Raw genomic sequence first — 55740 nt, forward strand, 5'->3', positions numbered from 1 at the left:
GCCGGCGATGGCCCGCTCGCGGGCGGCGGTGGCGGTGTCGGCCGTCGCTTCGGCCGGCACGCCGCGGACCGCGAAGCCGCTGCCGCCCTGGGCGAGCGCGCGGCCAGGCAGCAGCAGAGAGGCGAACGCCGCACCCATGACGCCGCGGCGCGTCAGTCCCGCGACCGATCGGCGGCTGATTTCTCCGAGGCAGCCCTCTATTGTCACGCGCGAAATCCCCCGGATGTTCCGGCGGCCGTCCCTCGGCCCGCCGGGGTGACCCCCTTAGCCGATCGGAGGCCCCCATCGCCAGCCTGACCTACCGCGACGCCGGCGTCGACATCGCGGCCGGCGATGCCCTCGTCCACCGCATCGCCCCGCTTGCCCGCGCGACCGCGCGCGCCGGCACGATGGGGGGGCTCGGCGGGTTCGGGGCGCTGTTCGACCTGCGCGCCGCCGGGTTCACCGACCCCGTGCTCGTCTCGACGACCGATGGCGTCGGCACCAAGCTCAAGCTTGCCATCGACACGGGCCAGCACGGCACCGTCGGCATCGACCTCGTGGCGATGTGCGTGAACGACCTCGTGGTCCAGGGCGCCGAGCCGCTGTTCTTCCTCGACTATTTCGCCACAGGTTCGCTCGCGGTCGAGCAGGCGGCGACGGTGATTTCCGGCATCGCCGAGGGCTGCCGCCAGGCGGGTTGCGCCCTGGTGGGCGGAGAGACAGCCGAGATGCCGGGGCTCTACGCAAGCGGGGACTATGACCTCGCGGGCTTCGCCGTCGGCGCGGCCGAGCGGGGCAGCCTGCTTCCCGCCCCCGATATCGGCGCGGGCGATGTCGTGCTCGGCCTCGCCTCCTCGGGCGTGCACTCGAACGGGTACTCGCTGGTACGGCGGATCGCTGCCGCCGCGCATGCCGGCTGGGGCAGCGCCGCGCCCTTCGCGCCTGGCCAGACGCTCGGCGAGGCGCTGCTCGCGCCGACCCGCATCTACGTGAAGCCGGTTCTCGCGGCCCATCGCGCGGGGCTGATCAAGGCCGCCGCACACATCACCGGCGGCGGGTTGCCGGGGAACCTGCCGCGCGTGCTGCCAGCCGGCACCGCCGCCGCGCTCGATGCCTCGGCCTGGGCGCCGCCTCCCGTGTTCGGCTGGCTGGCCCGCGCCGGCGAGGTGCCGGCGGAGGAGATGCTGCGCGTGTTCAACTGCGGCATCGGCATGGCGATCGTCGTCGCCGAGGCGAAGGCGAAGCAGGCGGCAGCGCTTCTGGCCGCGGAGGGCGAGCGCGTGTTCAGCATCGGCCGCATCGTGCCGGGAGACGGCGATGCGGTCGTGACCATCGACCCGCCGGCGGACTGGTTCCGCTGAACATGGCCGAAAGGCTTCCGGTCGCGGTGCTGATCAGCGGCCGCGGCAGCAATATGCGCGCCCTGCTCGAGGCCGCCTCGCGTCCCGACTACCCCGCGCGGATCGTTCTTGTCCTTTCCAACGTCGTCGGCGCCCCCGGCCTTGCCGTGGCATCGGCCGCGGGGGTGGCGACGGCGACAGTGCCGCACAAGGGCCTCACGGGTGCCCGCGAGGCGCATGAGAGGCTGGTCGATGCCGCGCTGCGCGAGGCCGGCGCCGAGCTCGTCTGCCTCGCAGGCTATATGCGGCTTCTCACGCCGTTTCTCGTCTCTGCCTGGGCGGGGAGGATGCTGAACATCCACCCTTCCCTGCTGCCCGCCTTCCCCGGCCTCGACACGCACCGGCGCGCGCTCGAGGCCGGCGCGAAGCTGCATGGCTGCACGGTGCACCGCGTCACCGAGGCGATGGACGATGGGCCGATCCTCGGCCAGGCGGCGGTGCCCGTGCTCGCCGGCGATACCGAGGCCACGCTTGCGGCGCGTGTTCTCGCGGCCGAGCACCGGCTCTACCCCGCCGTGCTCGCGGCCGTGGCGCGGGGGGAGGCCGGTCGCGTGCCGGAGGCGGGGGCGATGCTCCTCAACCCCTTGCCGTTGCCCGGCCTGGCCGACTAGAACCCCGGCCAGACGACCAGAACGAACCAAGGTGAGGCGATGGCCCAGCACGGAACGCACGTGACCACCGACACCAGTGTCGACCCCGCCTTCCTGAAGGACCGCGAGGCGATGCTCGGCGGCTTCATCACCTTCACCACCTGGTCGGTCGTGGGCATCATCGCCCTTCTCGTGCTGATGGCGATCTTCCTCGTCTGACCGGACGAGGGAGCGGGGCGGCCCGAAGCCGCCCCGAATCACTCAGGCCATCAGGCGGCTCAGCCGACGATCTCGCAGCCGGCGAAGAAGTAGGCGATCTCGATCGCGGCGTTCTCGGGGCTGTCGGAACCGTGCACGCTGTTGGCCTCGATGCTCTCGGCGAACAGCTTGCGGATCGTTCCCTCGGCGGCGTTGGCGGGGTTCGTCGCACCCATCAGCTCGCGGTTCTTCGCCACTGCGTTCTCGCCCTCGAGCACCTGCACCACCACGGGGCCGGAGCACATGAAGTCCACGAGGTCGTTGTAGAACGGCCGCTCTGCGTGCACGGCGTAGAAGGTCTTGGCCATCTCGCGGCTCATCCAGATGCGCTTCTGCGCGACGATCCGCAGCCCGGCGCCCTCGAAAACCGCGTTGATCTTGCCGGTGAGGTTCCGGCGCGTGGCGTCCGGCTTGATGATGCTGAAGGTGCGCTCGTTGGCCATGGGCAGGTTCCTTGCTCCTCGTGAGGTGGCGCGCATCTACGGCAGGTGCCGGCAAAAGGAAACCCGTCAAACCGCGCGCCTCCCCTTCCTTCCCCCTGCCCCGAGGCGCTCGAGCAGATCGCATGCGGCTGCAAGCGGTATACGTGAAGATGCTCGCAAGGATAGAAGAGAGCCGTTCCACCCAAGTGGAAACGGCTTTACACCGCGCCCATGACGATCCTCACCCTCCGCGGCGCCACCATCCGGGTCGCCGGCCGCACCCTGCTCGACCAGGCTGACCTGACGCTCGATGCGGGGCGGCGCGTCGGCCTCGTCGGCCGGAACGGCGCGGGAAAATCGACGCTGCTCAAGGCCATCTCGGGCGACCTCGCGCTCGACGGCGGCACGCTCGCCGTCTCCCCGCGCATCCGCATGGGCAAGGTCGCGCAGGAGGCGCCGGGCGGAGAGGCCTCACTCGTCGAGACCGTCCTCGCGGCCGATCTCGAGCGCACGCGCCTTCTGGCGGAGGCCGACACCGCTCCGCCCGAGCGGCTCGGCGAGATCCATGACCGGCTTCGCACGATCGGCGCCGATGCCGCGCCCGCCCGGGCCGCCACCATCCTCGCCGGCCTCGGCTTCGACGCCGACGCGCAGGCGCAGCCCGTCGGCTCCTTCTCGGGCGGCTGGCGAATGCGCGTCGCGCTCGCCTCCGTGCTGTTCGTCGAGCCCGACCTCCTGCTCCTCGACGAGCCGACCAACCATCTCGACCTCGAGGCAACGCTCTGGCTCGAAGCGTGGCTGACGAAGTTCCCGGGAGCGGCGATCATCGTCAGCCACGACCGCACGCTGCTCGACAACACCGTGCACGCCATCGCCCATCTCGATCGCGGCAAGATCGCGGTCTATCCGGGCGGGTTCGACGACTTCGTGCGCATCCGCACCGAGCGCGCGGAGCAGCTTGCGGCGGAGGCAACGCGCATCGCCGCTCAGCGGGCGCATCTGCAGGAATTCGTCGACCGGTTCCGCGCCAAGGCCTCGAAGGCCCGACAGGCGCAGAGCAAGCTGAAGGCGATCGCCAAGCTGCCGGTGATCGAGGCGGTGGTGGAGGACACGCCGACGCGCTTCGCCTTCCCCGAGCCGCAGGCGCTTGCCCCGCCCATCGTGACGGTCGACGGCGCGTCCGTCGGCTATGGCGGGCCGCCCGTGCTGTCGAACCTCTCCTTCCGCATCGACCAGGACGACCGCATCGCGCTCCTCGGTCGCAACGGCAACGGCAAGTCCACGCTCGCGAAGCTGATCGCCGGCCGGCTCGAGGCCGAGCGTGGGCATGTCTTCCGCACGCCGAGGCTCACCGTCGGCTTCTTCGCGCAGCACCAGGAGGACGATCTCGTCCTCTCCGAGACGCCGATCGACCACATGGCCCGCGCCCTGCCGCGCGCGAACCCGATGCAGGTGCGCTCGCAGCTCGCGCGCTTCGGCCTCGACGCCGATCGTGCGAACACCAAGGTCGGCTCCCTCTCGGGCGGGGAGAAGGCGCGGCTGCTGCTCTCGCTCGCCACGCGCGACGCGCCGCAGCTTCTGATCCTCGACGAGCCGACGAACCATCTCGACATCGACGCGCGCGAGGCGCTCGTGCGCGCGTTGGCCGACTACAACGGCGCGGTGGTGCTGATCACGCACGACCCGCATCTGGTCGATCTGGTGGCGGATCGTCTCTGGCTCGTCGCGGACGGCACGGCGACGCCGTTCGACGGCGACCTCGACGACTATCGCGCCTGGCTCGCCGAACGCGCACGCCCGCCGAGCGCGAAGGCGGAGGCAGGCGACAAGGCCGGGGACCGCAAGGCCCGCGCGGTTGCGCGCGCCGCGCTCGCGCCGCTTCGCCGCCGCGCGCAGGATGCAGAGAAGACGATCGCGAAGCTCGCCGAGGAGCGTGCGGCGATCGAGGCGAAGCTTGCCAACCCAAAGCTCTATGCCGGCGCGGGCAAGGCCGTGGAAATCGCGCTCGCCAACGCGCGCCTCGCCGCCATCGCGCGCGAGACGGCTGCGGCCGAGGAAGCCTGGCTCGAGGCGCAGACGGCGCTCGAGGAAGCGAGCTGAGCAGCGCGGGGATCGGACGGTGCGGATCCACGTTGCTTGACAACGCACCTGCAGGGGGTTTCACCCTGGCGCAGGGAACGAAACGACACTTCACCGAAATCAGCGATGGCATCAGCAACAACGATCCTGCGCCTTGCGCAGCACGGCACGGCTGGCGGCACGCGGCGCGTCATCACCGTTGAGCAGCGGCGCAATCATGTGGCGCTCTCACGCAGCACGACGACGATGCTGATGCTCGAGACCGATGCTCCACCACCACGCACACATGATGGTGCGTTGTTCTGCGTGTTGCAGCATGCCATGCGCCTGGGCTCACCGGTTCATGTCGAAGGCACGCTCAGCCCGCGCGCACTGCGCAATCAAGCGGAGTTGCAGACCTATTGGGCGCGCTGGCGGCGCGGAAAGCTTTCGCCGGTGCGCGTGACGGCCGATGCACTCGCGCCGTTGTCGGCACTTCCGCCACAGCGGGCGCTCGCCGTGTTCTCCGGCGGTGTGGATGCCACTGCGACGCTTCTGCGCCATACGGGCGTGCTGCCCAAGGAGGAAGCCGAACCGCTGGCCACGGCGCTCATGGTGCACGGTTTCGATGTGCCGCTCGAGCACGAGCTTGCCTTCAACCGCCTCGTTGCGCGCGTCATGCCGCTGCTGGCTGAACGAGGGGTACCCCTGATGCGGTTGCGCACCGATGTGCGCACCACACTTGAGCAGGACTGGGAGGATTCGCACGGTCTCCAGCTCGGCTGCATGCTGCATCAATACGCGCATGAGTTCGGTATCGGCTTGATCGGCTCCGGCGAGCCAATTGATCTTGCCGTACCCCCCTGGGGCTCGACGATGGCGACGGATCATCTGATGTCGGGCGACGACATGGCCATGCGCCATGACGGCGGCGGCTTCACGCGCACCGAAAAGCTCGCGCTGATCGCGCATCACCCAACGGCACTGGCCACACTCAAGGTCTGCTGGTTGGGTCCACAGCAGGACGTCAATTGCGGGGTGTGCGCAAAATGCGTGCGCACGCGACTTGCGATGTTCGCCTGCGGCGTGACCGAAACGCCTTGCTTCGACACGCCCTTCCACCCTAGCCACATCGCTAGTCTGGAACTGTACCCCAGGGAAGCGGACAGGTTCGACGAAATCCTACGTCAGGCTGCGCTGAACGGCATTGATGCGCCCTGGACGCATCAGCTCAGGCACAAGCTCCAGTCTTTCAGGCGTGCTGATCGGTATCGTTATGTGGGTGATGCTTGGCATCGTATGCGCGCCACGGTGGCCATACGCACGCGCTTGCGCGCGCTGGCGGCGCGGTTTGGCATGCAAAGCGACTAGGTCGCTTGACGGTGCACCACCAAGGCCCTAGCGCGACGCCCTAACGCTGAAGGCAGTGGGAGAAACCAAAAATGATCACACGCCGCTCGGGCCGCGACGCGCGCGCCGATCCTCGTGAGGCTTGCGCAGGCCTTCGGCACGGCGGTCGCCGCGCCGGAGACGCGCGAGAGGCTGCTCGCTCAGGGAACGGTGCCGCTTGCCGGCGACGGAGCCGCGTTCCGCTCGCTCATCGCGTCCGGATCGGCCAAAAGGGGCGCCACTAATGCAGGGCATCACGCCCGGTTGAGTCACACTGCACCAGGGGAACGCCATGCCGCTGATCTTCGACGGGGAGCTTCTCTCCATCCACATCGCCGAAGCCGCATCCGTCGAGATGGAGACCCTCGCCGAGGCCAACCTCATCGCCGGCGTCGGCATCGAGGGGGATCGCTACGCCACCGCAAAGGGCACCTACAGCAACAAGCCGCACGCCGACAGGCAGGTGACGCTGATCGACGAGGAGACGCTGACCGCGCTCAAGCGCGACCACGGAATCGATCTTTCCCCGGAGGAGACGCGGCGCAACCTCGTTGTGCGCGACGTGCCGCTCAACAACCTTGTCGGGCGTGAGTTCCGCGTCGGCTCCGTGCGTCTCTATGGCGGGCGGCTGAACGTTCCCTGCAAATATCTCGACGACCTGCTCGGCAAGCCTCTGTTCGGGCCGCTGACCAACCGCTCGGGCCTCAACTGCCGGATCATCGAGGGCGGAACCATCCGGCCCGGCGACAGGATCGTTCCGGCCTGAATCGTTCCGGCCTGAGCGAATCGCCATGCGCGTGCTGATGCCCGTGACTGTCGCCGATGCGCGGATGGCCACACCGCGCGTGCGGGTGCTGACGCTCAGGCATGCGAGGCGCGACAGGCTTCCCCCGTTCCAAGGCGGTGCGCACACGCTTCTCACGCTCCCTGACGGAACGAAGCGCGCCTACTCGATCGCCTCCGACCCCGCGCGGGAGGAGGCGTGGGACATCGCGGTGCTGCGCGAGGGGCACGGATCCTCGATCCTGCATGAGCTGCCTGTCGGCTCACGGCTCTACGCCACGCACCCTCAAGCCGGGTTCGGTGCGGCCGCCGGCGCGGCGCGGCACGTGATGGTCGCGGGCGGCATCGGCCTCACCCCCTTCCTCTCGATGCTTCCGCCGCTGATCCGTGCCGGGGCCGACGCCACGCTGCATCTCTGCGCGCGCGAGGAAGGCTCCGCGCCGCTCGTCGCCGAGACGCGCGTGCTGCTCGGCGAACGGCTCGTCACCTGGTTCGGCGATGCGCGGCGGCGTCTCGACCTCGCCGCCCTGCTTGCTGGCCACGAGCCGGGAACGCACGCCTATTGCTGCGGCCCGCAGCGCATGCTCGAGGCGTTCCGCGCTGCAACCGCCCACTGGCCGGACGAAGCGATACATACCGAGACGTTCCTTGGCCTCGCGCCCGAGCGCGCCACCTCCGGCGAGGCCTTCTCCGTTCGCCTCGCCCGCTCCGGCGTGACGCTCGATGTGCCGGCGAACCGCTCCCTGCTCGACGTGCTTCGCGAGGCCGGCGTCGCGCCCGAGGCAAGCTGCGAAGGCGGTGCGTGCGGCACCTGCACCGTGCCTGTTCTTGCCGGACGCGTGGTGCATCGCGACCTCTGCCTTTCCGGGCCGAAGCGCGCGCGGATGATGACCACCTGCGTCTCGCGGGGAGAGGGAGAGCTCATTCTTGATCTCTGAGCTTGACGCTCTGCCCCCGACCCCGTAGCGCAGGGGCATAGGGAGGATCCCAGCACCATGATCACACGCCGTACCGTTCTCGCCGCCGCGCCCGCCGCGCTTGCCCTGCCAGCGGCAGCGCAGGAGGGCTACCCCTCCCGCCCCATCCGCATTGTCATCGCCTATCCGCCAGGCGGCAGCACCGACGTGCTCGGCCGCGCGCTCGCCCAGCGTCTGTCGGAGCTGTGGAACGGCGCTGCGGTCGTCGTCGAGAACCGGCCCGGAGGCGGGGCGATCGTCGGCACCCAGGCGGTGGCCCAGGCCCCGGCCGACGGCTACACGCTCGCGCTCGGCAACAACCAGACGCACGCCTCGAACCAGGTGATGGCCCGCAACCTGCCCTACAACGCGGTCGAGAGCTTCGCGCCGATCGCCCGCCTCGCCTCGGTGCACCACGCGCTCGTCGTGCCGGCGAACCACCCGGCGAAGACGCTGGCCGAGCTCGTGGCGAAGGGGAAGAACGGCGGCAAGGTCACCTACGCGTCCTCCTCCGTCGGCTCGGCGAGCCACGTGATCGCCGAGAGCCTCGCCCGACGCTTCGGCATGGACGCGACGCACGTTCCCTATCGCGGCGGCGCGCAGGCGACGACCGATACGGTCGCCGGCGTGGTCGACTACTTCATCTCGACCTGGCCGCAGGTCGTGACGCTGGTGCGTGACGGCAAGCTGCGCGCGCTTGCCATCGGCGCGCCGCAGCGCCTGGCCGATGCGCCCGACGTGCCGACCTTCGACGAGGCCGGTGCGCCGGGCATCTCCGTCGATGCCTGGTTCGGGATGTGGGCGCCTGCCGGCACGCCTGCGCCAATCGTGAACCGCCTTGCCGAGGCGTTCCTCGCCATCATCGCCGAGGCGCCGATGCAGGAGCGGCTGAAGGGCCTCGGCTTCTCCGCAGCACCCCTGCCGCCGGCGGAGTTCGCTGCCTTCCAGAAGGCCGAGGTTGCGCGCTGGGGTGAGCTCGTCGAGCTCACCGGCATCAGGATGGAGTAGGGGGCCATGCTGTTCCGACGCATCGCGGGCAGGCAGACGGTGATCGTGCCGCAGCCCGCGCATGCCTGGATCAGCGGCCAGCTCGCACGTGCCTGGGGGAACGACCGCTTCGGCGAGGTGTTCCCGCGCGAGGCCGTGTGCCTCGCGGCCGAGCAGCACGACATCGGCTGGCTCGGCTGGGAGGCGGAGCCGACGCGCGATCCGTCAACCGGCCAGCCCTGGAATTTCACCGCTCTGCCGCGCACCGTGCACGCGCCGCTCTGGGCAAAGGGCGTCGATCACGCGCTCGCCTCGCTCGGCCGCTACCCGGCACTGCTCGTCTCGATGCACGGCGTCGGCATCTATGTGCGCTTCGGCAAGTCGCCGCCCGGCAGCGCGGATGCGGCAGCGGTCGAAGCCTTCAACGCGGCGGAGACGGCGCGGCAGGGCAGGCTGCTCGCCTCCCTCGCGGCGGAGCCGGAATGGGCCGAGGCGGCACGCCCGGCGACGGTCGCGCGCAACAGCGCGCTCGTCCTGGCGTGGGACCTGATGTCGCTGATCATCTGCCACGGCCTCACCGGCTCGCGCGACGTGGTGGAGGTTCCGGACGCCACCGGCCAGACCACGCTGACGATGACCGCGGTCGATGACGATCCGGAACGCATCGCGATCGATCCTTGGCCGTTCCGGGAGCGCAGCGTCACCGTCGAATGCGAGGGTGTCGTGCTGCCGGAGGGTCCGTTCGAGAACGACGAGACGATGCGCGCGGCACTTTCCGCCGCACCGCGCGCCGCCGTGCGCGCGGTCCTCGTGCCCCTCTGATCCGATTGGCCTGATCAGCCGGCCTTCTTCTCCCAGCCACGATCGGTCTGCTGCCAGTAGGTGAGCGTGTCGCCCGCTGCCTTCGCAGCAGCCCAGCGGGCGCGCGCCGCGGCGACGGCCGCCTCGTCACCGCCGTCGAACAGGTCGAACACGCGCGCATAGCCTTCCGTCGACCCGTCGGCGCCATCGATGAGGAAGAGATGCGCCGCGCCGTTCGGGTTGTCCGTTCCCGTGGTGAGCCAGATCGGCTGGAGATCGGCATTCCCGGTGCCGGCATGGCCGTGCGGAAGCCAATCCGGGTCCGGGCTGAGCCACAGCGCGGTCGAGAGCGGCTCGAGCCGCTCGGGCACGCCGATCCGCACCACGGCGCGCGCGTTCTGCGCCAGCACCCGTCCGAGCAGCTTCGGCAGCGCCGTCTCGAGCGGCGTGCGCGTCAGGTGATAGAAGCCGCGCTCGGCCAATCCATCACTCCTCCGGCATCTCGAAGCGAAGCGAGACGAGCTTGTCGAGCAGCCGTGCGCCGAAGCCGGTCGCCCCCTTCGGCCCGAGCGGCTCATCCTCCTCCCGCGCCTCGACGCCGGCGATGTCAAGATGGGCCCACGGCGTGTCGTGCGCGAAGTGCCTCAGGAAGGCCGCGGCGTGGCACGCATCGGGCTGCATCCTGCGCGGCGAGCAGTTGCGCAGGTCGGCGATGTCGCTCTTCAGCTCGTCCTTGTAGCCCTCCGTCAGCGGCATCGGCCACACATGCTCGTCCACCGCCTCGCCGGCGGCGGCGATCTGGGCGGCGAGCGCTGCGTCCGTCGCGAACAGGCCGGCCCGGTGATGGCCGAGGGCGACGACGATCGAGCCCGTCAGCGTCGCGAGGTCGATCATCGCGCGCGGGCGGAAGCGCTTCGCCGTCCACGCCAGGCAATCGGCCAGCACGAGGCGCCCCTCTGCATCGGTGTCGATCACCTCCACGGTCGTGCCGTCGACGGTGCGCACGATGTCCGACGGCCGCTGCGCCTCCGCACCCAGCATGTTCTCGGCAAGCCCCAGCACGGCGACGGCCGGCGCGGGCGAACGGCGCAGCGCGAGCGCGAGCATCGCACCCGCGCAGGCGGCCGCGCCCGCCATGTCGGCGCGCATGTCCCACATCCTGTTCGCCGGCTTGATGTCCACCCCGCCCGTGTCGAAGGTGATGCCCTTGCCGATCAGAGCGACAGGCGGCGCCTCGAACTTTCCCTTCCAGCGCAGGACGACGACGCAGGGAGGCTCGGCCGAACCCTGCGCGACGCCGAGCAGCGCGCCGAACCCTGCCTCACGCAACGCCTTGCGCCCGAGCACCTCCACGGCGAGGCCGTGCGTCTCGAGCTCGCGCAGCCGCGCGGCGAAGCGGTGCGGGGTGAGACGGTTGGCGGGCTCGGTGACGAGCTCGCGTGCGAGCAGCGCGCCAGCGACGCCGGGGCGAAGCATGTCCCACACCGCCCCGGCCTGGCGCTTGTCGGCCACCGCGATATCGATCCGTTCGAGCAACGGCGGCGGGGGTTCGTCCGTCGCCGGGACAGGAGCGCGGGAGTAGCGCCAGGCGCGCAGCATGGCGCCCACGGCCGCTTCGGCCGCAAGCGCTGCGGGAAGCGTGCGCGCATCGATCGCAAGCCGCGTCTCGCCATGCGCGCGTGCCGCGGCCCGGCCCGCCGCCTCGCGCACCGTGCGCGGCGAGGGGGCGGTGCCGAGGCCTGCGGCGATCACACGGCGTCCGGAGGCGTCGTGGTGCGACGCCGCCTCGTCCGCCGCGCCGGTGAAGCCCGCGAGCCGCAGCGCGGGCGCGGCATCGGGGCCCGCGAGCACCGCGTGCGCGCCCTTCTCCGGCATGCGCCTGCGGAAGCGAACCTCGATCATTCGCGCCGCGCCGCCCATGCCGTGGCGTCAGCCCTTCGCCTTGGCCTCGTGGTGCTCGGCCACAAGCGTGTCGAGCAGCCGCACGCCGAATGCCGTCGCGCCCTTCGGCGTCGTCGGCTTGTCCTTCGAGCTCCACGCCGTGCCGGCGATGTCGAGATGCGCCCAGGGGCAGCCATCGACGAAGCGCTGCAGGAACTGCGCCGCGGTGATCGCCCCGCCCGGGCGCCCGCCGATGTTCTTCATGTCGGCGATGTCGGATTTCAGCATCTTGTCGTAGGCGTCGCCGAGCGGCATGCGCCACACCGGCTCGCCCGTCACCTTTCCGGCGGCGATCAGCGTCTGCGCAAGCGCGTCGTCGTTGGCGAACAGGCCGGCATGCTCATGGCCGAGGCTGATGATGATCGCCCCCGTCAGCGTCGCGAGGTCGATCATGCAGGCAGGGTCGAAGCGCTGCTTGCAGTACCAGAGCACGTCCGCCAGCACGAGGCGGCCCTCCGCGTCGGTGTTCAGCACCTCCACCGTCTGGCCCGAGGCGGTGGTGACCACGTCTCCCGGCCGCTGCGCCGTGCCCGAGACCATGTTCTCGACGAGCCCGACGAGGCCGACCGCATCGACCTTCGCGCGGCGCCCTGCGAGCGCGGCCATGAGCCCGATCACCGTTCCGGCGCCGGCCATGTCCCACTTCATGTCCTCCATGCCGGCGGCCGGCTTGATCGAGACGCCGCCCGTGTCGAAGGTCACGCCCTTGCCGATGAAGGCGAGCGGCTTGGCGGACCCCTTCGCCGCCTTGCGGCCCTTCGCCGCGCCCGAGGTCCCGTGCCACTGCATCACCACCATGCGCGGCTCGTTGGCCGAGCCCTGCGCGACGCCGAGCAATGCGCCAAAGCCGAGCTTCCTCATCTCCTTCGGCCCGAGCACCTCGACGGCGAGGCCCAGCGACTTCAGCGCGAGGCACCGGTCGGCCATCTCTGCGGGCGTGAGGATGTTGGCAGGCTCGCTCACGAGATCGCGGGAGAGGAACACGCCGTCGGCAACCGCCTTCGCGGCCGGCCAGGCTGCCTTCGCCGCGGAGGCGTCGTCGGCCATCACCGTGAGCTTGCCGAGCTTCGGCTTGTCCTCGGGCTTCTCCTTGGTGCGGTACTTGTCGAAGCGGTAGCTCCGCAGCACCGCGCCGAGGGCGGCGCGCACGGCCCCCTCCGCGCCGAGGGTGGCCGCGCCGCGCGCGTCGATCGCGGCGGCCGTGTCATGCGCAAGCGCGGCATAGGCGGTGCCGCCGGCCTCCTCTGCGCCGAACCCCGTGAGGTCGCCCGCCTTGCCGAGCCCGACGAGCACGAGCCGCGGCAGCCCCGTGCCGGACGGTGCGAGGATCGTGCAGCTCTGCCCCTTCCTGCCCTTGAACGAGGCCGCCTCCGCCGCGCGGGTGACGGCCCCCTCGGTCGCTGCGTCGAGATCGGCGAGCGCGGTGGGGAGGCCATCCTCCGCGACGAGCACGGCGAGCGCGCCGTTCTTCGGCATGGAGGGCTTGGCGAAGCTGATGTCCGGCATGGGTGACCCTTGTTCGGTGTTGGGACGGGCGGGACGGGTCGCGCACAGTAGCGACCGATGCCGAGCTTTGCCATCTGCCCCGGCCGGGGTAGAGAGCGGCGTGGACCATGACCTCCAGGCCCTTCTGGGCCTTGCCGAACGCCTCGCCCGACAGGCCGCCGCCGCGATCATGGAGGTGCGAGCGCGTGGCTGCGCCATCGAAACGAAGGCGGACGAGACGCCGGTGACGGAGGCCGATCGCGCCGCGGAGGCGCTGATCGTCGCCGGGCTTCGCGCCGCAACCTCCGCCATTCCTGTGGTGGCGGAGGAAGAGGTTGCGGCGGGGCGGATCGCAGAGGCCGCGCCGCTCTTCTGGCTCGTCGACCCGCTCGACGGCACCCGCGAGTTCGCCGCAGACAGGCCGGACTTCGCCGTGAACATCGGTCTCGTTCGCGACGGCCGGCCCCTGCTGGGCGCCGTCGCGCTTCCGGCAACGGGCGAGCTCTTCACCGGCATCGTGGGGCCCGTGGCGCGTGGCGGGGGGGCGTGGAAGCAGGACGGTTCGGGGCGCCGGCCGATCGCCGCGCGTCGCATCCCGCCTGAAGGCGCGGTGATCTACGCCTCCCGCCACTACGCCGATGACCCGCGCATCGCCGCCTTCGCCGCAGGCCACCGCGTCGCGCGGCTCGTCAATGTCGGCTCGGCGGTGAAGTTCTGCCGCATCGCCGAAGGAGAAGGCGACCTTTACCCCCGCTTCGGCGTCACCATGGAGTGGGATACCGCCGCCCCGCAGGCGGTGGTGGAGGCGGCGGGGGGAAGCGTCACGGTCGAGGGCGGCGCGCCGCTTCTCTACGGCAAGCCAGGCTGGCGGAACCCGGACTTCCTGTGCCGGGGCCTCGCGTGACGGCTGAGCTTGCGGCCGATGCGGCGGGCATCGTCGCGGCGGCGGGCCTCCTGCGCGGCGGCCGGCTCGTCGCCTTCCCGACGGAAACCGTCTATGGCCTCGGCGCGGATGCGACCAACGAGCGCGCGGTCGCTGCGATCTTCGAGGCCAAGGGCCGGCCGCATTTCAACCCGCTGATCGTCCATGTTCCGGACGCCGCGTCGGCGTTCTGCCTCGGCGTGGCCGACCAGAGGGCCGAGCGGCTTGCCGCAGCGCTCTGGCCCGGGCCGCTGACGCTGGTGCTGCCCTGCCGGCCCCGCTGCCCCGTCGCGCTGCTTGCCCGCGCGGGGCTCGACACGGTGGCCTTGCGCGTTCCCTCCCACCCCGTCGCGCTCGCGCTGATGCGCGAGGCCGGCGTTCCGGTCGCCGCCCCTTCGGCAAACCGCTCGGGAGAGGTCAGCCCGACCACGGCGGCCCATGTGCGGGAGGGGCTGGCGGGGCGGATCGACGCCGTGCTCGATGCCGGCCCCTGCCCGGTGGGTCTCGAATCGAGCGTGCTCGACCTCACGGGCCCGATGCCGGTGCTGCTCCGCCCAGGCGGGGCGACGGTGGAGGCGATCGAGGCCGTGGTCGGGCCCGTTGCCCTGCCGATGGACCAGGCGACGGCGGAGGGCGCGCGCACGCTGCGCTCGCCCGGCCTGCTTCTCTCGCACTACGCGCCGAGCCTTCCCGTACGCCTCGAGGCCACGGAGGCGGGGGCGGACGAGGCCCTGCTCGCCTTCGGCCCCGCCCCGCCCGGCGCACCGCTGACCTTCAACCTCTCCGAGGCAGGCGACCTCGCGGAGGCGGCCTCACGCCTGTTCGCCGGGCTGAGGTGCCTCGATGCCGAGGGCCGTGCGCGGGGGCTCGCGCGGATCGCCGCGATGGCCGTGCCTTCCCGCGGCCTTGGTCTGGCCATCAACGATCGCTTGAAACGGGCTGCCGCGCCGCGCTGAGCACGGTTGCGGCGGTTGACCCGGCTCGCCCAAGGGGTGAAACCTCGGCGCCGAGCCTGGTGGACGGGCGAGGAGTGTGAGCGAGACCATGCCGGACACGACCCCACCTGCCGCGTCGTCGATCGCCCGGGGCGGCTTCACGCCTGCCCTGGCCGAGCGGCTGCACGCGCTGCTCGGCGACAAGGGCATGCTCACCGACCCGGGCGACATGGCGGGCTATCTCCGCGAATGGCGCGGGCTCTGGACCGGCCGCTCACCCGCGATCCTGCGCCCCGCGACGACCGAGGAATGCGCCGAGGCGGTAAGGCTCTGCGCGGAGGCGGGGGTGGCGATGGTGCCGCAGGCCGGCAACACCTCCATGGTCGGCGCCTCGGTGCCGCACGAGGCGGGCGAGGAGGTGGTGATCTCGGTCTCGCGGATGAACCGCATCCTCGAGCTCGACCCGGTGGACATGACGATGACGGTCGAGGCCGGCGCGGTTCTCGCAACCGTGCAGCAGGCCGCGCTCGAGGCGGACTGCTTCTTCCCGCTCTCGCTCGGCGCGGAAGGCACGGCGCAGATCGGCGGCAACATCAGCACCAACGCGGGCGGCAACACCACGCTCCGCTACGGCAATGCGCGCGACCTCGTGCTCGGCCTCGAGGTGGTGCTGCCGGACGGGCGGGTGCTCGACATGCTTCGGCGGCTGAGGAAGGACAACACCGGCTACTGCCTGCGCCATCTCTTCATCGGCGCGGAAGGCACGCTCGGCATCATCACCAAGGCGGTGCTCAAGCTTTTCCCCCGCCCACGTGAGACCGAGCTCGCCTTCGTCGCGGTCGAGAGCGTCGAGGCGGCGCTCGCGCTGCTGAACCGCTTCCAGCGCCATGACGGCGCGTCGCTATCCGCCTTCGAGTACATGATGCGGTTCGGCCTCGACCTCGTGTTCCGCCACATCCCCGGCGCCGTCGATCCCCTCTCCGCGCGGCACGAGCATTACTGCCTGGTCGAGCTGTCCTCGCCCCGCCCGCAGGCGCAGCTTCGCGCGAGCATGGAGGCAGTCCTCGAGGCCGCGCTCGAGGAAGGGCTCGTGCGCGATGCCGTGATCGCGGAGAGCGATGCGCAGCGCGCCGCGCTGTGGCGGCTGCGGGAGGAGCATTCCGAGGCGCAGAAGCGCGAGGGTGCGTCGATCAAGAACGACGTCTCGGTTCCGGTCAGCCGCGTTCCCGCGCTGCTCGCCGAGGCGTCCGCGGCATGCCGCGCCATCGTTCCTGGCATTCGGGTCTGCGCGTTCGGCCACGTCGGGGACGGCAACATCCACTTCAACCTCGCCGTTCCCGAAGGTGCGGATGATGCCGCGTTCCTCCGGCGCTGGGACGACGTGGCGGCGGCGGTGAACGGGGTGGTGCGTCGCTTGGGCGGCAGCTTCAGCGCCGAGCATGGCGTCGGACGCCTCAAGACGAAGACGCTGGCCGCCTGGCGGGAAGGGCCGGAGCTCGACGTGATGCGCGCGATCAAGCGCAGCGTCGATCCGGCGAACCTGATGAACCCCGGCAAGGTCGTTCCGCTCGCTTGAGGGAGCGGGCAGCCGGGCACAGGAACAGATGGGTCATCTCTTCACCTACGTGCTGAAGCAGCTCGGCCTCGCGCTGCTGGCCGTCACCGCCGGGCTCGCGGTGCTGATCTGGATCACGCAGTCGCTGCGCTTCATCGAGCTCGTGCTGAACCGGGGCCTGTCGCTCGTCGTGTTCTTCGAGCTGACGCTGTTCATGCTGCCGAACTTCGTCGCGATCATCCTGCCTGTCGCGACCTACATCGTGATCCTCGCCGTCTATCAGCGGCTCGAGAACGACCGGGAGCTCGTGGTGATGCGCGCTGCGGGCATGAGCCAGTTCGCGCTTGCACGCCCCGCGCTCGCGCTCGCCGGCATCGCGGCCCTGATCGGCTGGGCGATGAATCTGTGGGCGGTGCCGGAAAGCTACCGTGCCTTCCGCGAGTACCAGTTCGAGATCCGAAACCGCATGGCGGCGGTACTCATCCAGGAAGGCGTGTTCAACAGCCTCGGCGAAGGGCTCACCGTCTATGTCCGCCTGCGCGACGCGGACGGCACGTTCCACGGCATCATGGTCAATGACGAGCGGGACCCGGGCGCTCCGTCGACCATCCTCGCGGAGCGGGGACGGCTGGTCCTTGCGGGCGAACTGCCCCAGGTGACGCTCGAGAACGGCACGCGGCAGGAGCTCGACCCGCGCACCGGGCGGCTGCGCATCCTGACCTTCTCGGAGAACACGCTGACGCTCGCGACGCCAGCCGAGCGTGACGAGGTGCGCTACCGCGATGCCCGCGAGCGCGGCGTGCTCGAGCTCCTCAGCCCCGAGCCGGGAGAGCAGGTGAGCGCGCGCGACAGGGCGCGCTTCACCGTCGAGGCGCATCAGCGCCTCTCGGGCCCCATCTTCACCCTCTCGCTTGCCGCCGTAGGCCTCGCGGTCCTGCTCAGCGGAAGCTTCAGCCGCCACGGTCGAAGCGGCCGTGTCCTCGCCGCCGTCGCGGTCGGCTCGGCGCTCGTCGCGCTCGGGCTCGCGATCGGCAATGCCGTGGCGAGCCGGCTCGCCCTCGTGCCGCTGATCTGGGTGCACGCACTGCTGCCGGGCATCGTCGCTGCCGTGGTGCTCATGCGGCCGCCCGCCTGGCGCGTGCCCGCCTCGGACGGCCTCGCGGCGGAGCGCTGAGCGCGATGCGGATCACCCGCGTGCTCTCGTCCTATGTCGGCCGCATCTTCTTCGGCTCGACCGTCGCCGTGCTCGCGGGGCTTCTCGCCGTCGTCGCGCTGTTCGACGTGATCGAGCTGATGCGCCGCGCCTCGGGCCGGACGGACGTGGGCTTCGGCGACCTCGTCGGCATCACCGCGCTGAAGCTTCCCTTCCTCGCCATTGAGATCCTGCCGTTCGCGATCTTGCTCGGCGGGCTGATCGCCTTCTGGCGGCTGACGCGAAGCTCGGAGCTGATCGTCGCGCGCGCTGCCGGCGTTTCGGCCTGGCAGTTCCTTGCCGTGCCCGTCGGGCTCGCGGTCGGGCTCGGGCTGTTCGCGACGCTGGCGCTCTCGCCCGTCTCGGCGATGATGCTGGCACGCGCCGAGCGGCTCGACACGTCGCTCCTTCGAGGCGGAGCAGGAAGCTTCGGCCTTTCCGGCGACGGGCTCTGGGTCCGCCAGCACGACGAGCAGGTGCCTGGAGGCGGCTGGTCGATCATCCACGGGCGTCGCGTCGAGATCGCGGGCAGCGCGCTTCGCCTGCAGGGCGTGACGGTGTTCCGCCTGACCGAACGCGATGCCTTCCATAGTCGGCTCGAGGCCGAATCGGCCGAGCTCCAGCCCGGGCGCTGGCGGCTCGCCAATGCCGCCTCGGTCGCTGTCGAACGGCCGCGCGAGCCGCTTCCCGAGGTCATGATCCCGACCGACCTGACCGTATCGCGCCTGCAGGACAGCCTCGCCCCGCCCGACACGCTGAGCTTCTGGGCGCTGCCGCGCTTCATCGCCGTGCTCGACGATGCGGGCTTCTCCTCGCTGAAGCATCGCCTGCGCTTCCAGGCGCTGCTCGCGCTGCCCCTGCTTGCCGGTGTGATGGTTCTCGTCGCGGCGGGGTTCTCGATGCGCCAGTCGCGGCGTGGCGGCGTCGGCCTCGCGATCGCCGCGGGCATCGCCGCGGGCGTCGCGCTGTTCGTTCTGAGCAAGGTGGTCGGCGAGTTCGGCGGGTCGGGGACCATTCCCGTCGCGCTCGCTGCGTGGACGCCGGCCGGCGTCGGCCTCGCGCTAGCCGTCGCCATGCTCCTGCATCTCGAGGACGGGTGATGCGGCGGCATATCCGCCGTGGCGCGCTTCTCGCCTCCACCGCCCTCATGCTCGCCGCCGGGGCGGCCGCGCAGCAGGCGGGCCGCGAGACGAGGCCGGAGGCGCGCGAGCCGGTCGCCTTCACCGCAGGCGAACTCTCCTTCGACGAACGCTCCAACACCGTGATCGCCTCCGGTGGCGTTGAGGCGTGGCAGGGCGGCCGCGTGCTGCGCGCCCGCGAGATCCGCTTCAACCGCAACACGAACCGTATCCTCGCGCGCGGCGACGTGGCGATCGTCGAGGAGGACGGGCGGGTGCTCTTCGCAGAGGAGGCCGAGCTCACCGACGACATGCGCGAGGGCGTGGCACGCGACATCCGCGCCCTGCTCGCCGAAGGCGGCCGGTTCGCCGCGAACGGCGCGCGCAGGAGCGAGGGTCGCTTCACCGACATGCGCCGCGGCGTGTACTCGACCTGCGAGTCCTGCCCCGAGAACCCGCAGCGCCCGCCTCTCTGGCAGATCAGGGCAGACCGGGTGATCCATGACGAGCAGGAGAAGACCGTCGAGTATTTCGACGCCACGCTTCAGTTCGCCGGCGTGCCCGTTGCCTACGTTCCGTACTTCTCCCACCCCGACCCTTCGGTGAAGCGGCAGTCGGGGTTCCTGTTCCCCGATTTCGGCTCCTCGAAGCATCTCGGTGCGTTCTTCCGCCAGCCCTACTACTGGGCCATCTCGCCGCAATCGGATGCGACGTTCGCGCCGATGATCACCTCGCGGCAGAACGTGCCGGTGTTCGGCGAGTACCGCCGTCGCTTCAACAGCGGCTTCTTCACGGTGCGCGGCAGCGGCACGATCGACAGCGACCGGGAGGGACGCGGCCACATCTTCTCGACCGGCCGCTTCTCGATCGACGAGACCTGGCGGGCGGGCTGGAACCTGCAGCGCTCGTCGGACCGCGACTACCTGCGCCAGTACCGCGTCGGCAATCTCGACAGCTCCTCGGCGCTGGTGACCGAGCCGTTCGTCGAGGGGTTCGGGCGCAACTTCTACATGCGCGCCGACAGCTTCTGGTACCAGGGCCTGCGCGTGGACGACAGCCGCGACGAGATCCCGCTCGTCCTGCCGCGCGGCTATGCCGAGTACGTGACCGACATCGACCGCCTCGGCGGACAGCTCAACACCTCCGTCGGCTTCTTCGCGACGAACCGGCGCACCGGCACGGACACGCGCCGCGTCGCCTCGCGCGCGACCTACAGCGTCCCGATCTCTGGGCCGATCGGCGATGTGTGGACCTTCGCCGGCAATCTCGACGTCATCGGCTACAATGTTGGCGGTGATACGACCGCCACGCCGGTACCCGGCGGGCGCGACGGCACCTATGGGCGCGCCCACCCGCAGGTCTCGGCAACCTGGCGCTGGCCGCTGATCCGCGCCGGCTGGGGCGGGGCGCAGCTGATCGAGCCGATCGTGCAGGCCGTCGCGGGCCCGTCGATCGGCGACACGACGCGCTACCCGAACGAGGACAGCGTCGATCTCGAGTTCTCGGCGTCGAACCTGTTCGGCTTCAACAAGTACCCGGGCGTCGATCGGCTCGAGGGAGGCACGCGCATCAATGCCGGCCTGCGCGGCGCCTGGTATGTCGGCGGCATGAGCATCGACGGGCTGTTCGGCCAGTCCTACCGCCTCACGGACGACAGCTCCTTCCCAGCCGGATCGGGGCTCGAGAGCAGGCGGTCGGACTACGTCACCCGGCTCTCCGTCTCGCCGAACGAGTACGTGACGCTGAGCTATCGCGGCCGGTTCGACAACGACAACTTCTCGAACGCGCTGTCCGACTTCAACGGCACGTTCAGCTATGGCGGGCGATATCTCAGCCTCTCGTACATCGATGCCCCGGCTCAGCCGCTTGCGCTGCAGCCGGAGGCGCGGCGCGAGATCGTCGCCGCGGTCGGCGGCAAGATCCACGGGTTCTGGCGCGGCGCGGTCGGCGCACGGCGCGACCTCGAGGCGAACGAGATGGTCGCCTCCTTCGGCAGCCTCACCTACGAGGACGAATGCTTCGCCTTCCAGGCGATCTACTCCCGCCGCTTCTCAAGTACGCAGACGCAGGACCAGGGAACCGACCTGATCTTCCGGCTCGTGTTCAAGACGGTCGGCGATTTCGGCTTCTCGGCCTTCTGATTGGCCCATCAGCCACGGAGGCATTGCCGCGCCGTGGCGCCGGGTCTAGGGAGGGGCGGATGAGGAAGGTAGTCGTATCGGCGTTCGCGCTTCTGGTCTCCGCGGCCCTGTCCGGCGGCCCGGCCGGGCCCGCCCACGCACAGGCCCAACGCCAGGGCCAGCCCCAGAGCGTGGGCCAGAGCGCGGGCCAGAGCACGGGCCAGGGCGCAGGCCAGGGCGCGCCGCTCGGCGCCGGCATCGTCGCCACCGTCAACGGCGAGGTCATCACGCTTTTCGACCTCGAATCGCGCCGCCGGCTGTTCGCCATCACGGCCGGGCTACCGCTCACCCAGTCCGTGCTCGACCGGTTGACCCCTCAGGTCCGTCGCCTCCTGATCGACGAGAAGCTCCGCCAGCAGGAGGCGATCCGCCGCCGCGTCGGCGCGACCGACCGCGAGATCGCCGATGCCGTCGCGCGGCTCGAGCAGCAATCCAACCTGCCCTCGGGGGGGCTGCGCGCCAATCTTTCCCGGCAGGGCATCGACATCCGCGCCCTCTATGCGCAGATCCGCGCGCAGATCGCCTGGGGCAAGCTCGTGCGCGCCCAGCTTGGCCGCCAGGCGGAGGTCACCGAGGAGGAGATCACGGAGCGTCTCCGCGCCATCGAGGCAGCGACCGGCCAGCCGGAGTTCCTCGTCGCCGAGATCTTCATCGCCATCGACGACCCCTCGCAGGAGGCGGAGGCCCAGCGAACCGCCTCGAGCCTGATCGACCAGCTTCGCGCCGGCGCCCCGTTCCCGGCGGTGGCCGCCCAGTTCAGCCAGGCGCAGTCGGCCGAGAATGGCGGCGACCTCGGCTGGGTGCGCCTCGGCCAGCTCGAGCCCGAGGTCGAGGCGATCGTGACGCAGATGCCGCCTGGCGCGGTGTCGAACCCGATCCGCACAGCGGGCGGGCTTACCGTGGTCACGCTCAGGCAACGCCGCGAAGTCGGGCGCGACATGGCGACCCTTCTGACGATCCGCCAGGTGTTCCTGGCGTTCGACCAGACGCTGAACCCCCAGGCGCCGACGCAGCAGCAGATCGCCCAGCTCCAGGCCGCGAACCGCATCGGCGAGACGGTGCGGAGCTGTGCGCAGATGGAGGAGGCGGCGCGGCTGGCGCGTTCGCCGCGGCCGGCCGATCCGGGGCAGGAGCTCCGGCTCGAGATGCAGCAGGGGCCGATCCGCGACATCCTCGCCCAGCTGCGGCCGGGCGAGCCGACGCGGCCGCTCATCTCGCCAGACGGCATCACCGTGCTGATGCTCTGCAACAGGCGCGTGGAGAACGTCGCACAGCCGAACCCCGAGCAGGTCGGGCTGTCGATCCTGCGCGAGCGGGCAGACCTTCTCTCCCGCCAGATGATGCGCGACCTCCGCCGCCGCGCCGACATCAACGTCCGCTCATGAGCCTTCCGCCGCTCGCTCTGACGATGGGCGATCCTGCCGGGATCGGGCCTGAGATCACGCGCGCGGCCTGGCGCGCGCTGCGCGGTCGGCACCCCTTCGCGGTGATCGCTGACCCGGATCACCTCGCCTCGCTCGGCAGCGACGTGCCGGTGCGCGCGGTCGAGACGCTGGCGGAGGCCGCGGCGGTATTTCCCCGTGCGCTGCCCGTTCTTGCCGAGCCGCTTGCGTGCCCGGTTCGGCCAGGCGTGGCCGACCCAGCCCACGCGCCCGCGATCGTCCGCTCCGTCGAGCGCGCCGTGGCGCTTGCCCGGAGCGGGGCGGCGGCGGCGGTGGTGACGAACCCCCTCGCCAAGACGACGCTGCTCGATGCCGGCATCGGCCATACCGGGCACACGATGTGGCTGAAGGACCTCGCCGGCGGCGGCACGCCGGTGATGATGCTCGCCGGGCCGATGCTGCGCGTCGTTCCGGTGACCGTGCACATCCCGCTCGCCGAGGTGCCGCGGGCGCTGACGGCGGACGCCATCGTCGCGGCCGGGCGCATCACGGCCGCGGCCCTCGCTGCCGATTACGGCCTCGCCGCACCCCGGCTCGCCGTGGCCGGGCTCAACCCGCATGCGGGGGAGAGCGGCACGGTCGGGCGCGAGGAGATCGAGGTGATCGCGCCCGCCATCGCCGCCCTTCAGGCCGACGGGATCGACGCGACCGGCCCGCATCCCGGTGACAGCCTGTTCCACGCCGCCGCGCGCGCGACCTATGACGCCGCGCTCTGCATGTATCACGACCAGGCGCTCATCCCGATCAAGGCGCTGGACTTCGCCAACGCCGTGAACGTGACGCTGGGGCTTCCCATCGTCCGCACTTCGCCCGATCACGGCACGGCATACGGCATCGCGGGCAAGGGCCTCGCCGACCCGACGAGCCTGATCGCAGCGCTCGAGATGGCCGCGGCGATCGCCGCGCGCCGGGGCGAACGCAAGGCCGCGTGAGCCCCAAGCTCCCGCCACTCCGCGAGGTGATCGCCTCGGCCGGGCTCGATGCGCGGAAATCCCTCGGCCAGCACTTCCTGCTCGACCTGAACCTGACGGCGCGGATCGCCCGCGAGGCGGGCGAGCTCGCTGGCCGTCACGTGGTGGAGATCGGCCCCGGGCCCGGCGGGCTCACCCGTGCGCTTCTCGAGACGGCGGCGGTGGACGTGACCGCGCTCGAGATCGACCCCCGCGCCGTCGCGGCGCTCGCGCCGCTCGCCGAGGCCTATCCGGGGCGCCTGCGCATCGTCGAGGCGGATGCGCTCGGCGCCGACATCGCCGCCCTCGTCCCTGCGCCGCGCGCGATCGTTGCGAACCTTCCCTACAATGTCGGCACGCCGCTTCTCGTCCGCTGGCTCGGTGCCGCCGGGGATATCGAGAGCATGACGCTGATGTTCCAGCAGGAAGTGGCAGAGCGCATCGTCGCCGCCCCGGGAACGGACGCCTATGGCCGGCTTGCCGTGCTCGCGGGCTTCGTTGCCGATGCCAGGCTCGTCATGCGCATCCCGCCCGCGGCCTTCACGCCGCCGCCGAAGGTGTGGTCCGCCGTCGTGCGGATCGTTCCGCGCGCGGAGCAGCCTTCGCGGCACCTCTTCCGAGCGATGGAGCGCGTCACCGGCGCCGCCTTCGGGCAGAGGCGGAAGATGCTCAGAAGCAGCCTGAAACCGCTCGGCGGTGCCGAGGCGCTGCTCGGCGCGTCCGGGATCGACGGCACGCGGCGAGCCGAGACGCTGACGGGTGCGGAATTCGTGCGGCTCGCCGCGGCGCTTGCCTCACGACCCGAGAAGACGCGACACGAAGGGGGCGAGCCCGGTCCCGCGTGACCGGCGGAGCCGTTCGGCCGCGAGGATCGACCGCGCGGCGGCGACGGTTTCGTCGAAGTCGCGGTTGACCAGCACATAGTCGTACTCGTCCCAGTGCGCGATCTCCGAGGCGGCCTGCGCCATGCGCCGGGCAACGATCGCGGCATCGTCTTGCGCGCGCGCAGCGAGCCGCCGGGACAGCTCCTCCATGCTCGGCGGCAGGAGATAGATCGACACGATATCGCCGGGCAGCGCGGCGCGGAGCTGGCGCGTGCCCTGCCAGTCGATGTCGAACAGCATGTCACGGCCTTCGTCGAGCGCCTTGGCCACCGGTGCGCGCGGCGTCCCATAGCGGTGCGCATAGACCTGCGCGTGCTCGACCATCGCGTCGGCCGCCACGGCGCGAAGGAAGGTAGGTTCGTCCACGAAATGATAGTCGATCCCGTCGGTCTCGCCGGGGCGGGGAGGGCGCGTCGTCAGCGACACGGACAGATGCAGGTTCGCATCCGTCTCGCGGAGCGCGCGGCCGACGGAGGTCTTCCCTCCGCCGGAGGGCGAGGACAGCACGAGGAGCAGCCCGCGTCGGGCGATCCCGTTCACCGGCGCGGCTCACTCAAGGTTCTGCACCTGCTCGCGGAACTGCTCGATCGCTGCCTTCAGGGCGAGGCCGGTCGCCGTCAGCGTGCGGCTCGCCGCCTTGCTGCAGAGCGTATTGGCCTCGCGGTTGAACTCCTGCGTCAGGAAGTCGAGCCGCCGGCCCACCAGCGTTCCCTCGACCATCAGCGCGCGCGCCGCGGCGATGTGGGCGTGCAGCCGGTCGATCTCCTCGCGCACATCGGCGCGCGAGGCGAGAAGTGCCGCTTCGGCGGCGATCCTGTCCTCCGTCAGCGCGGGGGACTGGTCGGCCAGGGCGCGGAGCGCCGTGACGAGCCTGTCTCGGATCGCCTCGGGTTGTGTCGCGGCATCGGCCTCTGCGGAGGCGACGAGACCCTCGATCTCGTCGAGCTTCGCCGCCAGCACCGCGCCGATGCGCGCGCCTTCCGCGCGGCGCGAGGACTCGAGTGCGGCGAGCGCGCGGGCGAAGCTCTCGGTCACGGCGGCGGCGCGGGCGGCGAGCAGCGCCTCGTCGGGTTCCTCCTCGGAAGCCGCGCGCATCACGCCAGGCAGGGAGAGAAGCGCCGTTGCGGGAGGGGGCGGCGCGGCAGGAAGCAGTGCCTGCACCTCCGCCACGATGGCAAGCGCGGCCTCGAGCGCGGCTCGGTCGAGCATGGGCCTCGCCGCCTGCTCGTCGCGGCGTACGGAGAGGCCTGCGCTGATGCTGCCGCGCTTCAGCTTCGCCTGCGCCGCGTCCTTCAGCGCAGGCTCCACGCCGTCCCAGCCGGGGGGCAGGCGGAAGCGCACATCGAGGCCGCGGCCGTTCACGCTCTTCACCTCCCACACCCAGGAGATGCCGTTCGCCTCGCCACGGTCGCGGGCGAAGCCTGTCATCGAGGCGAGGGCGGGGGAGAGGGGGGCGCGTGGCATGGGCGCGCGGGTTATAGACCCCGGACCCGATCCTCGAAAGCCATGCCGGAGCAACCGCGATGCCGTCTCCCTCCCGCGTGCTGGTCACAGGCGCTTCCTCCGGTCTTGGTGCTGCCTTCGCGCTCGCCTGCGCCCGGCCGGGCGCGACGCTGTTCCTCGGCGGTCGGGATGCGCAGAGGCTCGGGCTGGTAGCCGACGCGGTGCGCGAGCGGGGCGCGGAGGCGGCGATCGCGCTGGTCGACGTGCGCGACGGCGCAGCCACCGAGGCGTGGGTGCGCGGCGCCGCACCGCTCGACCTCGTGCTGGCGAATGCCGGCATCTCGGCCGGGACGGGCGGCGGCCAGGCGGAGACGGCCGAGCAGGCCCGGGCGATCTTCGCCACCAACCTGGACGGTGCGCTGAACACCGGGCTTGCCGCAGCAGCCGTGATGCGCGGCCAGGCGCCGGGTGCCGACGGGGTGCGAGGGCGCATCGGGGTCGTCGCCTCGATCGCGGCTTTCGTGCCTGCGCCCGGCGCGCCGTCCTACTGCGCGTCGAAGGCGGCCGTCGATGCCTGGGCGGTGGCCACCGCACCGGTGTGGCGGCGCGAGGGAATCGTCCTGACCTCCGTCTGCCCAGGCTACGTGAAGACGCCGATGACGGCCTCGAACCGCTTCCCGATGCCAGGGCTGATGGAAGCCGACCGGGCGGCGGCGATCATGCTTCGGGGGATGCTGGCGGGCCGCCAGCGCCTCGCCTTTCCCGGGTGGCTCGCGGTGGCGGCGCGCCTGGTTGGGCTTCTGCCGGCGCCGTTGGCCACGCGGATGCTCGGCTCTCAGCCGGGCAAGGAACCCGCGGCGAGCCCCTGAGTCGGAAGCGGCCCGGCCCGGCGGCGCGCCGCGGCGAGGCCCACGATCGCAAGGGCGAACAGCGTGATCGTGGCGGGCTCCGGCAGCTCGGTGAACATCGTCACGGTCAGCGCGACCCAATGGATCAGGGCGTCATCGCCGAAGATCACGTCGAGCGTGCCGTCGGCGAGCAGGGGACGGAGGTCGACGAGGCCGCCACCGCTGGGCATCGCGTTCAAGGGCAGCGTCACCGTCGCCGGCACATCGAGCGCGAGGTCCTTGAGGATGTCGTTGCCGAAGAGGTCGGACGGGCGGCTCGCGTTGTCGGCGAAGAACAGGACGTCGGTCGCCAGGGCCGGGCTCCTCGGTGTCAGGCTGAGGGTCAGCTCGGCCGAAGCGATGCTGCGCCCGGCGATCTGCGGCAGAGAGAACGAGAAGGGCACCAGCTCGTCGATGCCGTTGCCTGGCGTCTGGTCGGCCACGTTGGGCCCTGGCGTGTAGCGCAGCCCGTCATGCCCGGTGTCAGCGGCGGTCAGGGGCGAGCCGTTGAAGCCGGTGATTGGCGCGTCCGTTACGCCGGTGTCCTCGGGGTACAGCGCGTAGTAGTCCCTCAGATACGCAGCCAGGGCGTCGGAGATGGGGGGGATGTCGTCGGTCCAGACCTGGTTCAGCGTCACGCCGGGCGTGGCCGATTCGAGGATGTCGACGAAGCCGATGGTAGGCGCCCCCCAGTAGGTCGGCAGGCTCCAGGTGCTATAGGCGCCGTGGTTCGTCTCGCGCACCGGCGTGGGCACGAGTTGGATCGCATTGTCCTCGTTGTCTGCGAGCAGGAGGTCCGTGTAGAGGCCGGATGCCGGGTCCTTTACCGTTCCCCAGACGGAAAGAGCGTGCGCGCCGGACTCCGTCGTGAAGGACAGGTAGAGGCCTAGGCTGCGGCCCTCGGCGAGCAGCGAGTCGAGCAAGGACGGCGACCCCTGCGTCGCCCCGGCGACGTCATAATAGTCCATGTAGTTCAGTGTCGGGTGGTACGTGTCGAAGTAGTCGGCGATGGCCGTCTCCGTGAACCCAGGGACGTTGTTGTATCGGGGGTTCATCTGGTCGACGAAGATCGCCTGTGCGTCGTTCTCAACCACCCCCACGCCCCAGCCGCCATAGGCGAGCATGTTGGCAGCCGTTGCTGCCCAGCAGAGATTGGAGTCGCCCGTCACCGGGTCGGTATCGTGCGGCCAAGGGCCTGACTTGTTCGCATCCTGGAACGGCGTGACGTAGGTGCCTTGCACAGGCACACCTCCGCCCGCGAGTGGCGCCGCGCCGATGCAACTCGCACCGGCAGCCTGGCTGGCCAGCACGACCGCGAGGCAGGCCGCACCGCCGATCCTTCCCAGTCGATGAACGATCCGCCGCATTGCTCCGCCCCCCCGACTATTCCGGGTCCTTGGAGCGAAGCAGGCTCTTCCGGCGCCGCAATTGCATTGCGGTGTGTCAATCACCGTCGGGGGCGGGCTCCGGGAAGGCGACGCGCGGCTGGCTGCGTGATTCTGCTAGTTCTGCCTCAGCCCGCGCTCGCGCTCGATCTGGCGCCAGCGGGCGACGGCGCGGTTGTGCTCCTCCAGCGTGCGGGAGAAGACATGCCCGCCCGTGCCGTCGGCGACGAAGTAGAGCGCATCCGTCTCTGCCGGCCGCACGGCGGCCATGAGGCTCGCCCGACCCGGCGAGGCGATGGGCTGGGGCGGAAGGCCGCGGATGCGGTAGGTGTTCATCGGGTGGTCGGCGTCGAGGTCGGCGCGCGAGATCGGCCGGCCGAGCTCGCCCGCCCCCCCGCTCGCCGCATAGACGACGGTGGGATCCGACTGGAGCGGCATGCCGCGGCGAAGCCGGTTGGCGAACACGCCGGCCACGCGGCCCCGCTCCTCGGCCACACCTGTTTCCTTCTCGATGATGCTTGCGAGGATCAGCGCCTCGCGCGGGTTCGCGAGCGGAACGGACGGGTCGCGCGCCGCCCAGGCCTCCGCCAGCGCACGCTCCATCCCCTCCGCCATCCGGCGGATCACCGAGGCGCGCGTGTCGCCCCAGCTATAGGCCCAGGTCTCGGGCAGCATCGTCCCTTCGGCGGGAACCGTCTCGATCGGGCCGGTCAGCCCTTCCGCCTGTTCGATCACGGTGATGATCTGCGCGACCGTGAGACCCTCCGGCACCGTCAGCCGCCGCTGAACGGTGCGGCCGGAGCGGAGGATGCCGATGGCCTGGCGGATCGAAGCCTGCGCGGGGAAGGCGAACTCGCCTGCGCGGAGCGCCGGCCCCTGGTCGAGCGCGAGGCCAAGCATGAAGAGCCTGGCATCCTTGACGACGCCGGCCTGCTCGAGACGCTCCGCGATCGTGCCGCTCGAGGCACCGCGGGGGATGATCACCGCCGTCTCGGAGGCAAGCGGGCCGGCTGCGTCGAGGCGGCCGAGCGTCCATTGCCAGGCGCCGAAGCCCGCCGCGCCGATCGCGAGGACGAGGACGAGCACGACCGTGAGTGCGCGAAGGCCCCGCCGCCGCGGCCGCACCTCAGCCGTGGCGCCGGCCTCCGCCTCCATGTCAGTGCGGCTTGCGGAACAGGATCGACGCGTTGGTGCCGCCGAAGCCGAAGCTGTTGGAGAGGGCGATGTCGATCTTCCGCTCCTGCGCCGTGTGCGGCACGCGGTCGATCACGCTCGGCGTGCTCGGCTCGTCGAGGTTCAGCGTCGGCGGGGCGACGTCGTCGCGCACGGCCAGGATGGAGAACACCGCCTCTACCGCGCCGGCCGCGCCGAGCAGGTGCCCGATCGCGGACTTGGTCGACGACATGGCCGCCCCGCGCGCGGCATCGCCGAACAGCCGCTCGACGGCCTGGAGCTCGAGGTCGTCGCCGAGCGGCGTCGAGGTGCCGTGCGCGTTGATGTAGCCGATCTGCTCGGGGGTGACGCCGCCATTCTTCAGCGCGGCCTTCATAGCCCGGAAGGCGCCGTCATGCCCCTCCGCCGGGGCGGTGATGTGGTAGGCATCGCCCGACAGGCCATAGCCCGCGAACTCGGCGTAGATCTTCGCCCCGCGCTTCTTCGCATGCTCGTACTCCTCGAGCACGAGAACGCCGGCTCCCTCGCCCATCACGAAGCCGTCGCGATCCTTGTCCCAGGGGCGCGAGGCCTTGGCGGGCGTGTCGTTGAACCCTGTCGAGAGCGCGCGCGAGGCGCAGAACCCGGCCATGCCGAGCTCGCACACCGCCGCCTCGGAGCCGCCGGCGACCATCACGTCGGCATCGCCCATCGCGATCAGCCGCGCCGCGTCGCCGAGCGCGTGCACGCCGGTGGCGCAGGCCGTGACCACCGCGTGGTTGGGGCCCTTGAAGCCGTGCTTGATCGAGACATGGCCCGAGGCGAGGTTGATCAGCGCCGAGGGGATGAAGAAGGGCGAGAGCCGCCGCGACTTGCCTTCGTGGACGAGCTGCGAGGCCTCGAAGATGGTCTGGAGCCCGCCGATGCCGGAGCCGATCATGACGCCGGTCGTCCAGGCATCCTCGTCGGTCTCGACCTTCCAGCCGCTGTCGGCCACCGCCTCGTCCGCGGCGACCAGCGCGAGTTGGATGAAGCGGTCCATCTTCCGCTGGTCCTTGGGCGGAATCCACTCGTTGAGGTCGAGCTTGCCGTCCTCCTTCGAGCCGGAGGGAACCTGGCCGGCGATCTTGGCCGGCAGGTCCTTCACATCGAAGGACTGGATGGCGCCGATGCCGCTTTCGCCGGCAAGCAGGCGCTTCCAGACATGCTCCACCCCGATGCCGAGAGGGGTGACCGCCCCCATCCCGGTGACGACGACACGGCGCATCGCGCTCTTGATCCCGCTTCCGGACCGCGGCGCCGGCTCAGGCCGACTTCTGCTTCTGGATGTAGTCGATCGCGTCCTTGACGGTCGTGATCTTCTCTGCGGCGTCGTCGGGGATCTCGATGCCGAACTTCTCCTCGAAGGCCATCACGAGCTCGACCGTGTCGAGGCTGTCGGCGCCGAGGTCATCGATGAAGCTCGCCGTCTCCGTCACCTTCGCCTCCTCGACGCCGAGATGCTCGACGACGATCTCCTTCACCTGCTTGGTGATCTCTGCGGTGTCGGTCATTGGGCAGTGTCTCCTGCGATCGGATGTCTGTTGGTGACTGTGGCGTCAGGGTGGGACGAAGACGACCCGTCCGGAAGGGCAGGGCGCGCCGCTGCGCTGCCGGCATGCCCCCCAGGCAGGATTGGGCGCGCCATAACACGCGCCCGCACGCTTGGAAAGCGCCGCGCCGCGCCGGGGCCCGTGCGGCTCACAGCATCGCCATCCCGCCATTGACGTGCAGCACCGTGCCGGTGATCCAGCCCGCCTCGTCCGAGGCGAGGTAGAGGCAGGCAGCGGCGATGTCCTCCGGCGTGCCGAGGCGGCCGAGCGGAATGCGCCCGGAGAGCGCCGATTTCTGCTCCTCGGTCAGTGCATCCGTCATCGGCGTGGCGATGAAGCCCGGCGCGATGCAGTTCACCGTGACCCCTCGCGCAGCGACCTCGGCGGCCAGCGCCTTCGACATGCCGATCAGCCCCGCCTTCGCGGCGGCGTAGTTCACCTGGCCCGGGTTGCCGGTGATGCCGACGATCGAGGAGATGCCGATGATCCGCCCCGCCCGGCGCTTCAGCATTCCCTTGAGCGCGGCGCGGGAGAGCCGGAACGCGGCGGTGAGATCAACATCCAGCACCGCCTGCCAGTCCTCGTCCTTCATGCGCAGCGCGAGGCCGTCGCGGGTGAAGCCTGCGTTGTTGACGAGGATGTGCACGCCTCCCATCGCTGCCTCGGCGGCGGCGATCAGGCCGTCCGGCGCGGCCGGGTCGGAGAGATTGGCGGGCAGGACATGCGCGCGGTCGCCGAGCTCGGCCGCAAGCGCCGCCAGCACCTCCTCGCGGGTGCCGGAGAGCCCGACCGCCGCTCCTTGGGCATGGAGCGTGCGCGCAATCGCCGAACCGATGCCGCCCGAGGCGCCGGTGACCAGCGCCGCCTTGCCGTCGAGCCTGAACATGGTCGCCTCCCTCTCCCTCACACGGCCTTCAGGAAGGCCTCGACCTCCTCGGGCGTGCCAATGGAGGTGGCGGCGAGGTCCTTGTCGATGCGCTTGACCAGCCCGGCCAGGACCTTGCCCGCGCCGAGCTCGACGATCGTGTCCACGCCCATCGCCTTCATCGCCGCGACACTCTCGCGCCAGCGCACGGTGGCGGTGACCTGCTGCACCAGGAGGCGGCGGATCTCGGCAGGGTCGGTCGCCTTGGCGGCGGTGACGTTGGCGATCACGGGAACGACGGGCGCGCGGAGGTCGGCCTTGGCCAGGGCCTCGGCCATCACGTCCGCCGCCGGCGCCATCAGCGCGCAGTGGAACGGGGCGGAGACGGGCAGCTTCATCGCCCGCTTGATGCCCTTGCCCGGCGCGAGGGCGATGGCTCGGTCGACGGCCGCCGCAGCGCCGCTGATCACGACCTGGCCGCCGCCATTGTCGTTCGCCGGCTCGAGCACCTCGCGCCCATCCGGCCCCTCGGCGGCTTCGGCGCAGAGTGCCTCGGCCTGGTCGAGCTCGGCCCCGAGCAGGGCGGCCATCGCGCCTTCGCCGGGCGGTACCGCCTTCTGCATGGCCTGGCCGCGCAGCCTCAGGAGCCGCGCGCAGGTCGCGAGGTCGAAGGCGCCCGCGGCGGCGAGCGCGCTGTATTCGCCGAGGGAATGGCCGGCAACGAGGATCGCGGCCTCCGGCAGCGCCATGCCGCCATCGCGGCCGAGCACGCGGAGCGTCGCGATCGAGGCAGCCATCAGCGCGGGCTGGGCGTTCTCGGTGAGCGTCAGCGTCTCGATCGGCCCGTCGAACATCAGCGCCGACAGCTTCTGCTTCAGCGCCTCGTCCACCTCCTCGAACACCTCGCGGGCAGCGGGAAAGGCCTCGGCGAGCGCGCGGCCCATGCCGACGGCCTGGCTGCCCTGGCCGGGGAAGACGAAGGCGCGCACGGGCATGGCTCTGGCTCTCCCGAATCCCGTTGTTTGCAGGCGTGTGACGGCGCGGCCCGGGGTGGTATGCGCAGCACCGGGGGCTGTCAAGAAAGCCGAGGTCCCCTGGAAAGGGCCGAAAAGGTTGCAACCCGGCCGAGGTTCTGTATAACCCCGCCGTTCCCTGCCGGCCGCGAGGCGCGTGGCCGGCTATGCCTGTTTGTGCCGGGATGGTCCCGCCACACGGGCTGAGAAAAGCCGGAGGGGCAGTACATGCCACTTTACGAGTGCGTGATCATCGCGCGCAGCGATGTCACGACGCAGCAGGTTGACGCGCTCGGCGAACAGGTCACGGCCCTGATGGGCGAGCTTGGCGGCGCCGTGAAGAAGACCGAGTACTGGGGTCTTCGCTCGCTTGCCTACCGCATCAAGAAGAACCGCAAGGGCCATTACCTCCTCCTGAACCTCGAGGCGCCCGCCGCCGCAATCACCGAGATGGAGCGGCAGCTTCGCCTGAACGAGGACGTCCTCCGCTTTCTCACCGTCGCGGTGGAGGAGCTCGAGGAGGGCCAGTCCGCGATCCTGACCAACAAGGGCCGTGACGACCGCGAGGGCCGTGGCCCCGGCGGCGGGGGCGGCGGCCGGTTCGGCGACCGTGGCCCGCGGCCGCCGCGCAGCGGCTTCGGTGACCGCGGCGACCGTGGCGGGTTCGGTGACCGCGGCGGGTTCGGCGATCGTGGCGATCGTGGTGACCGCGGCGAGCGTGTGCCGCGCGGCGAGATGGGGGCCTGAGGATCATGGAAGACAACAGCGATATCGTTCCGGCGAGCCGCCGGACGGCGGTCGGCGCCCGGCGCCCGTTCTATCGTCGCCGCAAGTCCTGCCCGTTCAGCGGGCCGAACGCGCCGAAGATCGACTACAAGGACGTCAGGCTCCTGTCCCGCTACATCAGCGAGCGCGGCAAGATCGTGCCGAGCCGCATCACGGCGGTGTCTGGCAAGAAGCAGCGTGCGCTCGCGGTGGCGATCAAGCGTGCCCGCTTCCTCGCCCTTCTCCCCTACGTCATCCGGACCTGAGCGGAGGCCGCCCGGGCGCATTTCCCGGGCGGGTCGAAGATGAGGAGCGTGCTGGCAGATGAACGCGCGCGTCACGGCGTCGCTTGCGGGGGGGATCATTTCCGCCCTGCTCGCGCTTGCCGCCGTGCGCGGCCTGCCGCTTGGGGGCGTGCTGTTCTGGTTCGCGCCCCTGCCTCTGTTCGCGGTGGCCTTCGGCTTCGGCGCCACTGCGACCTGGACGTCGCTCGGCGCCGGGGCGCTGGTGGCGATCGTTTCCGGCGGGCCTGCGGCACTGGGGGTGTGGCTGCTGCTGTTCGGGCTGCCGGCAGCGGCCTTCTCGACGCTGGCGCTCCGCGGCGGGCCGCCGGCCCTGTCGCTTCCCTTCGCGCTTCTGGCGCTCTGGCCTGCGGCGATCCTGGTCGCGGCAGAGTTCGCGCTGTCGGACCAGCCGGGTGGATTGTCGGGCGTCCTCCGCACGATGATGGAGCGTGCGGTCGCTCAGATGGGTGCGGGGCCGGAGCTCGAGACCGCAGAGATCATCGACACGCTGGTCAGGCTGAAGCCGCTCGCCGTCACGATCTGGTTCGCGGTGGTCACCACACTGAATGCCTCGTCCGCGCAGGTGTTCATGGCGCGCAGGGGGCTGCTCGCATCCGAGCCGGCACGGTGGCGCGAGGCGCGGCTGCCGCTGTGGTACGCGCCCGTGGCGGTCGTCCCGGCGCTGGTCGCGGGACTGTCGCCTGGCGAGGCGGGGTTCTTCGCCTCCTCGCTGGCGATGATGCTCGCCGTTCCGCTGGTGATGCAGGGCCTCGCGGTGGTGCATGTGCTGCTGGCCGAGCGCCCGGCGCGGCGCTTCATCCTCGCCGTGCTCTACGTCTCCCTGATCGTGTTCATGCTGCCCGTCGGTCTCGCGCTGGCGGGGCTTGGGCTTGCCGAGTTCGTACTGAACCTGCGGAACCGCCCGCGCGGGCCGCGACCGGGGCAACAGCCCCCTGAGGATTGAGGTCGGAGAACCACGATGGACGTGATCCTGCTGCAGCGTGTCGAGAAGCTCGGCCAGATGGGCGAGGTGGTGAAGGTGAAGCCGGGCTACGCCCGCAACTTCCTCCTGCCCCAGATGAAGGCCATCCGCGCCACCAAGGAAAACCGCCAGCGCTTCGAGGAGACGCGCTCGCAGCTCGAGGCGCAGAACCTCAAGCGCCGCGAGGAGGCCGAGCGTGTGGCCGAACGCGTGTCCGGCCTCTCGGTGGTGATGATCCGCCAGGCAGGCGAGAGCGGCCAGCTCTACGGCTCGGTCAGCGCCCGCGACATCGCCGAGGCGACGACCGAGGCCGGCCTGTCGGTGTCGCGCCAGCAGGTCGTGCTCGACCAGCCGATCAAGACGCTTGGCCTTTCGGCCGTGCGCGTCGTCCTCCACCCCGAAGTGGTGATCTCGGTGACGGTGAACGTCGCCCGCAGCCCGGAGGAGGCCGAGAAGCAGGCCCGCGGCGAGCGTGTGACGGGTGCGGCCGAGGAGGAAGAGGAGGCGCCCGAACTCGAGGTGTTCGAGGAAGGCGTCGAGCCGGCCGGCACGGGCGAGCAGCCCGAGGTCTGACACGGCCTGGGCCCTTGGCGGGGCCCACCCTGCCTCTCTAATCTCCCCTCCGGACGGGCGCCGAGCCAACGGCGCCTTCTTTGGGGGAGAGGGGAATGCTCCTGCTCGACAGGCTGTTCCGCCGCATCGTCGTGCACGGATCACTCCATGTCACCTGGCCCGACGGCAGGACGATCCGCTACGGCAACGGCGAGATGCCCCGCGCCACCATCGTCGTGCGCGATGCGGCGACGGCACGCAGGGTCGCGCTGCACCCCTCCCTTGCCTTCGGCGAAGCCTGGATGGACGGCGGAATCGACACCGTCGGCGACGGCACGCTCTACGACCTGCTCGACCTCCTGCTGCTGAACCTCGCCGAAGGCGACGCGCCGCCGCTGATGCGCTGGCTCGAGCAGCTCTCGACCTGGTTCCGCCGCTGGCAGCAGCGCAACCCCGTTGCGCGCGCGAAGGCGAACGTCGCGCACCATTACGACCTGTCGGGGCGCCTCTACAGCCTCTTCCTCGACCGCGACCGGCAGTATTCCTGCGCCTATTTCCCGACGGGGGCGGAGACGCTCGAGCAGGCCCAGATTGCCAAGAAGCGGCACATCGCCGCCAAGCTCTGCCTCGACCGGCCGGGCCTGCGCGTTCTCGACATCGGCTCGGGCTGGGGTGGGCTCGGCCTCACCCTCGCCTCCGAGTTCGGCGCTGACGTGACGGGCGTGACGCTCTCCGAGGAACAATTCCGCGAGAGCAACGCCCGTGCCGCCGCAGCCGGGCTCGAGGGGCGCGTGCGCTTCCTGCTGCAGGACTATCGCACCGTGGCCGAGCGGTTCGACCGCGTCGTCTCCGTCGGCATGTTCGAGCATGTCGGCGTGACGCACTACGACGCGTTCTTCGCAACCGTCGCCCGCTGCCTCGCACCCGACGGCGTGGCGCTGGTCCACGCGATCGGGCGGCCGGAGGGTCCGGGCATCACGAATGCCTGGCTTCGCAAGTACATCTTCCCGGGCGGCTACTCGCCGGCGCTCTCCGAGGTGATGCCCGGCATCGAGCGCTCGGGGATGCGCGTGCTCGACATCGAGATCCTGCGCCTGCATTACGCAGAGACGATCCGACACTGGCGCGAGCGCTTCGCGCGCAACCGCGACGCGGTGGCCGCTCTCTACGACGAACGCTTCTGCCGCATGTGGGAGTTCTACCTCGTCGGCTGCGAGCTCGCCTTCCGCCGCCAGGGCCACATGGTCTGGCAGGCGCAGCTTGGCTTCCGCGCCGATGCCGCGCCGCTCACGCGCGACTACATCGCCGAGAGCGAGGCACGTGCCGCGCGCCGCGCCGCGGACGCATCCCCGCTATCCACAGCCGGGTGAACAACTCGTGGCAGCTTCGCCCCGCGACCTCTGCTAGCCTGTCGGTCCACCAAGGAGAGCATCCGCCCCGATGCCCGTGACGACCGACGATCTGCAGCGCGCGCGCGGCGGCAGCGATGCGCTGCTTGGCCTGAAGCTTCGCGCGCCGCCGGCGAACGTCGAGGCCGAGCAGGCGCTGCTCGGCGCGCTGCTTGCGAACAACAAAGCCTACGAGCGCGTCTCGGAGTTCCTCGCACCCGACCATTTTGCGGACCCCGTGCACGGGCGGATCTTCGCCGCCATCGCGCGGCGGATCGAGCGCGGGCAGCTAGCCAATGCCGTGACGCTGAAGGCAGACCTCGAGGCGTCGGACGCGCTCGAGGAAGTCGGCGGCACGGCCTATCTCGCGCAGCTTCTGACAGCCATGGTCGGCATCGTGAACGCGGCCGAGTACGGGCGCGTCGTGCATGATTGCTGGCTGCGGCGCCAGCTCGTCGACATCGGCGAGGAGGTGGTGAACCGCGCCTTCGGCGTTTCGGAGGGTCTCGATGCGCCCGAGCAGGTCGAGGCGGCCGAGCAGGCTTTGTTTGAGCTTGCCGCAAAGGGGCCGAGCGAGGGCGGCTTCATCACCTTCGAGAAGGCACTCGCGCAGGCCATCGAGGGGGCCGAGCGCGCCTACCAGTCGGGCGGCGGCGTCTCCGGCCTGCCGACCGGCCTGCGGGCGATCGATGCGCAGATGGGCGGGCTTCACCCGTCGGACCTCCTGATCCTTGCTGGCCGGCCCGGCATGGGCAAGACGGCGCTTGCGACACGCATCGCCTTCGGCGCGGCGCGGGCTCTGCACGACACGGCCCGGGCGAGCGGCGCGGCAAAGCCTGCCGGCACGGTGGCGATCTTCTCTCTCGAGATGTCGTCGGAGCAGTTGGCGCAGCGCATCCTCGCCGAGGAGGCGCGCGTGTCCGGCGACAGGATCCGCCGCGGGGTGCTCGACGACCGCGACTTCCAGCGCTTCGTCGAGGTGAGCCGGGAGCTCGCCGCGTTGCCGCTGTACATCGACGATACGCCCGCGCTCTCGATCAGTGGCCTGCGCACGCGCTGCCGCAGGCTCAAGCGCACGCAGGGACTGTCGCTGATCGTGGTCGACTACCTCCAGCTCATGCGCCCTGCGCCCGGCACGCGCCCCGAGAGCCGCGTGCTCGAAATCAGCCAGATCACGCAGGGGCTGAAGGCGATCGCGAAGGAGCTCGCGGTGCCGGTGCTCGCGCTGTCGCAGCTCTCGCGCGCCGTCGAGAGCCGCGAGGACAAGCGTCCGCTTCTGTCGGACCTGCGCGAATCCGGAACGATCGAGCAGGATGCCGACGTGGTGATGTTCATCTATCGCGACGAGTATTACCTCCAGCAGCGCCAGCCGAAGGAGATGGGCTTCGACAGCCAGGACAAGTACCAGGGCGCGCTCGAGAAATGGCAGCGCGACATGGAGCGCGTCCACAACGTCGCCGAGCTGATCATCGCCAAGCAGCGCCACGGCCCGACCGGAAAGCGGGACCTGTTCTTCGAGGCGGAGTTCACCCGCTTCGCCGACCTCGACCGCGAGCACCAGGCGCACGACGCTGACTGAGGTGCCGAAGCACGGCGCGGCGGTGCTGACGATCGATCTCGACGCCGTCGCCGCCAATTGGCTAGCGCTTCGCGCGCGCCACCCGTCCGGCCCCGTTGCTGCGGTGATGAAGGCTGACGCCTACGGGCTGGGCGCGGCGAGGGTCGCGCCCCGCCTTCTCGCGGAAGGCTGCCGGCACGTCTTCGTCGCGCATCTCTCGGAGGCGCTTGTGCTGCGCCCGATCGTGCCGGAGGGCGTGCTGCTCGCGGTTCTGAACGGTGTGACCGAGGGGAGCGAGCAGGCCTTCCTCGATCACGGTGTCGTGCCGGTGCTGAACGACCCCGGCCAGGTCGCGCGCTGGTCCGCCGCAGCCGTGCGCGCGGGAAGGCGGCTGCCTGCGCTGCTGCATGTCGATACAGGGATGAACCGCCTTGGCCTGGCGGCTGCCGAGGTTCGGCGCCTTGCCGAGGATCCTGCGCCGCTCGCTGCCCTCGACCTCCTCTACGTGATGACGCATTTCGTCTCCTCCGAGGTGGCGGACGATCCGCTGAATGCGACGCAGGCGGCGCGATTGGCCGAGGCACGGGCGATGCTTCCGCCCGCCCCGGCAAGCCTTGCCAACAGTTCCGGCGTCTTCCTCGGAGCCCTCGGTGCATCGGACCTGGCGCGACCGGGCGCTGCCCTCTATGGCATCAACCCGAGGCCCGGCACGCCGAACCCCCTCACCTGCACGGTATCCCTCGATGCGCCCGTCCTGCAGGTGAGGGACACCGCGGCGGGCGACACGGTCGGGTACAACGCCACCTGGCGGGCCAACCGCCCGAGCCGGATCGCGACGGTTGCCGCGGGCTATGCCGATGGCTACCTTCGCTCGCTCTCCGGCCGAGGGATCGCCTATTCCCGCGGCCGCCCTGTTCCCATGGCGGGCCGCGTCTCGATGGATCTTCTCACCTTCGATGTGACCGACCTTCCCGACATCGCCCCCGGCATGTCGCTCCGGCTCATTGGCCCCGAATGCCCACCCGATTCGGTCGCCGAGCGCGCCGGAACGAACGGGTACGAGGTGCTCACCTCGCTCGGCGCACGCTACGCCAGGGTCTACGCTCCGGTCCGGCCGCTCGGGTAATGGGGACGGTTCTCGGGGTCCTGGGCAGCGTCGGCGCTGCCGTTTTCGCCGTTCTTGCGACCGCGGGCCAGGTGACGCTTTTCGCCGCCTCGGCCCTTGGCCACTGCATCCGGCCGCCCTTCTATCCGCGCCTGCTCGCTCGGCAGATGCTGGAGATCGGCTATTTCTCCCTGCCCGTCGTCGCGCTGACGGCGATCTTCTCGGGCATGGTGCTTGCGCTGCAATCCTATACGGGGTTCGCGCGCTTCTCGGCCGAAGGGGCGGTCGCGACGGTCGTCGTTCTGTCGATCACGCGCGAGCTCGGCCCCGTCCTTGCCGGGCTGATGGTCGCGGGGCGTATCGGCGCGGCGATCGCCGCCGAGATCGGCACGATGCGCGTGACCGATCAGATCGACGCGCTCACCACCCTGTCCACCAACCCGATGAAGTACCTCGTCGTGCCGCGGCTCGTGGCAGCGACGCTCGTGCTGCCCATGCTCGTGGTGGTGGCCGACATCCTCGGCGTGATGGGCGGGTTCATCGTCGGCGTGTTCAAGCTGGAGTTCAACGCCGCGAGCTACATGGCGCGGACATGGGAGTACCTCAAGTTCGAGGACGTGTTCAGCGGCCTCGTGAAGGCGGCGGTGTTCGGCTTCATCATCGCCCTGATGGGATGCTTCCAGGGCTACCACAGCCGCGGCGGCGCCCAAGGCGTGGGCGCTGCGACGACGAACGCGGTCGTCTCGGCCTCGATCCTGATCCTCGTCTTCAACTATGTGATCACCGAGCTGTTCTTCGCCCGATGACGGCAGAAGCCCCCCCGAAGATCCGCATCCGCGGGCTGTCAAAGGCATTCGGGCCGAAGGTCGTGCTCGATCGGCTCGACCTCGACGTTCCTGCCGGCTCCTCGATCGTGGTGATCGGCGGCTCCGGTTCGGGCAAGAGCGTGCTGATCAAGTGCATCCTCGGCCTGATCGAGCCGGATGCAGGCACGATCGAGATCGATGGCCGCAACGTGCTTGCCATGAGCCGGGCTGAGCGCGAATCCGTCAACGACCATATCGGCATGCTGTTCCAGGGCGCTGCGTTGTTCGACAGCCTGCCGGTCTGGGAGAATGTGTGCTTCGGGCTCATCGCGAAGCGGCGCATCTCGCGTGGCGATGCCCGTGGCCGCGCCGTCGAGATTCTCTCCCAGGTTGGGCTCGGCCCGGAGGTGGCGGACCTCTCGCCCTCGGAGCTTTCTGGCGGCATGCAGAAGCGCGTGGCGCTTGCCCGCGCGATCGCCGCGCAGCCCGACATCGTGTTCTTCGACGAGCCGACCACGGGGCTTGACCCGATCATGGGCGCGATCATCGACGACCTGATCGTCGCCCAGGTAAAGCGCCTCGGCGCAACGGCCTTCTCCATCACGCACGACATGGCCTCGGCGCAGCGCATCGCCGACACGGTGGCGATGATCCACAAGGGATCGATCGTCTGGAAAGGCCCTGCCGCGGCGATCCGCGATAGCGGCAACGCTTTCGTCGACCAGTTCGTGCGCGGCTCGACCGAGGGTCCGATCAGGATGGAAGTGCGGCGCTAGCCACCGGGCGCTATCGTTTCGACGACGCGTCGAAGGAGGATAGCGCCATGGGGTATCGCGAGGTCGCCGAGCATGCCTTCGCCGAAGCGAGGGCGTTCTATACCGGCGGCAGGAAGCGGAAGGACTGGGTGGGCGTCTCGGAGGACACGGCACCCGGCCCGGGCAAGTCTCCCAACAAGATGCTGCTCGACGCCGAGCACGCCAAGATGCTCGAGGTGATCGAGATCGGCGACCAGACCGGTCGCGACCTCGTGTTCGAGCTGAGGCGCAGCGTCGGGGCACAGGAATTCATGCGCTCGTTCGAGGCCGAGATCGCGGGCGATTGCCCGGTCCGCTATGGTGAGGAGCTTGTGCGCCTCGCGGTAAAGGGAGCCAATTGCGGCGAGCTCGCCTCGGTCGCGGCGCATGCCGCGTGGGCGAAACTGGGTCGGCCCGACGATGTGAAGGACATTGCCGTCGCCAGCCTCGAGAAGCCGGGCGACCATGGCTGGTGTGTGGTCGGGCCGGCGGCCGCCGTCGCCTCGATCGCCGGCAAGACCATCGCCGGGCTGAAGGGCGTGACACACAGCCCCGAGCCGGTTTTCGCCGTCGATGCATGGACCAATCTCTGCTGCCCGATCGGCGAGTTCCACGATCTCGTCCAGGGCCGTGCGGGCAAGTGGACGACGGGCGGCAAGCGCGTGAGCTGGACCGGCAAGGACGGCAACAAGAAAGGGTGGTATCCGCCGTCGGGCGATTACATCGCCGCCTTCGTCGGCAGCGCGATCAAGATCCAGTACGGGCTCGAGCCCTACGGCTGATCGCCCCTTCCGCGACCACGGCCGCGCCGCCTATCGTCGCCGCCGATGGCACGCCCGACAGCCCGCTATGTCTGCCAGTCCTGCGGCGCCGTCACGCCGAAATGGGCTGGCAAGTGCGAATCCTGCGGTGGATGGAACACCATCGTCGAGGAGGCCGTGGAGCAGCGGCCAGGCCCGGCGGGCAAGGCGGCGGTGGGCGGCAGGCGCGTCGCCCTGGTGCCGCTAAAGGGCTCGAGCGAGCCCGCGCCGCGGACGCCGATCGGCATCGCAGAGTTCGACCGCGTGTTGGGCGGCGGGCTCGTTCCCGCCTCCGTCCTGCTGCTCGGCGGCGACCCGGGCATCGGCAAGAGCACCATCCTGCTCCAGGCCGCTGCCAGGCTCGCCGGCAGCGGCGCGAAGGTCCTCTACATCTCCGGCGAGGAGGCGATCGAGCAGGTCCGCCTCCGCGCGCTCAGGCTCGGCGTGGCCGATGCGCCGCTCTCGCTCGCCTCCGCCACCGCGCTGCGCGACATCGCCACCACGCTGGAGGGCGAGCGCGACATCGGCCTCGTCGTCATCGATTCGATCCAGACCGTCTGGCTCGACACGCTCGACTCGGCGCCGGGCACGGTGGCGCAGGTGCGCGCCTGCGCGGCGGAGCTGATCCGGCTTGCCAAGAGCCGGGGCTTTGCGCTGGTGCTGGTCGGGCACGTGACCAAGGAGGGGGCGCTCGCCGGCCCCCGAGTGCTCGAACACATGGTCGATGCCGTGCTCTACTTCGAGGGCGAACGTGGCCACGCCTTCCGCATCCTGCGCGGGGTGAAGAACCGCTTCGGCGCCACCGACGAGATCGGCGTGTTCGAGATGACCGGACACGGCCTCGAGGAGGTGGCGAACCCCTCGGCGCTGTTCCTGGCAGAGCGGCGCGGCCATGTCTCGGGCTCGGCGGTGTTCGCCGGCGTCGAGGGCACCCGCCCCGTGCTGGTCGAGGTCCAAGCCCTCCTCGCGCCGTCCGCGGGGGGGAGCCCGCGCCGGGCGGTGATCGGCTGGGATTCCGGGCGGCTTTCGATGCTCCTCGCCGTGCTCGAGACGCGCTGCGGCCTCTCGCTCGCCGGGGCGGACGTCTACCTCAACGTCGCCGGCGGCTTCCGGGTGACCGAGCCTGCGGCCGACCTTGCCGTCGCCGCCGCACTTGCCTCCGCCGCCGCCGACCGGCCGACTGATGCGGCGATGGTGTTCTTCGGAGAGGTCGGCCTCTCGGGCGAGGTGCGCATGGTCGCGCAGGCCGAGGCCAGGCTGAAGGAGGCCGCCAAGCTCGGCTTCTCGGCCGCCGCCCTCCCCAGGCGTGTGGGCGGCAATGGGCGGGCACTCGCCCTTCCCGAGGGGCTCGCGGCCTGGGAAGTCGGGCATCTCTCCGATCTCGTCGCCCGCCTTTCGGGCGACCGGCCGTCAGGGCAGGGTCGCAGCAGGGGCGAGCGCAGGGCCGTGGCGTCGCAGGAAGGGGCAGGGTAGAAGGCGCCCCAGGAGTGCGATGCCGACGGGCACAGAGCCGGGGAGCCCTGATACGCCGTGACGCCGAGTGTATGGCTCGACATCGCCGTGCTGGCCGTCGTGCTGGTTTCCGGCCTGCTCGCGATGATGCGGGGATTCGTCCGCGAGGTGCTCGGCATCGCCGCCTGGGCGGGGGCCGCGGTCGCCGCCTTCATGTTCTACCCGCTCCTCGCGCCGCATCTGCATGCCTGGCTTGAGCCAGGGCTGATCTCGAACTTGGCTGCGGGCGGGGCCATCTTCATCGTGGTGTTGATCGTCCTGTCTCTCCTGTCCCGGATGCTGTCGGACAGGGTGCAGGATAGTGCGGCCGGCAGTATCGACCGTACGCTCGGGCTGCTGTTCGGCTTGGCGCGCGGTGCCCTGATCGTGTGTGTCGCCTATATCGGGGCGGCGTTCCTGGCCGGCGAGCGGCAGCGGTGGCCGGACTGGCTCCGCGAGTCGCAGGCAGCCCGGTTCGCCGAGCCTGGTGCGGCCTGGATCGTGGCGCAGTTGCCGCCGGGGTTGCTGCCGCCGCCGCCCCAGGGAGCGGGCCGACCCTCGGTCGACCAGCTTCTCAGGCCGGCGCCGGCGAGCCCGGCCGAGCGTGGCGAAGGCTACCGGCCCGACGAGCGCCGGGACCTGGACAGGCTCTTGAACACGACCCGCTGAGGGCGTGGGACGAAGGGGATGGCAATGGGCAGGCCCGACGAGACCGCGTTCACGCATCCGGAGATGGACCACCCCGACGGGGACCATCCGCACGAGGAATGCGGCGTCTTCGGGGTCTGGGGAGCGGCTGATGCCTCTGCCCTGACCGCGCTCGGCCTGCACGCGCTCCAGCATCGCGGCCAGGAAGCCTCCGGCATCGTCAGCTTCGATGGCGAGAAGTTCCACAACCATCGAGGCCTTGGCCTGGTCGGCGACAATTTCTCCGACGCCCGCGTGATCGCCGCCCTGCCCGGCCGCGCCGCGATCGGCCATAACCGCTATGCGACGACCGGCGACACGGTGCTTCGTAACGTCCAGCCCCTCTACGCCGATTTCGAGTTCGGCGGCCTCGCGGTCGGTCACAACGGCAATCTCACCAACGCCATGGCGCTGCGGCGCGCGCTTGTCCGCCGCGGCTGCCTTTTCCAGTCGACGACCGACAGCGAGGTGTTCGTCCACCTCATCGCGATCAGCCTGTACTCCACCGTGGTCGACAGGCTCATCGACGCGCTGAAGCAAGTCCAAGGCGCCTACAGCCTAGTGTCGCTGACGGGCGAGGCGCTGATCGGCGTGCGCGACCCGTTCGGCGTCCGTCCGCTCATCCTCGGGCGCCTGCCAACGCCGGCCAAGGATGGTGGCTGGGTGCTGGCCTCGGAAACCTGCGCGCTCGACATCGTCGGCGCCGAGTTCGTGCGCGACATCGAGCCCGGCGAGATCGTGGTGATCGATGACAGCGGCGTGCGCTCGATCAAGCCATGGGCGAAGCAACCGAGCCGCTTCTGCATCTTCGAGTACATTTACTTCGCCCGCCCCGACAGCATCGTCGAGGGCACGCCCGTCTACGAGGTGAGAAAGCGCATCGGCGCTGAGCTTGCTCGCGAGAGCCATCCGGACGCCGACGTGATCGTGCCGGTGCCCGACAGCGGCGTTCCGGCCGCGATCGGGTATGCGGCCGAAGCCGGTCTTCCGTTCGAGCTCGGCATCATCCGCAACCACTATGTCGGCCGCACCTTCATCGAGCCGACCGACAGCATCCGCAATCTCGGCGTGAAGCTGAAGCACAGCGCAAACCGAGCGCTGATCGAGGGCAAGCGCGTGGTGCTAGTCGACGATTCGATCGTGCGTGGCACCACGAGCCGTAAGATCGTCGAGATGGTGCGCGCGGCAGGGGCAGCGGAGGTGCACATGCGAATCTCCTCGCCGCCGACGACGCATTCCTGCTTCTATGGCATCGACACGCCGGAGCGGGAGAAGCTGCTCGCCGCGCGCAACGATGTCGACGCGATGGCGCGGATCATCGGCGTCGACAGCCTCGCCTTCATCTCGATCGACGGCCTCTACCGCGCCGTCGGCGCCGACAACCGTGATCCGAAGCGCCCCCAGTTCTGCGATGCCTGCTTCACCGGCGACTATCCGATCCCGCTGACGGATTTCGCTGCCGCCACGAACGACCGCCAGCTCTCGCTGCTCGCCGAAGGATGACCGACGCTCCTCTCGCCGGGCGGGTTGCACTCGTCACCGGCGCGTCGCGCGGCCTCGGCGCCGCCATCGCGGTCGTACTCGCCTCGGCCGGCGCGCAGGTCGTCGCGGCCGGCCGCAACGCCGCCGCGCTCGAGGAGACCGATGACCGCATCCGCGCGACCGGTGGCCTGCCGGCGACGCTTCTGCCGATCGACCTGCGTCGCGGCGAGGATGTCGACATGCTCGGTCCTACAATCGCGCAGCGCTACGGACGGCTGGACATCGTCATTGGCAATGCCGGCGTGCTCGGCCGGCTGGGGCCGGTGACCCATCTTCCGGCGAAGGACTGGGCCGAGGTGATCGGCGTGAACCTCGCCGCCAACTGGCACCTGATGCGTACGACCGAACCCCTCTTGCGCGCTTCCGATGCGGGCCGGGCGGTGTTCATCACCTCCGGCGGGCTCGACAGCCCGACCGCCTACTGGGGCGCCTACGGCGCATCGAAGTCCGCGCTCGAGCATCTCGCCGTCACGTGGGCGCGAGAACTCGCCATCACGAACGTCAAGGTGAACCTGTTCGACCCCGGCGTGGTGCGCACCCGCATGCGCGCCGCCGCATTCCCCGGCGAGGATCCGATGACCGTTCCGGCGCCGGATGATGTCGCGCCAAAGATCCTGCCTCTCTGCCTTCCCGGCGAGATGCGCAGCGGCAACGTTATCCGTGGCTGACGCCACCCTCGTCACAGGGGCCTCCGGCTTCGTCGGGCTCGCGGTGACGGAGGCACTCCTTGCGCGCGGCGACACCGTGGTGGCGTTCGATCGCTCGCCGGTTCCCGACGATGCCGCGCGGCGCTTCGCCAGGCTGCCCGGCCGCCTCGTGTCCGTGCAGGGCGATGTCCGGTCCGATGCCGATCTAGCCGCCGTGTTTGCCGCCGCGCCGGTCTCGCGCGTGCTGCACGCCGCGGTGATCACCGCCGGGCCTGAGCGCGAGAAGACGGACGCCGAGACGATCGTTGCGGTGAACGTTCTCGGCGCGCTCGCCGTGCTGCGCGCGTGCCTCGCGCATCGCGTGGCGCGGCTGGTGTCTCCCTCGTCCGTCGCGGTGTACGGGCAGCAGCCCGAGGGCAGCCCGCCCTTCGACGAGGAGACGACGTGTCCGAAGCCTATAATGCTCTACGGCATCACCAAGCTGGCGGCTGAGCAGTCGCTGGCGCGGCTCGCCCGCGTGCACGGCCTTTCCTTCGCGGCCGCGCGGCTCGGCTCGGTGTTCGGCCCGTGGGAGCGTGATACGGGGCTGCGCGACACCCTCTCGCCGCATCTCGCTGCAACCGTCGCGGCGCTGCGTGGCGGGGACGCGGTGCTGAACCGCCCGACGCGCGGCGATCATGTCTATGTCCGCGACGTCGCCTCCGGCCTGCTTGGGCTTCTCGACGCGCCCGCTCTCAGTCACGACCTGTTCAACCTCGGCAGCGGCGTGGCGACCGACGTGGCGATGTTCTGCGCCGCGTTGGCGCGGCATCGGCCCGCTTTTCGCTGGCGGATCGCGGCCGAGGGCGAGGCGCCGAGCGTCGTTACCCACGTGCCGTTCGACCGTCCGGCGATGCGCGTCGACCGTCTCGTAGCTGCAACGGGATGGCGCCCGCGATATGGCCTCCACGAGGCGGCGGCGGATGCGCTCGCCTTCTTCGAGGCTCATCCCGCGTCGTAGGGGTTCGTCGTGCCGCGCAGGTTCAGCCGGATCGGCACCCCCTGCATGTCGAAATCCTCGCGGATCGAGTTCAGCAGGTAGCGAGCGTACCCGTCCGGCAACTGCTCGCTGCGCGTGCCGAAGATCACGAAGGTCGGCGGCCGCGCCTTCGCCTGGGTGATGTAGCGCAATTTGAGCCGCCGCCCATCCACCAGTGGCGGAGGGTGGCGCGCGATGGCACCCTCGAACCAGCGGTTCAGCGCCCCGGTCGGCACGCGGGTGTTCCAGGCCGCGTAGGCCTTCCATATCGCTGGCATCAGCTTCTCTACGCCGGCGCCGGAAAGAGCCGACAGCGGCACGATCGGGATGCCGCGAAGCTGCGCCAGGCTGGTCTGAAGCCGGTCCGTCAGCACCCGGCGGGCGGCGTCGCGTTCCCTGGGCGGAACGAGGTCCCACTTGTTCAGCGCGAGCACGATCGCGCGCCCCTCGCGCTCGGCCAGCGTCGCAATCGAGAGGTCCTGCCCCTCCATCGGCGCGAGCGCGTCGAGCACAAGCACGACGACCTCGGCCTCTTTCAGCGCCTGGATCGTCTCGCCAGTCGACATCCGTTCGAGGCTCTCGACGACGCGGGCACGCTTGCGGAGGCCCGCGGTGTCGACGAGGCGGACGAGCCGACCCTCGGCGTCGCGCCAGGCCGAGGCGATGGCGTCGCGCGTGATGCCCGGCTCGGGCCCTGTCAGCATCCTCTCCTCGCCGAGCAAACGGTTCACCAGCGTGGATTTGCCCGCATTCGGGCGGCCGACGATGGCGAGCCGGAGCGGACGCTCCGCCCCCGCCTCGCCTTCCTCCTCGGCCTCGTCCTTCGCCGGCGCGGCACCAAGAGCGTCGGCCACGGCCTCGTGCAGGTCCCCGAATCCCTCGCCATGCTCGGCCGAGACGGCGATCGGGTCGCCGAAGCCGAGGGAGTAGCCCTCCGACACGCCGGCGAGCCCGCCGCGCCCCTCGGCCTTGTTCACCACGAGGATCACCGGCCGCCCCTTGCGGCGCAGCCAAGCGGCGAAGTGCTCGTCGGCCGGCGTCAGCCCGGCGCGGCCGTCGATCACGAAAAGCACGAGATCGGCCTCATCGACTGCCCGCTCGCTGCCCTGCGTCATCTTGCCCGCGATGCTCTCGGGCGGCGCTTCCTCGAGGCCTGCCGTGTCGATCAGCGTCACGTCGCGGCCGCCGATCTCGGCTTCGGCCTCCTTGCGGTCGCGCGTCACACCGGGCAGGTCGTGCACGATGGCGAGCCGCCGCCGCGCCAGCCGGTTGAACAACGTCGACTTGCCGACATTGGGCCGCCCGATGATGGCGACGACGGGCCGCATGGCTCAGCGCAGCGCGACGAGGGTCGCGTCGTCGGCGAGAAGCAGGAGCGTCCCGTCTGCGACGACAGGTGAAACACTCACCCCGTCAGGCAGCCTCTGCCGCCCCATGATCTCGCCCGTGTAGGGCGAGACGGCGATCGCCTCGCCGCGCGAACTCGAGACGACCAGCCTGTCGCCGATCAGCGCCGGTCCGCTCCACATGATGGGGTCGCTCCTGCGCTCCTCGTTGCGAAAGCGCGGCAGTGCGGTCACCCAACGGGCGCGGCCGTCATTTCGGCTGAGGCAGACAAGCTCCTCGGCGCTGCTGATGACGTACACCCAATCGCCGGCGACCCAGGGGCTCTCGCGGCCCGGAAGCTCGCGCTCCCAGATGCGTCGGCCGGAGCGCATGTCGATGGCCATCGTCACTCCGCTTGCGCCTGTGACGAACCCGCGGCCACGATCGATCGCAGGGCGGCCAAGTACCGCAGGCAAATCGGCGATTGAGGGACGCCCGCGGCCACCCCCGACCACCTCCGACCAAGCGACGCGGCCGCTGTCGAGACGCAGCACGGTGACGTCTCCGTTGCCGAAGCCGACCAGCACGAGCCCTTGCTCGATGGCCGGGGTGGGGGAGGCGAGAAGCGTGGTCGCCTCGGACGGGCCACGGTACTGCCAGGCGTGGTCGCCAGTTTCGGCGCGAAGCGCGAGCACCTGACCCTCCACGCAGAGCACGATGACGAAGTCGTCGGCTAGCGTCACGGCGCCGCGCGACGGGCTTGGAAGCGGCTTCCGCCAGATCGGCTCGCCGCTCTGCGGCTCGAGCGCGAGCGCCTCGCCATAGCTGGTGGCTGCGTAGACGCGGGCACCATCAGCGGCGACGCCACCGCCGAGGGACGTCCGCGACGCGTTCTCCGGCCGCGTGCTCACCCGCCACAGCGCGCGGCCGCTGTCGAGTTCCATCGACGTGATACGGGCCTCGGCATCCGAGACGAAAACCCGACCACCAACCACAACGGGAGGTGCCATCAGTCGTCGGCGGAGCGACGATCCAGTCCCGATCGAGCTTCGCCAGGCAACTGCGAGGCTGTCGCCCGCCTCGAGATGACCAACGACGTTCGACGGGGCGCCGCCGGCGACCGGCCAATCGGTATTGCGCATGGGCGGCGGCAGCGCGACCTCAATCTCCGCCATCCCCTCGTCGGGCAGGATCTCTGTCTCGCCAGGCAGGATAGAGCGTCGCTCGCCGGGAAGGGGAACCTTGGTCGTGCCAAACAGACCATCCCATACGCTGCAGCCGCCGAGGATAGCGGGTGCGCCGACGATCGCGGCGCGGCGTGTCATCCGACGCGGCATCAGTTGCCGCCAGCGGTGCTGGTGGTCAGCGCGCCGAGCGTCTCGGCCGCTCTCTCGCGCAGCGCCATGGGGGCGTCCTCTGCCTCGGCAATCCTGCGTAGGATTGTCATCGCCTGCTGCGTCTGCCCCTGTCTCAACGCGAGCGCCGCTTGGAGTTCACGCGCGCTGAATCGAAACGCGCCGTCCGGCCGGTCGAGCGCGGCGAGACGCGGCGCGAGAGCGGAGGGCTCGGCGATGTCAATCTCGTGCAGGATAGCGGTGACAGAGGCGAGGTCGCGGAACACGGGGCCGATCGAGCCATCCGCCGCGATTCCTTGCCACAATGCAATGGCGGTGTCGCGGTCGCCGGCACGGGCACGGGCGGCGGCTTCCTGGAACCGCGCGAGCAGGGCGTAGCCGGCAGGGCCTTCGCGCCTCAACGCCTCGAGTGTTGGCACGCCACGCGCAGGGTCGGCTGTGGCCTCGGTCTGCACGGCCGAGGTATAGCGGTCCGACGCCGCGACGGCTTGCCGCTGCTGGTACCATCTCCAGCCCTGGAAGGCGGCCGTTCCGGCGACCACGAGCAGAAGCACCGCGGTGGCAATCCAGCCGTAGCGGTCCCAGAGGCGTTTGGCGCGTTCCCGCCTGAGGTCTTCCGCGACCTCGGTGAAGATGTCCGTCAACTGGTCCTCCGCGCCGGGCCGTTGTTGCGCGCCTCTGGTCCCAGCCTGCACGGTCGGGGTGGCGTCTCTCCGGCTCCGGAAGGGGGCGGAGAATACGGGGCGCGCTCGGCGGGCGCAAACCCAAGGGTTCCCGCTTGACGCTTCGTTAAGGCCTCGGGCCCAGATTGTCACGCCATGGTAGATCGTCGCGCAGGAGTGCTGGTTTGTGCCGCAGCCGCAGCGATGCTGGCAGGCTGCTCCGAGCCGGCCGTGCTGCAGGAAACCATTGCCGGAACGCCGCTCTCGCTCTGGATCGCCGGCGCCTCCGCCACGAGCTTCGTTGTCGCGCAGCGAGGCCTGTTTGATGTGGCCTATTCGCTGGTCACGGGGAAGGACTGCTCGCTGGTGAACATAGAGCGCCGCGGCGAATACTGCCGTAGCGAAGCCATCGCGCAGCCGGTCGCCTTCTGCACGCGTAGCCTCGGCGACGTCGATTGCTGGACCGTCGCCAACCCGTATGGCCTGCAGCGGCCTGTGACCGATATCCCTGTCCGGCCCGAGCGCCGCCCCGCGCGGTGGAGCCTCTCTCCCTTCTAGCAGGGCCCCGCTCAAGCTTGATTTCGGCCTGGCTGGTTCTGCATTACGGTGTGGGCACCGTATGCGGAGGACGACCATCCCACGACCTGTTCCCCAAGGACACGGAACGCCAACGGCTATGCGAAAGCGGCCCGGGCATGAACGCGTGTTGGATGGATTGTCCCGTGTGCCGGCTTGGGGTGACGGCCGGAAGGGCGGGATCGGCATCCTCGGCGGGTCGTTCAATCCCGCGCATGAAGGCCACCGTCACATCGCGCTCGCCGCGATGAAGCGGCTGGGTCTGAAAGCCGTCTGGCTGATGGTGAGCCCTGGAAATCCTTTGAAATCCAACGATGGGATGGGCGCCTTCGCCGACCGTTTGGCTTCGGCCCGCGTCATGGCCGGCGGACACCCCCGCATCATCCCGACCGATATCGAGGCCCGCCTCGGCACGCGTTACACCCGCCATACTCTGCCCAAGCTCCTGCGCCGTTTCCGACGGGTGCGCTTCGTTTGGTTGATGGGCGCAGACAACCAGGTCCAGATTCCGCGCTGGCAGGGCTGGACCGAGATCTTCGGAATGATTCCAGTGATCGTTTTTCCAAGGCCGGGCTGGACCCGGCCGGCGCTCGCCGGGAAGGCGACTCGGCGGATGCAACATGCCCGCCTTCCGGCGCATGCTGCCGGCGCGCTGCCGCGGACGGACCCGCCTGCCTGGACCTTCTTGCCCGGCCGCGAGCACCCTGCCTCCGCCACGATGATTCGCGCGGCGCTGGCCGCGGCCCGCGGAGAGGGACGGTCCGTTGCCCGCGAGGCCAAGCCGCCCGCGGTGCGTGAAAAGCGTCGTGTGGAGTTGGCGCCGGGGCGTCGCGACCGGCTCGGCGAGCGGGTCCAGCTCGTCGTCGACAGCCTGGAGGCGGACAAGGCCGAGGACGTCGTGGTCATCGACCTTGCCGGTAAGGCCGACTTTGCGGATCGCATGATCGTCGCCTCTGGTCTTGCCGGGCGGCAGATCCAGGCGATGGCCGAGCATGTCGTCGAGAAGCTTGAGAAGAACGGCGCACCGCGCGTCCGCGTCGAGGGGCTCGGCGGGTCGGATTGGGTTCTGATTGATGGCGGCGACATCGTCATCCACCTGTTCCGCCCCGAGGCGCGGACGCTCTACGGCCTCGAGAAGATGTGGGGTATGGCGCTTCCGGCCGAGGACGGCGCGCGGGACCGATGACGGCGCCGGGTCTTGCCTCGCTGCGTCGGCGCGGCGATGGTCCGTGCCCATGGCACTCCTTGTCACCGGCGCGGCCGGCTTCATCGGCTTCCACCTCTCCCGCGTGCTGCTCTCCCGTGGCGAGACGGTCGTCGGGTTCGACAGCGTCAACGAGTACTACGACCCGGCGCTGAAGGAGGCCCGGCTCTCGGTGCTCGCCGAGCATCCGGGGTTCACCTTCATCCGCGGCGACCTTGCCGACCATGAGGCCGTGCTCGCCATCGCCGAGCGGCACCCTGGCATCACCACCATCGTGCATCTCGCGGCCCAGGCAGGCGTCCGGTACGCCGAGGTGAACCCCTGGGCCTATATCGACGCCAATGCGATGGGCCAGGTCTCGATGCTCGAGCTCGCCCGCCGCCTGAAGCGCGTGACCCACTTTCTGTACGCCTCCTCCTCCTCCGTGTACGGCGGCAACACCAAGCTGCCCTTCAGCGAGACTGATCCGGTGGAGCGGCCCTACAGCCTCTATGCCGCGACAAAGCGCGGGGCGGAACTGACGGCGGCTAGCTACGCGCATCTCTACGCCGTCCCCTCGACGGGGCTCCGCTTCTTCACGGTCTACGGCCCCTGGGGGCGGCCCGACATGGCGGCCTACATGTTCGCCAAGGCGATCACCGAGGGGCGGCCCATCACTGTGTTCGGCGAGGGCAAGCTGAAGCGCGACTTCACCTATATCGACGACATCGTCGCCGGCATCCTCGGCTGCATCGATGCGGGGCCGTCAGTTGCTGCTCGGCCTGACGCCGAGGGCGGTCCGCCGCATCGCGTGTACAACCTCGGCAACCACCGTTCCGAGGTGCTGAGCCGCTACATCGCGCTGATCGAGCAGGCGCTGGGCAGGAAGGCGGTGATCGAGCACAAGCCGCGGCCGCGCGCCGACGTGCCCGAAACCTATGCCGACATCAGTCGTGCGCGCGCGGATTTCGGCTTCGAGCCGACCACCCCGATCGACCTCGGCATCCCTCGCTTCATTGCCTGGTTCCGGTCCTGGCACGGCGTCTGAGGCCGCCCGATCCCTCACTGCCACGGCCTTACGCCATCAGTTCCCTGCGCTTCTGGTGCTCACGGCCTGTAGGCAGCTGCGCGCCGGTTCTCGAAATCCGCGCCATCCTTGATGGCAGCGATCGCTCGAGCGGTCTCGGAACTAGCGCGAGGCCCACCGACTGTCGGTTTCGCAGGGGGCGGGGCCGGGGCGGTCAACCATCCTGGTCGGGTAGTCGGCCTCGGTCGCGACCTTGAGATAGGCGATGATGGCCCGGCGCTCGGCCTCCGGCAGGGCAGGGCCGATCACGCCAGGCCCGCCGCCGTCGCGGAACCAGTGACCCTGGTTCGAGTTGCCCGTCTCGCGCGTGTCGAACAGCGTGCCGAACTCAAGCCTGTCGCTGCGATAGCCAACCTTCACGGGGTCGAACTCGCGGTCGCCGACCACGAACTGCTCCGGCCGCGTGGGCGAGAGCATGTCGTGCAGCGTCGGCACCGAGCCATTGTGCAGGAACGGCGCCGTCGCCCAGATGCCGATCAGCGGCCGTGCCTTGTAGCCGCAGGGCGCGCGCACGAGGTTCTCCCGCCCGAATCCGTCGAGCGCCGCCCGGCCGGCCGCGTCTGGCGAGGGCACGAGCAGGTCGTAGGCGCGGTCCTTCACCGCCGCTGTCAGCACGCGTAAGGCCTCGGCGCCGCCGATCCGCTCGGAAATGCCGAGGCGCGAGGCGTCGTAGGTGCGCGAGGCGAAGCCGGTCGCGGCATTCGGGTCGGTGCCGATGCGGGTGAGTGGGATCACCGGCACATGCCACTCGGGCGGGTTGGCGGTGCCGCGGATCACCTGGATGCCGTGGCAGCCGGCGCAGCGCTGCCCGAAGGCGATGCGGCCCCGCTCGGCCTCGGCCGGGTCGACTGGCCCCAGGATCTCGGAGGGCCAGCGCGGTGGGCGGAGCTTGTGCAGCGTGCGCTCGATCAGGTCGATGTCCCGCACGAGTGTAGACGTGTCCCACCGCGCCGGCACCGGGATGGGCGCGCCTTCCGCGTCGAGAAACTGCGTCCGCGCGCGCACGCCGAGAGCCTCGCCCACGTTTCGCACCATCGGCTGGCGGACGGAGGCATTGTACTGCACCCAGTCGAACAGCCAGATGTCCCATACGGGCGGAAAGCTCACCGGCGCGTCGCGGACGAGTTCGTTCTCCGGCTGGTTGAGATTCTCGCCGAGCACCTGGTTGGCAATGCGCTGCAGCGCGTCGAGCCGCCCGTGTCCCTCCTTCACCACCTCGAGCCGGTCCTCCAAAGGCTTGCGCACCAGCACCCGCGCCGCGGCGGTGTCGAAGCTCCGCGCCAGGGCCTCGCGGCCCCCAGGCCAGCCCTCGCGCCGCATCACCTCGTCGAGGAACCGCTCGCGCTTCCACCCGAGCTCGGCCGTCAGGATCATCGCCTCGGCCATCCGCCGCTGGAACGCGACCGCGTCGTGCATCGCCGAGCCGCCCTCGATGAGGATGGCGGTGCCATTATGGTTGATCTGCCCGGTATGGCAGGCCGCGCAGGTGAAGCCGACCATGCGCACCCCCTCGGGCGGCCCGCCCGGCCCGCGATGGACGTGGGTCGCGAAGCCCAAGGGGAAGCCATAGGGGTTGGTCGCGGGGTCGGAGGCAGGGTCCTTGATGAAGCGGTAGCGGGCCAGAATCTCGGGGTCCATCAGCCGGGTTTCGGAGGTCGGGCCGACCCTCAGGCTCGCCAGCCAGGAGGCCGGCATGATCTCGGTTCCCTGCGGCGTGAAGTGCAGGATGCGCCGCTCCTCCATCGTCAGCCCCTGGTCGAGCAGCACCACTCGGCTGACCGGCTGGGGGTCTCCCCCGGGGCTCGCGCAGGCGGCGAGGGCGAAGAGTGCGGCGAGGGTGAGGAGGGGACGGCGGGGCATGGGTCGTCACCGGCAATGGGGGCGTGAACCGCAGTCTATTGCACGGCTTCGTTGCAGCAGCATGTCAAACTTCACACGCGGGGCGTGCCGGTTGGATCGGGCCTTGCGGGTGGGCGCCCCTGCCCCATGTCCCGCGTGGCTGGTTTCCGGGGGCCTGCCGTGCTACGGCGCCGCCCGGTCTCCTTCTCATGTTCCTAAGGATCAGCGCGATGCCAGACACCCCGATTTCGGCCGCCATGACGGACTATGTGGTCAAGGACATCTCCCTGGCGGATTGGGGCCGGAAGGAGATCGCTATCGCCGAGACGGAGATGCCCGGTCTGATGGCCATCCGCGAGGAGTACGGGAAGGCGCAGCCGCTGAAGGGCGCCCGCGTCGCCGGCTGCCTTCACATGACGATCCAGACGGCCGTGCTCATCGAGACTCTGAAGGCGCTCGGTGCCGATGTGCGCTGGTCGTCGTGCAACATCTTCTCGACGCAGGACCATGCGGCCGCCGCGATCGCCGCTGGCGGCACTCCCGTATTCGCCGTGAAGGGCGAGACGCTCGCGGAATACTGGGACTACGTCCGCCGCACCCTGGAATGGGACGACGGCGGCACGCCAAACATGCTGCTCGACGACGGCGGCGACATGACGCTTCTCGTCCATCACGGCCTCCGCGCCGAGCAGGGCGACACTGCCTTCCTCGACAAGCCCGAGAACG

General features: G+C 70.5%; 55 protein-coding genes (1 of these 55 only partly in view). 38 read left to right on the forward strand and 17 right to left on the reverse strand.

Features of this window, described 5'->3' with window-relative positions; all coding sequences use genetic code 11:
• Window positions 1-207 (reverse strand): hypothetical protein (locus FIF60_RS08100; protein ID WP_144185565.1); only part of this gene is annotated, 207 nt, incomplete at its 3' end.
• Window positions 208-284: 77 nt separating this feature from the next.
• On the opposite strand from FIF60_RS08100, the gene purM reads away from it, so the two are divergent.
• From purM to FIF60_RS21910, 3 genes are read left to right on the forward strand one after another with little or no spacing between them, the layout of a single operon-like run.
• Window positions 285-1343, forward strand: a complete 1059-nt coding sequence (gene purM / locus FIF60_RS08105) for a phosphoribosylformylglycinamidine cyclo-ligase (RefSeq protein WP_144185661.1) — start codon at window positions 285-287, stop codon at window positions 1341-1343.
• A gap of 2 nt (window positions 1344-1345) precedes the next feature.
• The gene (gene purN / locus FIF60_RS08110; RefSeq protein ID WP_144185566.1) at window positions 1346-1993 is read left to right on the forward strand and encodes a phosphoribosylglycinamide formyltransferase; all 648 of its coding nucleotides are present in this window, start codon (window positions 1346-1348) and stop codon (window positions 1991-1993) included.
• Window positions 1994-2053: 60 nt separating this feature from the next.
• Window positions 2054-2191 (forward strand): aa3-type cytochrome c oxidase subunit IV, encoded by a 138-nt coding sequence (locus tag FIF60_RS21910; protein WP_204251136.1) that lies wholly within the window; start codon window positions 2054-2056, stop codon window positions 2189-2191.
• A gap of 59 nt (window positions 2192-2250) precedes the next feature.
• On the opposite strand, the gene ndk is transcribed toward FIF60_RS21910, so the two are convergent.
• Entirely contained in the window at window positions 2251-2673 is a 423-nt protein-coding gene (gene ndk / locus FIF60_RS08120) for a nucleoside-diphosphate kinase (RefSeq protein WP_144185567.1), read from the reverse strand.
• A gap of 210 nt (window positions 2674-2883) precedes the next feature.
• Here ndk and FIF60_RS08125 point away from each other — a divergent pair, with 210 nt between their 5' ends.
• From FIF60_RS08125 to FIF60_RS08150, 6 genes are all read left to right on the forward strand, one after another.
• The gene (locus FIF60_RS08125) at window positions 2884-4752 is read left to right on the forward strand and encodes an ABC-F family ATP-binding cassette domain-containing protein (RefSeq protein ID WP_144185568.1); all 1869 of its coding nucleotides are present in this window, start codon (window positions 2884-2886) and stop codon (window positions 4750-4752) included.
• 105 nt (window positions 4753-4857) lie between these two features.
• Complete coding sequence (locus FIF60_RS08130) at window positions 4858-6081, forward strand: hypothetical protein (protein WP_144185569.1); 1224 nt, start codon at window positions 4858-4860, stop codon at window positions 6079-6081.
• Window positions 6082-6391: 310 nt separating this feature from the next.
• Window positions 6392-6865 carry an MOSC domain-containing protein gene (locus FIF60_RS08135; RefSeq protein ID WP_144185570.1) on the forward strand — a complete coding sequence of 158 codons (474 nt, stop codon included), beginning with the start codon at window positions 6392-6394 and terminating at the stop codon, window positions 6863-6865.
• A gap of 25 nt (window positions 6866-6890) precedes the next feature.
• The gene (locus FIF60_RS08140; RefSeq protein ID WP_144185571.1) at window positions 6891-7820 is read left to right on the forward strand and encodes a PDR/VanB family oxidoreductase; all 930 of its coding nucleotides are present in this window, start codon (window positions 6891-6893) and stop codon (window positions 7818-7820) included.
• A 57-nt stretch (window positions 7821-7877) separates the two neighbouring features.
• Window positions 7878-8846, forward strand: coding sequence for a Bug family tripartite tricarboxylate transporter substrate binding protein (locus FIF60_RS08145; RefSeq protein ID WP_144185572.1), 969 nt, complete (start codon window positions 7878-7880; stop codon window positions 8844-8846).
• 6 nt (window positions 8847-8852) lie between these two features.
• Window positions 8853-9647, forward strand: coding sequence for a DUF3891 family protein (locus tag FIF60_RS08150; protein ID WP_144185573.1), 795 nt, complete (start codon window positions 8853-8855; stop codon window positions 9645-9647).
• Between the two features lie 14 nt (window positions 9648-9661).
• Here FIF60_RS08150 and FIF60_RS08155 read toward each other — a convergent pair whose 3' ends face one another.
• Genes FIF60_RS08155 through FIF60_RS08165 form a run of 3 tightly spaced genes read right to left on the reverse strand, consistent with a single transcriptional unit; the run spans window position 9662 to window position 13073 of the window.
• Window positions 9662-10108 carry a DNA polymerase III subunit chi gene (locus FIF60_RS08155; protein ID WP_144185574.1) on the reverse strand — a complete coding sequence of 149 codons (447 nt, stop codon included), beginning with the start codon at window positions 10106-10108 and terminating at the stop codon, window positions 9662-9664.
• Window positions 10109-10112: 4 nt separating this feature from the next.
• Entirely contained in the window at window positions 10113-11528 is a 1416-nt protein-coding gene (locus FIF60_RS08160) for a leucyl aminopeptidase (protein WP_144185575.1), read from the reverse strand.
• A gap of 27 nt (window positions 11529-11555) precedes the next feature.
• The gene (locus FIF60_RS08165; RefSeq protein WP_144185576.1) at window positions 11556-13073 is read right to left on the reverse strand and encodes a leucyl aminopeptidase; all 1518 of its coding nucleotides are present in this window, start codon (window positions 13071-13073) and stop codon (window positions 11556-11558) included.
• Window positions 13074-13173: 100 nt separating this feature from the next.
• Between FIF60_RS08165 and cysQ the strand changes: the two genes are divergently transcribed.
• The 9 genes from cysQ (at window position 13174) to rsmA (ending at window position 24191) form a co-directional block, all read left to right on the forward strand.
• Window positions 13174-13956: a 3'(2'),5'-bisphosphate nucleotidase CysQ gene (cysQ, locus tag FIF60_RS08170; RefSeq protein ID WP_239451551.1), complete on the forward strand. Its 783-nt coding sequence runs from the start codon at window positions 13174-13176 to the stop codon at window positions 13954-13956.
• Window positions 13953-14930, forward strand: a complete 978-nt coding sequence (locus tag FIF60_RS08175; RefSeq protein WP_144185578.1) for an L-threonylcarbamoyladenylate synthase — start codon at window positions 13953-13955, stop codon at window positions 14928-14930. The genes cysQ and FIF60_RS08175 overlap by 4 nt, the downstream gene beginning before the upstream one ends.
• Window positions 14931-15018: 88 nt before the next feature.
• Window positions 15019-16485, forward strand: coding sequence for an FAD-binding oxidoreductase (locus tag FIF60_RS08180; protein ID WP_144185579.1), 1467 nt, complete (start codon window positions 15019-15021; stop codon window positions 16483-16485).
• 28 nt (window positions 16486-16513) lie between these two features.
• A complete protein-coding gene (gene lptF / locus FIF60_RS08185; RefSeq protein ID WP_144185580.1) occupies window positions 16514-17638 on the forward strand; it encodes an LPS export ABC transporter permease LptF in 1125 nt (374 codons plus the stop codon).
• Between the two features lie 5 nt (window positions 17639-17643).
• A complete protein-coding gene (lptG, locus tag FIF60_RS08190) occupies window positions 17644-18756 on the forward strand; it encodes an LPS export ABC transporter permease LptG (RefSeq protein WP_144185581.1) in 1113 nt (370 codons plus the stop codon).
• Complete coding sequence (locus FIF60_RS08195; protein ID WP_144185582.1) at window positions 18756-20915, forward strand: LPS-assembly protein LptD; 2160 nt, start codon at window positions 18756-18758, stop codon at window positions 20913-20915. Before lptG ends, FIF60_RS08195 begins: the two co-directional genes overlap by 1 nt.
• A 59-nt stretch (window positions 20916-20974) precedes the next feature.
• A complete protein-coding gene (locus FIF60_RS08200) occupies window positions 20975-22339 on the forward strand; it encodes a peptidylprolyl isomerase (protein WP_144185583.1) in 1365 nt (454 codons plus the stop codon).
• On the forward strand, window positions 22336-23328 hold the full coding sequence (gene pdxA / locus FIF60_RS08205; protein WP_144185584.1) for a 4-hydroxythreonine-4-phosphate dehydrogenase PdxA: 993 nt from the start codon (window positions 22336-22338) through the stop codon (window positions 23326-23328). Before FIF60_RS08200 ends, pdxA begins: the two co-directional genes overlap by 4 nt.
• The gene (gene rsmA, locus FIF60_RS08210; RefSeq protein ID WP_144185585.1) at window positions 23325-24191 is read left to right on the forward strand and encodes a 16S rRNA (adenine(1518)-N(6)/adenine(1519)-N(6))-dimethyltransferase RsmA; all 867 of its coding nucleotides are present in this window, start codon (window positions 23325-23327) and stop codon (window positions 24189-24191) included. The genes pdxA and rsmA overlap by 4 nt, the downstream gene beginning before the upstream one ends.
• On the opposite strand, the gene gmk is transcribed toward rsmA, so the two are convergent.
• Together gmk and FIF60_RS08220 are read right to left on the reverse strand one after the other, a co-directional pair.
• A complete protein-coding gene (gene gmk / locus FIF60_RS08215) occupies window positions 24141-24770 on the reverse strand; it encodes a guanylate kinase (protein ID WP_144185586.1) in 630 nt (209 codons plus the stop codon). The genes rsmA and gmk overlap by 51 nt on opposite strands.
• 9 nt (window positions 24771-24779) lie before the next feature.
• On the reverse strand, window positions 24780-25694 hold the full coding sequence (locus FIF60_RS08220; protein ID WP_239451552.1) for a YicC/YloC family endoribonuclease: 915 nt from the start codon (window positions 25692-25694) through the stop codon (window positions 24780-24782).
• 59 nt (window positions 25695-25753) lie between these two features.
• On the opposite strand from FIF60_RS08220, the gene FIF60_RS08225 reads away from it, so the two are divergent.
• Complete coding sequence (locus FIF60_RS08225) at window positions 25754-26542, forward strand: SDR family NAD(P)-dependent oxidoreductase (protein ID WP_144185587.1); 789 nt, start codon at window positions 25754-25756, stop codon at window positions 26540-26542.
• On the opposite strand, the gene FIF60_RS08230 is transcribed toward FIF60_RS08225, so the two are convergent.
• The 6 genes from FIF60_RS08230 to fabD form a co-directional block, all read right to left on the reverse strand.
• Window positions 26509-27927, reverse strand: a complete 1419-nt coding sequence (locus FIF60_RS08230) for a PEP-CTERM sorting domain-containing protein (protein ID WP_144185588.1) — start codon at window positions 27925-27927, stop codon at window positions 26509-26511. The genes FIF60_RS08225 and FIF60_RS08230 overlap by 34 nt on opposite strands.
• A 135-nt stretch (window positions 27928-28062) precedes the next feature.
• A complete protein-coding gene (gene mltG, locus FIF60_RS08235; protein ID WP_144185589.1) occupies window positions 28063-29100 on the reverse strand; it encodes an endolytic transglycosylase MltG in 1038 nt (345 codons plus the stop codon).
• Between the two features lies 1 nt (window position 29101).
• Window positions 29102-30364 (reverse strand): beta-ketoacyl-ACP synthase II, encoded by a 1263-nt coding sequence (fabF, locus tag FIF60_RS08240; RefSeq protein ID WP_144185590.1) that lies wholly within the window; start codon window positions 30362-30364, stop codon window positions 29102-29104.
• 37 nt (window positions 30365-30401) lie between these two features.
• A complete protein-coding gene (locus FIF60_RS08245; RefSeq protein ID WP_144185591.1) occupies window positions 30402-30650 on the reverse strand; it encodes an acyl carrier protein in 249 nt (82 codons plus the stop codon).
• 187 nt (window positions 30651-30837) lie between these two features.
• Window positions 30838-31575 carry a 3-oxoacyl-[acyl-carrier-protein] reductase gene (gene fabG, locus FIF60_RS08250; RefSeq protein WP_144185592.1) on the reverse strand — a complete coding sequence of 246 codons (738 nt, stop codon included), beginning with the start codon at window positions 31573-31575 and terminating at the stop codon, window positions 30838-30840.
• Between the two features lie 17 nt (window positions 31576-31592).
• Window positions 31593-32549 carry an ACP S-malonyltransferase gene (gene fabD, locus FIF60_RS08255; protein WP_144185593.1) on the reverse strand — a complete coding sequence of 319 codons (957 nt, stop codon included), beginning with the start codon at window positions 32547-32549 and terminating at the stop codon, window positions 31593-31595.
• 246 nt (window positions 32550-32795) lie between these two features.
• On the opposite strand from fabD, the gene rpsF reads away from it, so the two are divergent.
• The 15 genes from rpsF (at window position 32796) to FIF60_RS08330 (ending at window position 46968) form a co-directional block, all read left to right on the forward strand.
• Window positions 32796-33314, forward strand: a complete 519-nt coding sequence (rpsF, locus tag FIF60_RS08260) for a 30S ribosomal protein S6 (RefSeq protein WP_144185594.1) — start codon at window positions 32796-32798, stop codon at window positions 33312-33314.
• Between the two features lie 5 nt (window positions 33315-33319).
• Window positions 33320-33598, forward strand: coding sequence for a 30S ribosomal protein S18 (rpsR, locus tag FIF60_RS08265; RefSeq protein ID WP_144185595.1), 279 nt, complete (start codon window positions 33320-33322; stop codon window positions 33596-33598).
• Window positions 33599-33656: 58 nt separating this feature from the next.
• On the forward strand, window positions 33657-34580 hold the full coding sequence (locus tag FIF60_RS08270; protein WP_144185596.1) for a DUF2232 domain-containing protein: 924 nt from the start codon (window positions 33657-33659) through the stop codon (window positions 34578-34580).
• A 15-nt stretch (window positions 34581-34595) separates the two neighbouring features.
• Window positions 34596-35171, forward strand: a complete 576-nt coding sequence (gene rplI, locus FIF60_RS08275) for a 50S ribosomal protein L9 (protein WP_144185597.1) — start codon at window positions 34596-34598, stop codon at window positions 35169-35171.
• A 95-nt stretch (window positions 35172-35266) separates the two neighbouring features.
• On the forward strand, window positions 35267-36520 hold the full coding sequence (locus FIF60_RS08280) for an SAM-dependent methyltransferase (protein ID WP_144185598.1): 1254 nt from the start codon (window positions 35267-35269) through the stop codon (window positions 36518-36520).
• A 70-nt stretch (window positions 36521-36590) separates the two neighbouring features.
• Entirely contained in the window at window positions 36591-38117 is a 1527-nt protein-coding gene (locus tag FIF60_RS08285) for a replicative DNA helicase (protein ID WP_144185599.1), read from the forward strand.
• 1 nt (window position 38118) lies between these two features.
• Window positions 38119-39222, forward strand: coding sequence for an alanine racemase (gene alr, locus FIF60_RS08290; RefSeq protein ID WP_144185600.1), 1104 nt, complete (start codon window positions 38119-38121; stop codon window positions 39220-39222).
• Window positions 39222-40007 (forward strand): MlaE family ABC transporter permease, encoded by a 786-nt coding sequence (locus FIF60_RS08295; protein WP_144185601.1) that lies wholly within the window; start codon window positions 39222-39224, stop codon window positions 40005-40007. Before alr ends, FIF60_RS08295 begins: the two co-directional genes overlap by 1 nt.
• Entirely contained in the window at window positions 40004-40783 is a 780-nt protein-coding gene (locus FIF60_RS08300) for an ABC transporter ATP-binding protein (RefSeq protein WP_144185602.1), read from the forward strand. The genes FIF60_RS08295 and FIF60_RS08300 overlap by 4 nt, the downstream gene beginning before the upstream one ends.
• Before the next feature lie 47 nt (window positions 40784-40830).
• A complete protein-coding gene (locus FIF60_RS08305) occupies window positions 40831-41583 on the forward strand; it encodes a hypothetical protein (RefSeq protein ID WP_144185603.1) in 753 nt (250 codons plus the stop codon).
• A gap of 45 nt (window positions 41584-41628) precedes the next feature.
• The gene (gene radA / locus FIF60_RS08310) at window positions 41629-43074 is read left to right on the forward strand and encodes a DNA repair protein RadA (RefSeq protein ID WP_144185604.1); all 1446 of its coding nucleotides are present in this window, start codon (window positions 41629-41631) and stop codon (window positions 43072-43074) included.
• Window positions 43075-43131: 57 nt separating this feature from the next.
• Entirely contained in the window at window positions 43132-43761 is a 630-nt protein-coding gene (locus FIF60_RS08315; RefSeq protein WP_144185605.1) for a CvpA family protein, read from the forward strand.
• Window positions 43762-43785: 24 nt separating this feature from the next.
• Complete coding sequence (purF, locus tag FIF60_RS08320; RefSeq protein ID WP_408869793.1) at window positions 43786-45282, forward strand: amidophosphoribosyltransferase; 1497 nt, start codon at window positions 43786-43788, stop codon at window positions 45280-45282.
• Window positions 45279-45989: an SDR family NAD(P)-dependent oxidoreductase gene (locus FIF60_RS08325; protein ID WP_144185607.1), complete on the forward strand. Its 711-nt coding sequence runs from the start codon at window positions 45279-45281 to the stop codon at window positions 45987-45989. Before purF ends, FIF60_RS08325 begins: the two co-directional genes overlap by 4 nt.
• Window positions 45982-46968: an NAD-dependent epimerase/dehydratase family protein gene (locus FIF60_RS08330; protein WP_158639117.1), complete on the forward strand. Its 987-nt coding sequence runs from the start codon at window positions 45982-45984 to the stop codon at window positions 46966-46968. The genes FIF60_RS08325 and FIF60_RS08330 overlap by 8 nt, the downstream gene beginning before the upstream one ends.
• Here FIF60_RS08330 and der read toward each other — a convergent pair.
• Genes der through FIF60_RS21540 form a run of 3 tightly spaced genes read right to left on the reverse strand, consistent with a single transcriptional unit; the run spans window position 46953 to window position 50311 of the window.
• The gene (gene der / locus FIF60_RS08335) at window positions 46953-48314 is read right to left on the reverse strand and encodes a ribosome biogenesis GTPase Der (protein WP_144185609.1); all 1362 of its coding nucleotides are present in this window, start codon (window positions 48312-48314) and stop codon (window positions 46953-46955) included. The genes FIF60_RS08330 and der overlap by 16 nt on opposite strands.
• A 3-nt stretch (window positions 48315-48317) precedes the next feature.
• Window positions 48318-49637: an outer membrane protein assembly factor BamB family protein gene (locus tag FIF60_RS08340; RefSeq protein ID WP_158639118.1), complete on the reverse strand. Its 1320-nt coding sequence runs from the start codon at window positions 49635-49637 to the stop codon at window positions 48318-48320.
• A gap of 11 nt (window positions 49638-49648) precedes the next feature.
• Complete coding sequence (locus FIF60_RS21540) at window positions 49649-50311, reverse strand: tetratricopeptide repeat protein (protein ID WP_158639119.1); 663 nt, start codon at window positions 50309-50311, stop codon at window positions 49649-49651.
• A 174-nt stretch (window positions 50312-50485) separates the two neighbouring features.
• On the opposite strand from FIF60_RS21540, the gene FIF60_RS21545 reads away from it, so the two are divergent.
• From FIF60_RS21545 to FIF60_RS08355, 3 genes are all read left to right on the forward strand, one after another.
• The gene (locus FIF60_RS21545) at window positions 50486-50887 is read left to right on the forward strand and encodes a hypothetical protein (RefSeq protein WP_158639120.1); all 402 of its coding nucleotides are present in this window, start codon (window positions 50486-50488) and stop codon (window positions 50885-50887) included.
• Between the two features lie 118 nt (window positions 50888-51005).
• On the forward strand, window positions 51006-52091 hold the full coding sequence (locus FIF60_RS22375) for a nicotinate-nucleotide adenylyltransferase (protein ID WP_158639121.1): 1086 nt from the start codon (window positions 51006-51008) through the stop codon (window positions 52089-52091).
• 49 nt (window positions 52092-52140) lie between these two features.
• The gene (locus tag FIF60_RS08355; RefSeq protein WP_144185612.1) at window positions 52141-53136 is read left to right on the forward strand and encodes an NAD-dependent epimerase/dehydratase family protein; all 996 of its coding nucleotides are present in this window, start codon (window positions 52141-52143) and stop codon (window positions 53134-53136) included.
• 141 nt (window positions 53137-53277) lie between these two features.
• Here the strand turns inward: FIF60_RS08355 and FIF60_RS08360 are convergent, their stop codons facing one another.
• Window positions 53278-55035: a di-heme-cytochrome C peroxidase gene (locus FIF60_RS08360; RefSeq protein ID WP_144185613.1), complete on the reverse strand. Its 1758-nt coding sequence runs from the start codon at window positions 55033-55035 to the stop codon at window positions 53278-53280.
• A 236-nt stretch (window positions 55036-55271) separates the two neighbouring features.
• Here FIF60_RS08360 and ahcY point away from each other — a divergent pair, with 236 nt between their 5' ends.
• Window positions 55272-55740 carry the beginning of an adenosylhomocysteinase gene (gene ahcY, locus FIF60_RS08365; protein WP_144185664.1) on the forward strand. The gene runs 926 nt beyond the window's last position, so the window shows 469 of its 1395 coding nt (coding positions 1-469); the start codon lies at window positions 55272-55274; its stop codon lies beyond the right edge, outside the window.

Origin of the sequence: Elioraea rosea (genome assembly GCF_007644105.1) — a bacterium.
In the GTDB taxonomy this organism is placed as follows: Bacteria; Pseudomonadota; Alphaproteobacteria; order Acetobacterales; family Acetobacteraceae; genus Elioraea_A; species Elioraea_A rosea.

Excerpts from the sequence above, each read along its gene's own strand:
- FIF60_RS08355 (WP_144185612.1), top strand. The coding sequence starts at position 52,141 with ATGGCACTCCTTGTCACCGGCGCGGCCGGCTTCATCGGCTTCCACCTC.
- ndk (WP_144185567.1), bottom strand. The coding sequence starts at position 2,673 with ATGGCCAACGAGCGCACCTTCAGCATCATCAAGCCGGACGCCACGCGC.
- fabF (WP_144185590.1), bottom strand. The coding sequence starts at position 30,364 with ATGCGCCGTGTCGTCGTCACCGGGATGGGGGCGGTCACCCCTCTCGGC.
- fabG (WP_144185592.1), bottom strand. The coding sequence starts at position 31,575 with ATGTTCAGGCTCGACGGCAAGGCGGCGCTGGTCACCGGCGCCTCGGGC.
- FIF60_RS08325 (WP_144185607.1), top strand. The coding sequence starts at position 45,279 with ATGACCGACGCTCCTCTCGCCGGGCGGGTTGCACTCGTCACCGGCGCG.
- FIF60_RS08195 (WP_144185582.1), top strand. The coding sequence starts at position 18,756 with ATGCGGCGGCATATCCGCCGTGGCGCGCTTCTCGCCTCCACCGCCCTC.
- FIF60_RS08300 (WP_144185602.1), top strand. The coding sequence starts at position 40,004 with ATGACGGCAGAAGCCCCCCCGAAGATCCGCATCCGCGGGCTGTCAAAG.
- FIF60_RS08295 (WP_144185601.1), top strand. The coding sequence starts at position 39,222 with ATGGGGACGGTTCTCGGGGTCCTGGGCAGCGTCGGCGCTGCCGTTTTC.
- FIF60_RS08285 (WP_144185599.1), top strand. The coding sequence starts at position 36,591 with ATGCCCGTGACGACCGACGATCTGCAGCGCGCGCGCGGCGGCAGCGAT.
- FIF60_RS08165 (WP_144185576.1), bottom strand. The coding sequence starts at position 13,073 with ATGCCGGACATCAGCTTCGCCAAGCCCTCCATGCCGAAGAACGGCGCG.
- FIF60_RS08360 (WP_144185613.1), bottom strand. The coding sequence starts at position 55,035 with ATGCCCCGCCGTCCCCTCCTCACCCTCGCCGCACTCTTCGCCCTCGCC.
- FIF60_RS08230 (WP_144185588.1), bottom strand. The coding sequence starts at position 27,927 with ATGCGGCGGATCGTTCATCGACTGGGAAGGATCGGCGGTGCGGCCTGC.
- FIF60_RS08140 (WP_144185571.1), top strand. The coding sequence starts at position 6,891 with ATGCGCGTGCTGATGCCCGTGACTGTCGCCGATGCGCGGATGGCCACA.
- mltG (WP_144185589.1), bottom strand. The coding sequence starts at position 29,100 with ATGGAGGCGGAGGCCGGCGCCACGGCTGAGGTGCGGCCGCGGCGGCGG.
- FIF60_RS21545 (WP_158639120.1), top strand. The coding sequence starts at position 50,486 with ATGGTAGATCGTCGCGCAGGAGTGCTGGTTTGTGCCGCAGCCGCAGCG.
- FIF60_RS08305 (WP_144185603.1), top strand. The coding sequence starts at position 40,831 with ATGGGGTATCGCGAGGTCGCCGAGCATGCCTTCGCCGAAGCGAGGGCG.
- lptG (WP_144185581.1), top strand. The coding sequence starts at position 17,644 with ATGCGGATCACCCGCGTGCTCTCGTCCTATGTCGGCCGCATCTTCTTC.
- FIF60_RS08145 (WP_144185572.1), top strand. The coding sequence starts at position 7,878 with ATGATCACACGCCGTACCGTTCTCGCCGCCGCGCCCGCCGCGCTTGCC.
- der (WP_144185609.1), bottom strand. The coding sequence starts at position 48,314 with ATGCGGCCCGTCGTCGCCATCATCGGGCGGCCCAATGTCGGCAAGTCG.
- rpsR (WP_144185595.1), top strand. The coding sequence starts at position 33,320 with ATGGAAGACAACAGCGATATCGTTCCGGCGAGCCGCCGGACGGCGGTC.
- FIF60_RS08270 (WP_144185596.1), top strand. The coding sequence starts at position 33,657 with ATGAACGCGCGCGTCACGGCGTCGCTTGCGGGGGGGATCATTTCCGCC.
- rpsF (WP_144185594.1), top strand. The coding sequence starts at position 32,796 with ATGCCACTTTACGAGTGCGTGATCATCGCGCGCAGCGATGTCACGACG.
- FIF60_RS08130 (WP_144185569.1), top strand. The coding sequence starts at position 4,858 with ATGGCATCAGCAACAACGATCCTGCGCCTTGCGCAGCACGGCACGGCT.
- purN (WP_144185566.1), top strand. The coding sequence starts at position 1,346 with ATGGCCGAAAGGCTTCCGGTCGCGGTGCTGATCAGCGGCCGCGGCAGC.
- fabD (WP_144185593.1), bottom strand. The coding sequence starts at position 32,549 with ATGCCCGTGCGCGCCTTCGTCTTCCCCGGCCAGGGCAGCCAGGCCGTC.
- pdxA (WP_144185584.1), top strand. The coding sequence starts at position 22,336 with ATGAGCCTTCCGCCGCTCGCTCTGACGATGGGCGATCCTGCCGGGATC.
- FIF60_RS22375 (WP_158639121.1), top strand. The coding sequence starts at position 51,006 with ATGCGAAAGCGGCCCGGGCATGAACGCGTGTTGGATGGATTGTCCCGT.
- rplI (WP_144185597.1), top strand. The coding sequence starts at position 34,596 with ATGGACGTGATCCTGCTGCAGCGTGTCGAGAAGCTCGGCCAGATGGGC.
- FIF60_RS08245 (WP_144185591.1), bottom strand. The coding sequence starts at position 30,650 with ATGACCGACACCGCAGAGATCACCAAGCAGGTGAAGGAGATCGTCGTC.
- FIF60_RS08180 (WP_144185579.1), top strand. The coding sequence starts at position 15,019 with ATGCCGGACACGACCCCACCTGCCGCGTCGTCGATCGCCCGGGGCGGC.
- FIF60_RS08220 (WP_239451552.1), bottom strand. The coding sequence starts at position 25,694 with ATGCCACGCGCCCCCCTCTCCCCCGCCCTCGCCTCGATGACAGGCTTC.
- FIF60_RS08200 (WP_144185583.1), top strand. The coding sequence starts at position 20,975 with ATGAGGAAGGTAGTCGTATCGGCGTTCGCGCTTCTGGTCTCCGCGGCC.
- FIF60_RS08280 (WP_144185598.1), top strand. The coding sequence starts at position 35,267 with ATGCTCCTGCTCGACAGGCTGTTCCGCCGCATCGTCGTGCACGGATCA.
- FIF60_RS08125 (WP_144185568.1), top strand. The coding sequence starts at position 2,884 with ATGACGATCCTCACCCTCCGCGGCGCCACCATCCGGGTCGCCGGCCGC.
- FIF60_RS08225 (WP_144185587.1), top strand. The coding sequence starts at position 25,754 with ATGCCGTCTCCCTCCCGCGTGCTGGTCACAGGCGCTTCCTCCGGTCTT.
- FIF60_RS08340 (WP_158639118.1), bottom strand. The coding sequence starts at position 49,637 with ATGACACGCCGCGCCGCGATCGTCGGCGCACCCGCTATCCTCGGCGGC.
- FIF60_RS08150 (WP_144185573.1), top strand. The coding sequence starts at position 8,853 with ATGCTGTTCCGACGCATCGCGGGCAGGCAGACGGTGATCGTGCCGCAG.
- FIF60_RS08135 (WP_144185570.1), top strand. The coding sequence starts at position 6,392 with ATGCCGCTGATCTTCGACGGGGAGCTTCTCTCCATCCACATCGCCGAA.
- lptF (WP_144185580.1), top strand. The coding sequence starts at position 16,514 with ATGGGTCATCTCTTCACCTACGTGCTGAAGCAGCTCGGCCTCGCGCTG.
- radA (WP_144185604.1), top strand. The coding sequence starts at position 41,629 with ATGGCACGCCCGACAGCCCGCTATGTCTGCCAGTCCTGCGGCGCCGTC.
- purF (WP_408869793.1), top strand. The coding sequence starts at position 43,786 with ATGGGCAGGCCCGACGAGACCGCGTTCACGCATCCGGAGATGGACCAC.
- FIF60_RS08160 (WP_144185575.1), bottom strand. The coding sequence starts at position 11,528 with ATGATCGAGGTTCGCTTCCGCAGGCGCATGCCGGAGAAGGGCGCGCAC.